Annotated in this window: 52 protein-coding genes and 2 pseudogenes (1 of these 54 running past the window's edge); 32 read left to right on the forward strand and 22 right to left on the reverse strand. The window is 62.9% G+C overall.

All coding sequences use genetic code 11. The annotated features are described in order from the left end of the window. Window positions 1-135, forward strand: a pseudogene (locus GJ668_RS08345) (ISKra4-like element ISTvi1 family transposase); the annotation flags it as partial. Window positions 136-231: 96 nt separating this feature from the next. On the opposite strand, the gene GJ668_RS08350 reads toward GJ668_RS08345, so the two are convergent. The 5 genes from GJ668_RS08350 to GJ668_RS08370 all read right to left on the reverse strand — a co-directional run bounded on the left by GJ668_RS08350 (window position 232) and on the right by GJ668_RS08370 (window position 11,018). Then, entirely contained in the window at window positions 232-8,934 is an 8,703-nt protein-coding gene (locus tag GJ668_RS08350; protein WP_186342984.1) for a glycoside hydrolase family 94 protein, read from the reverse strand. Between the two features lie 116 nt (window positions 8,935-9,050). Beyond that, window positions 9,051-9,341, reverse strand: a complete 291-nt coding sequence (locus GJ668_RS08355) for a sll1863 family stress response protein (RefSeq protein WP_155449758.1) — start codon at window positions 9,339-9,341, stop codon at window positions 9,051-9,053. Between the two features lie 120 nt (window positions 9,342-9,461). Continuing rightward, on the reverse strand, window positions 9,462-10,535 hold the full coding sequence (locus tag GJ668_RS08360; protein ID WP_155449699.1) for a DUF2333 family protein: 1,074 nt from the start codon (window positions 10,533-10,535) through the stop codon (window positions 9,462-9,464). Window positions 10,536-10,594: 59 nt separating this feature from the next. Beyond that, the gene (locus GJ668_RS08365) at window positions 10,595-10,813 is read right to left on the reverse strand and encodes a hypothetical protein (RefSeq protein ID WP_155449700.1); all 219 of its coding nucleotides are present in this window, start codon (window positions 10,811-10,813) and stop codon (window positions 10,595-10,597) included. A 16-nt stretch (window positions 10,814-10,829) separates the two neighbouring features. After that, complete coding sequence (locus GJ668_RS08370; RefSeq protein ID WP_155449701.1) at window positions 10,830-11,018, reverse strand: Thivi_2564 family membrane protein; 189 nt, start codon at window positions 11,016-11,018, stop codon at window positions 10,830-10,832. Between the two features lie 272 nt (window positions 11,019-11,290). Between GJ668_RS08370 and GJ668_RS08375 the strand changes: the two genes are divergently transcribed. Both GJ668_RS08375 and GJ668_RS08380 read left to right on the forward strand, forming a co-directional pair. Continuing rightward, on the forward strand, window positions 11,291-12,010 hold the full coding sequence (locus GJ668_RS08375) for a Crp/Fnr family transcriptional regulator (RefSeq protein WP_343032193.1): 720 nt from the start codon (window positions 11,291-11,293) through the stop codon (window positions 12,008-12,010). Window positions 12,011-12,191: 181 nt separating this feature from the next. Then, complete coding sequence (locus tag GJ668_RS08380) at window positions 12,192-12,935, forward strand: Crp/Fnr family transcriptional regulator (protein WP_155449703.1); 744 nt, start codon at window positions 12,192-12,194, stop codon at window positions 12,933-12,935. Here the strand turns inward: GJ668_RS08380 and GJ668_RS08385 are convergent. Further along, window positions 12,829-14,403: a sensor domain-containing diguanylate cyclase gene (locus GJ668_RS08385; RefSeq protein ID WP_246194730.1), complete on the reverse strand. Its 1,575-nt coding sequence runs from the start codon at window positions 14,401-14,403 to the stop codon at window positions 12,829-12,831. The genes GJ668_RS08380 and GJ668_RS08385 overlap by 107 nt on opposite strands. Before the next feature lie 423 nt (window positions 14,404-14,826). Between GJ668_RS08385 and GJ668_RS08390 the strand changes: the two genes are divergently transcribed. Both GJ668_RS08390 and GJ668_RS08395 read left to right on the forward strand, forming a co-directional pair. Then, a complete protein-coding gene (locus tag GJ668_RS08390) occupies window positions 14,827-15,579 on the forward strand; it encodes an SPOR domain-containing protein (protein WP_155449704.1) in 753 nt (250 codons plus the stop codon). Window positions 15,580-15,595: 16 nt separating this feature from the next. Next, window positions 15,596-16,087: a CvpA family protein gene (locus GJ668_RS08395; protein ID WP_155449705.1), complete on the forward strand. Its 492-nt coding sequence runs from the start codon at window positions 15,596-15,598 to the stop codon at window positions 16,085-16,087. A gap of 17 nt (window positions 16,088-16,104) precedes the next feature. Here GJ668_RS08395 and GJ668_RS08400 read toward each other — a convergent pair whose 3' ends face one another. Then, on the reverse strand, window positions 16,105-16,401 hold the full coding sequence (locus GJ668_RS08400) for a DUF4342 domain-containing protein (RefSeq protein WP_155449706.1): 297 nt from the start codon (window positions 16,399-16,401) through the stop codon (window positions 16,105-16,107). Window positions 16,402-16,479: 78 nt separating this feature from the next. Next, the gene (locus GJ668_RS08405; protein WP_155449707.1) at window positions 16,480-17,469 is read right to left on the reverse strand and encodes a serine/threonine protein kinase; all 990 of its coding nucleotides are present in this window, start codon (window positions 17,467-17,469) and stop codon (window positions 16,480-16,482) included. Window positions 17,470-17,554: 85 nt separating this feature from the next. Here GJ668_RS08405 and GJ668_RS08410 point away from each other — a divergent pair, with 85 nt between their 5' ends. After that, the gene (locus GJ668_RS08410; RefSeq protein ID WP_155449708.1) at window positions 17,555-18,076 is read left to right on the forward strand and encodes an NADH-quinone oxidoreductase subunit B family protein; all 522 of its coding nucleotides are present in this window, start codon (window positions 17,555-17,557) and stop codon (window positions 18,074-18,076) included. Between the two features lie 158 nt (window positions 18,077-18,234). Beyond that, window positions 18,235-19,620: a ribonucleotide-diphosphate reductase subunit beta gene (locus GJ668_RS08415; protein WP_155449709.1), complete on the forward strand. Its 1,386-nt coding sequence runs from the start codon at window positions 18,235-18,237 to the stop codon at window positions 19,618-19,620. Between the two features lie 29 nt (window positions 19,621-19,649). On the opposite strand, the gene GJ668_RS08420 is transcribed toward GJ668_RS08415, so the two are convergent. Beyond that, window positions 19,650-19,793: an entericidin A/B family lipoprotein gene (locus GJ668_RS08420; RefSeq protein ID WP_222930765.1), complete on the reverse strand. Its 144-nt coding sequence runs from the start codon at window positions 19,791-19,793 to the stop codon at window positions 19,650-19,652. 229 nt (window positions 19,794-20,022) lie between these two features. Here GJ668_RS08420 and GJ668_RS08425 point away from each other — a divergent pair, with 229 nt between their 5' ends. The 8 genes and pseudogenes from GJ668_RS08425 to GJ668_RS08460 all read left to right on the forward strand — a co-directional run bounded on the left by GJ668_RS08425 (window position 20,023) and on the right by GJ668_RS08460 (window position 26,819). Next, window positions 20,023-21,030: a cobyrinic acid a,c-diamide synthase gene (locus GJ668_RS08425; protein ID WP_246194732.1), complete on the forward strand. Its 1,008-nt coding sequence runs from the start codon at window positions 20,023-20,025 to the stop codon at window positions 21,028-21,030. Window positions 21,031-21,096: 66 nt separating this feature from the next. Next, window positions 21,097-22,299: a toxic anion resistance protein gene (locus GJ668_RS08430; protein ID WP_155449711.1), complete on the forward strand. Its 1,203-nt coding sequence runs from the start codon at window positions 21,097-21,099 to the stop codon at window positions 22,297-22,299. Between the two features lie 155 nt (window positions 22,300-22,454). After that, window positions 22,455-23,147 (forward strand): succinate dehydrogenase iron-sulfur subunit, encoded by a 693-nt coding sequence (locus tag GJ668_RS08435; RefSeq protein WP_155449712.1) that lies wholly within the window; start codon window positions 22,455-22,457, stop codon window positions 23,145-23,147. 9 nt (window positions 23,148-23,156) lie between these two features. Then, window positions 23,157-23,447 (forward strand): FAD assembly factor SdhE, encoded by a 291-nt coding sequence (locus tag GJ668_RS08440; RefSeq protein ID WP_155449713.1) that lies wholly within the window; start codon window positions 23,157-23,159, stop codon window positions 23,445-23,447. A gap of 12 nt (window positions 23,448-23,459) precedes the next feature. Further along, window positions 23,460-23,885: a protein YgfX gene (locus GJ668_RS08445; RefSeq protein ID WP_155449714.1), complete on the forward strand. Its 426-nt coding sequence runs from the start codon at window positions 23,460-23,462 to the stop codon at window positions 23,883-23,885. 37 nt (window positions 23,886-23,922) lie between these two features. Beyond that, entirely contained in the window at window positions 23,923-24,930 is a 1,008-nt protein-coding gene (gene galE / locus GJ668_RS08450) for a UDP-glucose 4-epimerase GalE (protein WP_155449715.1), read from the forward strand. 140 nt (window positions 24,931-25,070) lie between these two features. Continuing rightward, a pseudogene (dcd, locus tag GJ668_RS08455) lies at window positions 25,071-25,292 on the forward strand (dCTP deaminase); the annotation flags it as partial. A 150-nt stretch (window positions 25,293-25,442) separates the two neighbouring features. Continuing rightward, window positions 25,443-26,819 carry an LAGLIDADG family homing endonuclease gene (locus GJ668_RS08460; RefSeq protein WP_155449761.1) on the forward strand — a complete coding sequence of 459 codons (1,377 nt, stop codon included), beginning with the start codon at window positions 25,443-25,445 and terminating at the stop codon, window positions 26,817-26,819. A 70-nt stretch (window positions 26,820-26,889) separates the two neighbouring features. On the opposite strand, the gene yhbY is transcribed toward GJ668_RS08460, so the two are convergent. Next, complete coding sequence (gene yhbY, locus GJ668_RS08465; RefSeq protein ID WP_155449716.1) at window positions 26,890-27,192, reverse strand: ribosome assembly RNA-binding protein YhbY; 303 nt, start codon at window positions 27,190-27,192, stop codon at window positions 26,890-26,892. Between the two features lie 187 nt (window positions 27,193-27,379). Here yhbY and aroA point away from each other — a divergent pair, with 187 nt between their 5' ends. From aroA to ihfB, 4 genes are all read left to right on the forward strand, one after another. Further along, entirely contained in the window at window positions 27,380-28,714 is a 1,335-nt protein-coding gene (gene aroA, locus GJ668_RS08470) for a 3-phosphoshikimate 1-carboxyvinyltransferase (RefSeq protein ID WP_155449717.1), read from the forward strand. After that, window positions 28,711-29,394: a (d)CMP kinase gene (cmk, locus tag GJ668_RS08475; RefSeq protein ID WP_155449718.1), complete on the forward strand. Its 684-nt coding sequence runs from the start codon at window positions 28,711-28,713 to the stop codon at window positions 29,392-29,394. The genes aroA and cmk overlap by 4 nt, the downstream gene beginning before the upstream one ends. A 162-nt stretch (window positions 29,395-29,556) precedes the next feature. After that, on the forward strand, window positions 29,557-31,239 hold the full coding sequence (rpsA, locus tag GJ668_RS08480) for a 30S ribosomal protein S1 (RefSeq protein ID WP_155449719.1): 1,683 nt from the start codon (window positions 29,557-29,559) through the stop codon (window positions 31,237-31,239). Between the two features lie 75 nt (window positions 31,240-31,314). After that, window positions 31,315-31,677, forward strand: coding sequence for an integration host factor subunit beta (gene ihfB / locus GJ668_RS08485; protein ID WP_155449720.1), 363 nt, complete (start codon window positions 31,315-31,317; stop codon window positions 31,675-31,677). On the opposite strand, the gene phoR is transcribed toward ihfB, so the two are convergent. Both phoR and phoB read right to left on the reverse strand, forming a co-directional pair. Next, window positions 31,663-33,024, reverse strand: coding sequence for a phosphate regulon sensor histidine kinase PhoR (phoR, locus tag GJ668_RS08490; protein WP_246194740.1), 1,362 nt, complete (start codon window positions 33,022-33,024; stop codon window positions 31,663-31,665). The two genes, ihfB and phoR, sit on opposite strands and share 15 nt — an antisense overlap. A gap of 35 nt (window positions 33,025-33,059) precedes the next feature. Then, window positions 33,060-33,746, reverse strand: coding sequence for a phosphate regulon transcriptional regulator PhoB (gene phoB, locus GJ668_RS08495; protein WP_155449721.1), 687 nt, complete (start codon window positions 33,744-33,746; stop codon window positions 33,060-33,062). 272 nt (window positions 33,747-34,018) lie between these two features. On the opposite strand from phoB, the gene GJ668_RS08500 reads away from it, so the two are divergent. The 5 genes from GJ668_RS08500 (at window position 34,019) to GJ668_RS08520 (ending at window position 36,976) form a co-directional block, all read left to right on the forward strand. Further along, entirely contained in the window at window positions 34,019-34,585 is a 567-nt protein-coding gene (locus GJ668_RS08500) for an NUDIX hydrolase (RefSeq protein WP_155449722.1), read from the forward strand. A gap of 47 nt (window positions 34,586-34,632) precedes the next feature. After that, window positions 34,633-35,505 carry an HDOD domain-containing protein gene (locus GJ668_RS08505; protein ID WP_155449723.1) on the forward strand — a complete coding sequence of 291 codons (873 nt, stop codon included), beginning with the start codon at window positions 34,633-34,635 and terminating at the stop codon, window positions 35,503-35,505. Window positions 35,506-35,605: 100 nt separating this feature from the next. Beyond that, window positions 35,606-36,064 carry a hypothetical protein gene (locus tag GJ668_RS08510; RefSeq protein WP_155449724.1) on the forward strand — a complete coding sequence of 153 codons (459 nt, stop codon included), beginning with the start codon at window positions 35,606-35,608 and terminating at the stop codon, window positions 36,062-36,064. Between the two features lie 40 nt (window positions 36,065-36,104). Then, window positions 36,105-36,362, forward strand: coding sequence for a DUF6489 family protein (locus GJ668_RS08515; protein WP_155449725.1), 258 nt, complete (start codon window positions 36,105-36,107; stop codon window positions 36,360-36,362). Continuing rightward, window positions 36,362-36,976, forward strand: a complete 615-nt coding sequence (locus tag GJ668_RS08520) for an Lcl C-terminal domain-containing protein (RefSeq protein WP_343032194.1) — start codon at window positions 36,362-36,364, stop codon at window positions 36,974-36,976. The genes GJ668_RS08515 and GJ668_RS08520 overlap by 1 nt, the downstream gene beginning before the upstream one ends. On the opposite strand, the gene purN is transcribed toward GJ668_RS08520, so the two are convergent. Together purN and purM are read right to left on the reverse strand one after the other, a co-directional pair. Continuing rightward, window positions 36,973-37,644: a phosphoribosylglycinamide formyltransferase gene (gene purN, locus GJ668_RS08525; protein WP_155449726.1), complete on the reverse strand. Its 672-nt coding sequence runs from the start codon at window positions 37,642-37,644 to the stop codon at window positions 36,973-36,975. The genes GJ668_RS08520 and purN overlap by 4 nt on opposite strands. Beyond that, window positions 37,634-38,704: a phosphoribosylformylglycinamidine cyclo-ligase gene (gene purM, locus GJ668_RS08530; RefSeq protein ID WP_186342979.1), complete on the reverse strand. Its 1,071-nt coding sequence runs from the start codon at window positions 38,702-38,704 to the stop codon at window positions 37,634-37,636. Before purM ends, purN begins: the two co-directional genes overlap by 11 nt. 360 nt (window positions 38,705-39,064) lie before the next feature. On the opposite strand from purM, the gene iscB reads away from it, so the two are divergent. Further along, window positions 39,065-40,414: an RNA-guided endonuclease IscB gene (iscB, locus tag GJ668_RS08535; protein ID WP_155449728.1), complete on the forward strand. Its 1,350-nt coding sequence runs from the start codon at window positions 39,065-39,067 to the stop codon at window positions 40,412-40,414. Window positions 40,415-40,478: 64 nt separating this feature from the next. Further along, entirely contained in the window at window positions 40,479-41,045 is a 567-nt protein-coding gene (locus GJ668_RS08540) for a CDP-alcohol phosphatidyltransferase family protein (protein ID WP_155449729.1), read from the forward strand. Between the two features lie 2 nt (window positions 41,046-41,047). On the opposite strand, the gene hda is transcribed toward GJ668_RS08540, so the two are convergent. Both hda and wrbA read right to left on the reverse strand, forming a co-directional pair. Next, entirely contained in the window at window positions 41,048-41,761 is a 714-nt protein-coding gene (hda, locus tag GJ668_RS08545) for a DnaA regulatory inactivator Hda (RefSeq protein ID WP_155449730.1), read from the reverse strand. A gap of 19 nt (window positions 41,762-41,780) precedes the next feature. After that, entirely contained in the window at window positions 41,781-42,371 is a 591-nt protein-coding gene (gene wrbA, locus GJ668_RS08550) for an NAD(P)H:quinone oxidoreductase (RefSeq protein ID WP_155449731.1), read from the reverse strand. Window positions 42,372-42,547: 176 nt separating this feature from the next. Between wrbA and GJ668_RS08555 the strand changes: the two genes are divergently transcribed. Then, a complete protein-coding gene (locus GJ668_RS08555) occupies window positions 42,548-42,838 on the forward strand; it encodes an acylphosphatase (protein WP_155449732.1) in 291 nt (96 codons plus the stop codon). Window positions 42,839-42,853: 15 nt separating this feature from the next. On the opposite strand, the gene GJ668_RS08560 is transcribed toward GJ668_RS08555, so the two are convergent. The 4 genes from GJ668_RS08560 to glgX form a co-directional block, all read right to left on the reverse strand. Further along, complete coding sequence (locus tag GJ668_RS08560; protein WP_246194734.1) at window positions 42,854-43,723, reverse strand: metallophosphoesterase; 870 nt, start codon at window positions 43,721-43,723, stop codon at window positions 42,854-42,856. A gap of 288 nt (window positions 43,724-44,011) precedes the next feature. Further along, the gene (locus tag GJ668_RS08565) at window positions 44,012-45,529 is read right to left on the reverse strand and encodes a LysM peptidoglycan-binding domain-containing protein (RefSeq protein ID WP_155449733.1); all 1,518 of its coding nucleotides are present in this window, start codon (window positions 45,527-45,529) and stop codon (window positions 44,012-44,014) included. Window positions 45,530-45,649: 120 nt separating this feature from the next. After that, a complete protein-coding gene (locus GJ668_RS08570) occupies window positions 45,650-46,240 on the reverse strand; it encodes a Maf family protein (protein ID WP_155449765.1) in 591 nt (196 codons plus the stop codon). A 5-nt stretch (window positions 46,241-46,245) separates the two neighbouring features. Continuing rightward, entirely contained in the window at window positions 46,246-48,330 is a 2,085-nt protein-coding gene (gene glgX, locus GJ668_RS08575) for a glycogen debranching protein GlgX (protein WP_155449734.1), read from the reverse strand. A gap of 281 nt (window positions 48,331-48,611) precedes the next feature. On the opposite strand from glgX, the gene GJ668_RS08580 reads away from it, so the two are divergent. Then, entirely contained in the window at window positions 48,612-49,013 is a 402-nt protein-coding gene (locus GJ668_RS08580) for a DUF2750 domain-containing protein (protein ID WP_155449766.1), read from the forward strand. Here the strand turns inward: GJ668_RS08580 and GJ668_RS08585 are convergent. Together GJ668_RS08585 and GJ668_RS08590 are read right to left on the reverse strand one after the other, a co-directional pair. After that, entirely contained in the window at window positions 48,988-50,127 is a 1,140-nt protein-coding gene (locus GJ668_RS08585; RefSeq protein WP_155449735.1) for an aminotransferase class V-fold PLP-dependent enzyme, read from the reverse strand. The genes GJ668_RS08580 and GJ668_RS08585 overlap by 26 nt on opposite strands. Then, window positions 50,124-51,494, reverse strand: coding sequence for a L,D-transpeptidase (locus GJ668_RS08590; protein ID WP_186342980.1), 1,371 nt, complete (start codon window positions 51,492-51,494; stop codon window positions 50,124-50,126). Before GJ668_RS08590 ends, GJ668_RS08585 begins: the two co-directional genes overlap by 4 nt. Before the next feature lie 154 nt (window positions 51,495-51,648). Here GJ668_RS08590 and metH point away from each other — a divergent pair, with 154 nt between their 5' ends. The 4 genes from metH to GJ668_RS08610 form a co-directional block, all read left to right on the forward strand. After that, the gene (gene metH / locus GJ668_RS08595) at window positions 51,649-55,410 is read left to right on the forward strand and encodes a methionine synthase (RefSeq protein ID WP_155449737.1); all 3,762 of its coding nucleotides are present in this window, start codon (window positions 51,649-51,651) and stop codon (window positions 55,408-55,410) included. Window positions 55,411-55,551: 141 nt separating this feature from the next. Continuing rightward, window positions 55,552-55,809 carry a hypothetical protein gene (locus GJ668_RS08600; protein WP_155449738.1) on the forward strand — a complete coding sequence of 86 codons (258 nt, stop codon included), beginning with the start codon at window positions 55,552-55,554 and terminating at the stop codon, window positions 55,807-55,809. A gap of 5 nt (window positions 55,810-55,814) precedes the next feature. Beyond that, the gene (locus tag GJ668_RS08605; RefSeq protein WP_155449739.1) at window positions 55,815-56,387 is read left to right on the forward strand and encodes a hypothetical protein; all 573 of its coding nucleotides are present in this window, start codon (window positions 55,815-55,817) and stop codon (window positions 56,385-56,387) included. Between the two features lie 269 nt (window positions 56,388-56,656). Next, window positions 56,657-56,780, forward strand: partial view of an N-acetylglutaminylglutamine amidotransferase gene (locus tag GJ668_RS08610; protein WP_155449740.1) — the 5' portion only. It continues 1,652 nt past the right edge of the window; only the first 124 of its 1,776 coding nucleotides appear in the window; its start codon is at window positions 56,657-56,659; the stop codon falls past the right edge of the window.

A 56,780-nucleotide genomic window follows, 5' to 3' on the forward strand; every position in this document is an offset into this window, starting at 1 on the left:
GTTCAACAACGTCTCAAGCGTCCCGGGGCGTGGTGGCGCCTTGAGCAGGCCGAGGCCATGCTGGCGCTACGCCTCAATCGCGTCAATGGCCACTGGGAGAACTATTGGCAAGACCTGATCAAACAAGCGGCATGACAATGGCGCGGCACGCATCAGTTATGGTCGCACCCCGCGGCGTGAGCGTATCGGCCAAAGAGACGAGCGCCCGCGCCGCAGAATCTCTTCGACCCGCTATCCAGCCACCCAGACATCTACACGATGCTCCTGCTGGTCATCCAGCAGCCGAATCGCCGGCCCGTCCACCTGGACGTCATCCAGCCTGATCTGCTGCGTCACGCCACTTCGAGTACCGGCGCGGGCACGGTCCTGTCTGACCGCAATGTGATAGCGCGTTTCCCGATAGCGGTACTGAAGACTGAACCCGTCCCAATGCGCCGGTAGACAGGGGGCGATGTAGAGCCGATCCGCCTCCAGCCGCAGCCCCAGCAGGGATTCGAGGATCAGCCGATACATCCAGCCTGCCGAGCCGGTGTACCAGGTCCAGCCGCCGCGCCCGACATGCGGTGCGACCCCATAGACGTCAGCGGCAATCACATACGGCTCGACCTTGTAGAGCGCGATGTCCTCGGGCGAGCGGCCATGATGGATGGGGTTGATCATCCCGAACAGCTCCCAGGTGCGGGTTCGATCGCTCAGTCGGGCAAAGGCCATGGTCGCCCAGATCGCGGCATGGGTGTATTGCCCGCCATTCTCGCGCACACCGGGGACATAGCCCTTGATATAACCGGGTTCGAGCGCCGACTGATCGAAGGGCGGTTCCAGGAGCTGGATCAACCCGGCCTCGCGGCGGACCAGATGCGCATCCAGCGCCTCCATTGCCCGACGCGCCCGCTCTGGATCAGCGGCCCCCGACAGCACCGACCAGCTCTGGGCGATGGAGTCGATCCGGCATTCCGGACTGGTCGCGGACCCCAATGGTGTGCCGTCGTCGAAATAGGCACGCCGGTACCAGTCGCCGTCCCAGCCGTGCTGTTCGAGACGCTCGCGCAACCGCGCCGCTTCCTGTTCGCACTGTTCCGCGAATGGCGCATCATCACGCCGCACCGCCAGCTCGGCGAAGCGCTTGAGCACTTCATAGAGGAAGAAGCCGAGCCAGATGCTTTCACCCCGGCCCTTGATGCCGACCAGATTCATGCCGTCGTTCCAGTCGCCTGAGCCCATCAACGGCAGGCCACGCTCGCCCATCCGCAGACCATGCTGGATGGCGCGCACGCAATGCGTGTAGAGGCTCGCCGACTCGTCGCTCTGACTCGGAAGGTCGTAGTAGCCATCGTCCTCACCCTCGACCAGACGACCATCCAGGAAGGGAGCCATCTCGTCGAGCACCCCGGTGTCGCCGGTGATCTGGACATAGCGGCAGGTCGCCAGCGGCAGCCAGAGATAGTCGTCCGAACAGCGCGTGCGCACGCCCCGACCCGAAGGCGGATGCCACCAGTGCTGGACATCGCCTTCGCGGAACTGGCGGCTCGCGCACAGCCGAAGGTGCTCGCGCACCTGCCCTGGCTCGGCATAGACAAGCGCCATCGCGTCCTGCAATTGATCGCGGAAGCCGAAAGCACCGCCCGATTGGTAGTCGCCACTGCGCGCCCAGAAGCGGCAGGCCAGGGTCTGGTACAGCAGCCAACCGTTGGCAAGCAAATTGAGCGCAGGGTCCGGGGTCTCGACCTGCACCACGCCCAGGGTCTGCGTCCAGTAGTCCTGCACCGCCGTCAGGGCCGCCTGCGCCGCCGCCGCGCCCCGGTGACGATGCACCAGATGACTGGCGTCATCGGCACCGCGCCGACCCACCACGCCAAGCCGGAACACGATCTCGTGCGCCTGGCCGGGCGCCAGCTCGACCTGGACTTGAAGCGCCCCGCAGGCGTCTAGCGCCGGTCCAACCCGTCCGGACAGCCGCGCGCGTGTCAGCGCGGACGGATGGCTCAGGGTGCCGTTGCGCCCGAGGAATTCGGTGCGGTCGCCGGTGACAGTGCGTGCCGGATCGTCCACGTCGAAGAAGGCCAGCCGATCGGCGAACTCACTGTTGTAGGGATTGCGGGCAAAGAGGGCACCGCTAGCCGGATCGATCTCAGTGATGACATGCAGCGCCGACTTGGGTCGCAGATCCCCGAGCACCCACTCGACATAGCCGGTTGCAGACAGTCGGCGCGTTCGATTTGAGCGATTGCGTAGCTTCAGCACCCAGTACTTGAGCGGTTCATCCAGGGCGACATAGGTCCAGAGCTCGGACTCGATGCCGGCTTCGCGATGCTCGAACACGCTATAACCGAAACCGTGCCGACTGACATAGGACGTGGTGCCCGCCGTGGGCAGCGGGGTCGGCGACCAGAACTGGCCGCTGGACTCGTCGCGCAGATAGAAGGCTTCGCCGTGGACATCGCTCACCGGGTCGTTGTGCCAGGGCGTGAGCCGGAAGCCGTGGGCGTTCTCGCTCCAGGTATAGGCGCCGCCGCCGGCGGAGACGACCGTGCCGAAACGGGGGTTCGCCAGAACGTTCACCCAGGGCGCGGGCGTGGTCTGACCGGGCGCGGTGGTGATGACGTACTCGCGTCCGTCGGCGGAGAATCCGCCCAGACCATTGCCGAAGGACAGCACCGGGCGTGACGGGTCGGTGTGCTCGGTCTCGCGCGGCCGGTCACGGCTGAGCTTCAGCGGCGGCATCCGTGTCGGTCGTGGACTGCGTCGACTAAGCTGCTCGGCCAGCGAGCCCTGGCTGTCGCAGAGGATGGCGCGCGCCACGGTCTGGAACAGGATGCGATCCTCGTCCGAGATCTGATCGGCCGGGCGGATGAAGATGCCGCCCGGATGGTCGACCACATGCGCTTCGACGCCCGCGGCGATCAGACCCAGGATCTGCTCCTGGAGCTGCTGGCGATAGCCGGCGCGATCTTCGTTCCAGATCACCAGATCCACGGTGAGTCCCTTGAGCCGCCAGTAGGCATGGGCCTGGACGAGCTGATGCACCAGGTCGATGTTGGCGCGGTCGGCGATCTGACAGAGCACGATCGGCACATCGCCGGACACCGCGTGACTCCAGAGTCCGGACTGACCGCGACGGTTCTGCGCCAGCACGCTGGATTCGGCGCGCAGCGAGGCGTTGGTATAGAGGATCGAGCTGGCTAACCGTCCGTAGAGCTGTGCGTCGGCCGGAGTCGCATTGAGCTGGCGCAGCACCACCTGGCTGTGGGTCCAGGCCAGATCGAAGACGCGATTGGCGAGACGCTCGTCCTGGTATTTTTCGACCAGATCCAGCGCCTGCTCGCGGGTTTCGCCGATGCCATAGATGAGATCCAGGGTCGCGGTCTCATCCGGCTCCAGGATCAGGCGATGACGGATAGACACCATTGGGTCCAGCACCGAGCCAGCACGGCCCGAGAGCGCCCCGGCTTCGTCGAGCGCCTGGGGTGAGGCCGGCGTCCGATCCCGTCCGATGAACTGCATCCGATCCGTTTCGTAGGAGGGGTCGAGCGCACCGAAATCCATCGCTTCGCGCTCTGACGACGCCTGACCATCCTGAGCCGACTCCAGCCCACCTCGCACCACCATCACATGAAACATCCAGGGCGTCGCCTCGCGACTGGAGCGCGGTCGACGATTACAGAGGATCGCCGACTGTGGATGCAGGATCTCGGTCTGCATGAACAGATTGCTGAAGGCCGGATGCAGGGTGTCGGCCATGGGCGGAGCGAGCACCACTTCGGTGTAGCTGGTGACCTCGATGACGCGGCGGGTGCGTGAACGGTTAGTGAGCCGCAATCGCCGCAGCTCCAGATCATCCTCGGGTGAGACGACGATCTCGGTGTAGGACTCGATCTCGTGATCGCGGCGGCGGAACTCGGCGCGGCCCTCGGAGAAGATCGCCTCGAAGCGCTCCGGCATGGTCAGCGTCGGCTGGTAGGCGCTCGACCAGAGGGTGCCGCTCTCCAGGTCGCGCAGATAGCAGAAGCTGCCCCAATGATCGCGCGTGCTGTCTTCGCGCCAGCGGGTAACGGCGAGATCCTTCCAGCGGCTGTAGCCGCCGCCGGCGTTCGTCACCATGACGTGATAGCGACCATTCGACAGCAACTGCACCTCGGGATGCGGGGTATTGGGGCTGTCGAGGACGCGGATCGGCGACTCCAGCGGACCGTCGTTCGCGCGTTCGTTGGTGATCTCGCCGTGGGTGTCGGAAAAGAAGGCGGTGGTCTTGGGGATGCGCTCCTGGAGCAGCAGGGCCGTGGCCTGGAACGAGGGTGTCGAGGCGAAGCGCCGCTGCATCGGGCGATCCAGCAGCCGATAGGCCAGTGACAGCAGGGTCATACCCTGGTGATGGGCCATGAAGGAGCGGATCACGGCGCTCGTCTGGCCGCGCGGCAGCCGCGACGGTGTGTAATCGATCGCTTCGTAGAAACCAAATGGCCCCGCCAGCCCACCGGCGGCGAGCCGCTGGAGATTCAGACAGGCGGCCTCGGGCGCCACCATGAGCGCGAGTGCTGAGGCATAGGGGGCGACGACCAGATCCTCGGCCAGCCAGCGCTTGAGTCCAAGCCCAGGGACACCGAAGGCGCGGTACTGATAGTTGAGCTGCGTATCGAAGCCGTTGTAGCCCGATTCCGAGACGCCCCAGGGCACACCGCGCTCCTGGCCATAGGCGATCTGTCGCGCCACAGCGGTGCGATAGGTTCGGTCGAGCAGGGTGTTGTCATAGGTCGGCATCACCAACAGCGGCATCAGGTACTCGAACATCGAGCCGCTCCAGGACAGAAGCGTGGCGTCGCCGGCCGCGCGGGTCAGGAGACGCCCCAGAGCAAACCAGCTTTCCTGCGGTAACTGACCCTGCGCAATGGCGACGAAACAGCCCAGACGCGCCTCGGAGGCCAGCAGGTCGTAGTAGCTCGCATCGCGCCGTCGCTCGGCGACGTTGTAGCCGATGGCCAGCAGCGCCTGCGCGTCGTCGAACAGGAAGTCGTATTCTATTTGGGCTAGATCGGCGGCGGTGCGCGCCAGATGCTCGATCAGGACGAGCCGCTCGCGCGCGGGCTGGCCGGATGCGCCGTCAGCGTCCGTTTCCAGCTCGGCCACTTGACGCAGCGTCAGTGACAGACTGGCCGGCGTGTCCGTGGACTGGGGCGCGAGCAACAGCAGATCATCCAGCAGGGCACGGCCTTGGTGCGCCAGACGCTGCATCCAGGCTGTCACCGCGTCCTCGGCGTCAGTCGGCACCCGCCGTTCAGGCGTGGCGGCCTCGGCCTGGGTCGTGAGCGTCACGAGACAGTCGCGTGCTTCGCTGAGGCTGGTCGGTGGCGACTGGAGGGCAGACGCCAGCGTGTGCCGGATGTCGGCGAGTGCGGCGGGCACCACGCCCCGACGCTCGGACTCGGAACCGGCCGCGACCGCTTCCTCCAGAACCTGCACGGTATCCATGAGGCCGTCCAGCCAGCGCGGGTTGAGGATCGGAGCGTCGATCAGCGCCCGCAGGCCTGGTTCCAGGGTCAGCAGATGACCGGCGAGGTTGCCGCTGTCCACCGACGAGATGTAGTGAGGCTCAAGCGGCACCCGTGAGCGGGTGTCGTACCAGTTGAAGAAGTGACCGCGATGGCGTTCCAGTCCCGCCATGGTCTGCAGCGCGGCCTCGGTGCGCGCAAGCAGTCCGCCGGTAGGCAGATAACCGAAGTCATGCGCCGTCAGATTCGCCAGCAGCGAAAGTCCCATGTTGGTCGGTGAGGTGCGATGCGCCACCACGGCCACTGGATGCTCCTGGACGTTGTCCGGCGGCAGCCAATGGTCGTCCGGCCCGACGAAGGTCTCGAAGAAGGCCCAGGTTTTGCGCGCGACTGTGCGGAGAAACTGGATCTGATCGGCCGTCAGATGCGTCTCGCGACGCGCCAGCGGTTGGCTCATCCACCAGGCGATCAGGGGCGCGGCCAGCCAGGGTAGCAGAATCGGTGCAGCGACGAGGAGCGAACTCGGTTCGCGTACCGCCAGCGTTGCACCCGTGATCAGGGCGATGGCCGGGGCGATCCACATCGTGCGGTAGACGTCGACCAGTCGCTGGTCGTGGCGCTCCAGATCGCCCGAGGAGGTCCATTCGAGCAGGCCGCGCCGACTGACACCCATCCGCCACAGGGTACGGATCACGGCATCCAGGCTGAAGAAGGCTTCATAGGGCAGACAGGCCAGCGTGAACAGTGCTTGTATCAACCGCTGGCCGGCATCCTGGATCGCCGCCCGCAGATGCGCCGTCCAGCGCAGATCGCCGGGCTTGCGCACGGCGCTCAGGATCGCGGTGAGCAGCGACGGAACCAGCAGGATGCCCAGCACCGCCAGTGTCCAAATGCCCGGCTCGGCCAACAGCACCAACCCCAGCACCAGCAGCGCGGTCAGGGCCGCCGGCACCAGGCTGCGGCGCAGATTGTCGGCCAGTTTCCAGCGCGACAGGATGGACAGCGGATTGCGGCGCGGTCGACCGTCACGCCCCGGAACCTGCGGCAGCAGCCACTGCGCGATCTGCCAGTCGCCGCGAATCCAGCGATGGCGTCGGCTCACATCCGCGCTGTAACAGACTGGATAGTCCTCGTACAACTGCACGTCGGAGAGCAGCCCCGAGCGCGCGTAGCAGCCCTCCAGCAGGTCATGACTGAGGATGCGGTTCTCGGGAAAGTGATCGTCGAGCGCCTGTTCAAAGGCGGCGACCGCATAGATGCCCTTGCCGATGAAAGAGCCTTCCTGGAACCAGTCCTGATAGAGGTCAGAAACGGCCTGGGTATAGGGATCGATGCCCGCGTCCTGCCCGTGCAGCCGTGCAAATCGGGAGCGGTTCGCGCCGGGGAGACTCACCGCCACCCTGGGTTGCAGGATGCCGTAGCCCTGGCTGACACGTCCGAGCTGCGGGTCGAAGTGCGCCCGGTTCAGCGGATGCTCCATGGCACCGACCAGCTCGTGGGCGGCATCGCGCGGGAGCTGGGTATCGGTATCCAGGGTGATGACATAGCGCACCTGCGGAAGGATCCGGATGTCGCCGACGATCAGCGAGAAGCGGGCGCTGGCGTGCGTCGTCGGTTCCTCGGAGTCCGAGGGATTCGCCGAGATTTTATCGACGCCGCGCAACAGGGCATTCAGGTCCATCAGTTTGCCGCGCTTGCGCTCATAGCCCATCCAGAGCCCTTCCCCCGGATTCCAGCGACGCGGGCGATGGAACAGAAAAAAGGTCTCGCCGTCCGAGCAGGGGTATTTGGCATTCAGCGCGGCGACGCCCTGCGCGGCTAAGCGCATCAGTTCAGCATCGCCCGGCTGCGTCTGCGTAGGTGCGTCATGGAAATCCGTCAGGAGACCAAAGTGCAGATATGTATCGCGATTGGCCAGGAAACGCACTTCCAGCGCCTCGATCAGGGTCTCGATCTCGCGCACGCGGCCGAGCATGGTCGGCACGACGATCAGGGTGCGCGCCTCCGGCGCAAGACCCGTGGAACAGTCCAGACGCGGCAGCGGATAGGGCGTGGCCAGCAGGCTGGCCAGCCAGTTCACCAGCGCGACCGCCAGTTGACTGGTGCCGAGCACCGCCAGGACCACCAGTGGCGGCAGCAGCCAGCCCGGAAGGCTGTCGGCCTGCGCCAGCAAGCCCCAGGCAAAGCCGGCCGTGAGCAAGAAGATTGCGCCGAGATAGAGCGCCAGCGGTGAGAGGGTGCTCAGCCGTTTTAGTAACGCCAGACCCGAGAACCGTGCACCGGCCTGGCGCTCCAGTTGCGGGCGTCCGCGATCGATCAGGTAATAGCCGACATGCGCCGTGCGCCCATCCGCTTCTTGGGCGGCCGCGCACGCCTGCGCCAGTCCGATCGCCTCACGCGCGACCTCGGCTTCAGATCGTGGACTGTGTTTCGCGATGGTCTCGACTACATGCCGATAACGATCACGGGTGGCGAAATCCATGCGCCCATAGAGTCCGTCAGGATCTTCGTTCAGGGTGCACTCGACCAGGCTCATGGTCTCGACGAACTCGCGCCAGTCCATGGCCCCGAGGGATCTGAGGCTGCCGATGCTATTGCTGATCGACACCTGATCCGCCGCCTGCTGCTGGACCTCGATGCGCACCAGGTGTTCGATCGTCAGTACGGACTCGGCGAGTTGCTGTTCGATCCAGGTCAGTGGCAAAGCCAGCGCGGCGCTCTGGCCCTGAAGCCGGCGTGCCAGCTCGGCGACAAAGGCGCCCGACAGCGGCGGATTCGAGCGGGCCATGTCGGCGATGACCAGGATCAGATTCTTGGGATCGCTCTCAGCCATCGCCAGCAGACGATCGGCCCAGCCATCGGCCAGATCCTGATCGACGCGACTGGCGGCGAGGCGGGCCGCCACGCGGCGGAGATTCTCGATCAGCGCCAGTCGCAGCATGATCGGGAAGGCCCAGAGCTCGCCGAGCCGCAGCACAGTCACGCTCTGATAGGCCGCCACGAAGCGGTGGATGTTCTCCGGATCGACCCGGCCATCTCCGTGCGCGATGACTTCCAGCGCCAGGTCGTACACGCGCGGCAAGGCCGCCGAGGGACCATCGCGCAGACGCGGCAGCTCCCGGCTGTAGCCCTTGGGCAGGTGTCGCCGGGCGGTGCGGATCTGCTCCTCGATCAGATAAAAGTTGTCGAGTAGCCATTCCCCGGCCGGGGCGATGCGACGGCTCTCGGTCACTGCCGCCATGAGCTGCCGACAGACCAGGTCCAGGATCTTCTCGTTCGCGTTCAGACGCGCCACGAGGCGATCCGGTGGATGCCGGGTCATCAGAACATGCGAGGCCGCGAGCACCTTGCCGTGCTGCTCCATCTGGGCCGCGCTGAACAACTCCAGGCGCAACGGCGACTCGCCGTCGATGGATGGACGGGTCCAGCGGCGGCTGGGGAGTAGCGTCATCAACTTGACCAGGATGTCAGGTATCGCCGGAGTGCGTACATTCAACTGTGGAGACTCCTTCTCGAAGCAAGGCCTCTCCGGACCCAATGCCCGGAGAGGTATTCAGGACTCACCGGCTATTTGAAATGTGCCAGGAATGCCTGATACGAATCCTTGAAGGCCTCCCAGACATTGTCGGTTTCCAGCTTGACCTGTTCCCAGGTGTTCTCGCTTGCCGCCTGCATCTCTGCAAGCTTTTTCTCGCCTTCCGCACGCTTGACATGCAGGGCTGAGAGATGCTCTTCATATTTCACTCTGGCCTCTTCCTTGATTTCCTGTCCCTTCTCCTCCAGAGCACTGATACTCGCATTCCACTCATCGAGCTGCGCCTTCATCTTGGCGATATATTCATCTCTTTGCGTTAACATAGCGTTCTCCTGTTGTGGGTCATTCAACCGGCGGATTGCCGGAGCACAAACACGATTCAGTCCAGTAGACATCTATATTGGAATCAGTGACTCACGACCGAGGTATCCGGGCATTCTGATTCATCCCTTCTGCAACAGACTGCGCAGATCGGTGATCGCGGCATTGACCCGCGAGATATAGGACGCACTCACCAGCGAATGATTCGCGATTGGCCCGTATCCGGTGCCGTTGAGAATCATCGGACTCCAGATAAAATTCTGGGTGTTTTTCAATTCGCGAGTGATCTGCTCAAGCGAAACCACGGCATTTTTGTCCTTGAGCACCGGGGCGAAGTCGATTTCCATCGCCTGCAGAATATGCAGCAAGGCCCAGGTATAGCCGCGTGCCTCGAAAAAGACGTCATCGATCTTGAGCCAGGGTGTCTTGTTCTGTATCTGGGCGGGGGCCGGTGTCGACTGGCGGGCGCTCGGATCACCGGCCAGGGCGGTATCGAGACGGGTCTGACCGACGGCATAGGACAGACGCTGCGCCAGACTCCCCAGGCGTTTCTCGACCACTTCGAGATAGGTGGTCAGGTTGTCGGCGCGGGCGAAGAACTGGGCATGCACGGCAGCCGTGTCCGAGAGTCCGCGGTTGTAACGGTAGAGTGCGTCGATACCCCGGCGATATTCCGATTCGGTGGAGGGCAGGATCCAGGAATCCGATTGGTAGTTGGACTGGGGTTGCGCGATCTCCAGATCCTTATTCTCGACTGACTGGGACTGGGCGCGACTGAAGTCGTTGCGCATGGCGTTCGTCAGATCGCGCCACGCGGTCAGGGCGCCGAATTCCCAGTTGGGAATGTTGTCCAGGAATACGCCTGGCAGGCTGACATCGTTGGTCAGATAGCCGCCAGGTTTGTCGAGCAGGGTTTCGCCAATGCGGATGGCCGTGGCCGTGGTAGCCATTCCGGTCATGAGCTGGCTTTCATCGTGATTGACCAAAGACAGCGCCTGTTCGTGCACGTTATACAGTCCAGGCGAGCGTGACCAATACAGGCTCAGAATGACGATAAAAATCAAATAGGTGACCAGAAACAGTCCGCCTGTCCACCAGATCCCTTTGGCCTTCCAGGTGCTGGGGTGGTAGTAGGTGGCGATCTGAGTCAATTTCCGGGTCAGAACCTCCTTTTTCGAGGATGTATCAGTATTCATGGCAGTCTCCTTGAACCTCCCGCAGGAGGGAGTGATGGTTCCCGACAGTGCGGCAACACCTAGCCCTTCCTGGGCACAGCCAGCAGCAGTGCGCCAATCGCGATGGCCGCCACGCCCGCCCACACTGGAATTCCGACCCACTGACGATCATTGATCGTGAGTTCGATCGGCCCTAAATTGGCCTGCTGTGACTCTTTCGTATAATTGAAACCGCCATACGCCAGACCCAATCCACCGGCAATGATCAAGACAATCGCGACAATCTTGAAGGCATTCATCTGTATTTCCTCTTAACTAACCGATCCGCATCCCGGACAAGGGCGGCATGAGTCCAAAGACCGATAGCAGCCAGAGAATCACAAAAATAATGACGACGACATTCAAGATTTTTTTGATGGTTCCATCCATGGGGATGTAGTTGTTGACCAACCATAGAATCAATCCAACAACAACTAGCGTAATGACTAATGTAATCAGAGGCATGGCGTTTCTCCTGTCAGAAGAATGGGTTTTCAGGTACGTGCCAGGATAGTCCCGGCCCTGACAGGCGTCTGTTCGCTAGCACACATAGAACAGTGTTTTGAAGCCTGTCGCGTACAGACACGCCTGCATCGATGGTGCGCGCTATGTTTGCTAGCGCACTGACCGGCCAGAAGATTGCGTGTATTCATCATCCATCGCGGCCTGCCTGTCTCATTCTGTGCATTGCTGTGCCGTCTGTTCTTCGTCACATACGATCTTCGAGGAGCGCGCGCGTGCTATCCAAATCCGCGAAGAATCCCGCTTTGGCGATCAATCGCCTCCTGGCTGCGCTGCCCGATCAGGACCAGCGCCTTATCCAGGCCAACGGCGATTGCGTCGATCTGCTCCGGGGCACGGTGATCAGCGAACCGGGCGATCCGTTGCACGAGGTCTATTTCCCCATGGACACCGTCCTGTCCCTGGTGACCCCGCCCGCCGATCACGCCGGGCTTGAGGTGCGGTTGGTCGGCAATGAGGGCATGATCGGGACGCCGCTGATTCTGGGGGTCGAGGTGACGCGACTGCGCACCTTCGTCCAGGGCGCAGGCCCGGCGTGGCGGATGAGCCGCGAGCGATTCTGCGACGCCCTGCTCCAGAGCGACGCCCTGCACAGGCGGCTCAACCGCTATCTCGAAGTGCTGATGAACCAGAGCGAGCTGTTGGCCACCTGCACCCGCTTCCATCTGGTGGAGGCGCGCCTTGCCCGCTGGCTATTGATGAGTCAGGATCGGGCGCACGGCGACCGCTTCCATGTCACACATGAATGTCTGGCGCTCCTGCTCGGGGTGCGGCGCGTCGGCGTCACCAAGGCGGCGAGCGCACTGCAGGAGCGCCACCTGATTCGCTATCGTCGTGGGGAGGTCACCGTGCTCGACCGCGCCGGTCTGAAGGCGGCGGCCTGCGGCTGTTACGGGGCGGCGGAAGCCATGTATGACCGGCTTCTGGGCGGATGAAAACCGCGAGCGCCAGGGGCGTGTCCGAGCCTGTCGTGGCCTGACTGACTGAGCGTCTCGCTGCCTGGACGAGTACACTGAATTTGTACGCCAGCGAACAGAAGGCGTCTTGACAGAGCGATGTCGCTAAGCTGGAATCCGCGAGGTCCGACTCCCGGCCGGTCACTCTTGGAGCCAATACATGCTTAACCCGCCATCCCCGAGTCCGCGACAAAACCAACTGCTCGCTGCCTTGCCCGACTGTGAATTCGAGCGCCTGAGCGCAGCACTGGAACTGGTCCAGCTACCACTCGGAATGGCCCTGTACGAGCCCGGTATGGAACTTGACCATGTCTATTTCCCCACCACCTCCATCGTCTCCCTGCTGTACGTCATGGAGAATGGCGCCTCCGCTGAAATCGCCGTGGCGGGCAACGAGGGCATCGTCGGCATCGCTGTCTTCATGGGCGGCGGTACCGTGCAGAATCGGGCCGTGGTGCAGAGTGCGGGTCACGCCTATCGCCTGAAGGGGCGGGCGCTCAAACAGGAATTCGCGCGCGTCGGGGGACGGCGCCACGGCACGCTACAGCCGCTGCTGCTGCGTTACACGATGTCGTTGCTGGCCCAGATGGCGCAGACCGCCGTCTGCAATCGCCACCACACGGTAGACCAGCAGCTCTGCCGCTGGCTGCTGCTCAGCCTCGACCGTCTGCCCGGCAACGAGCTGCACATGACTCAGGAGCTGATCGCCAACATGCTGGGGGTACGGCGTGAGGGCGTGACCGAAGCGGCCGGAAAACTGCAAAGCGCCGGATTGATTCACTACAGCCGGGGCCACATCACCGTGCTGGACCGACCGGGTCTGGAGTCGCGGGTGTGTGAGTGTTACGAGGTGGTCCGCAAAGAATATTGCCGCCTGCTCCCCGAAGTGGCTCCGCCGTCGTGAAGTGATAGAAGTGATAACCGCCGGGGCTGGTGTGCTTGGCTTGATAGAGGGCGACATCCGCGCGCTGGACCAGCTCCTCGATGGTCTGGCCGTCCCGTGGAAACAGGCTGATGCCGATGCTGGAGAGACAGTGCAGTTCCAGTCCATCGAGCTGGTACGCGGGTGTCAGCACCTTGAGGGCGTCGCGCGCCGCGTGCTCGGCGTCGGCGGCATCCCCGAGGTTCGCCAGGACGACGATGAACTCGTCACCGCCGAGTCGGGCGACCAGATCCTCCTCGCGAAATGCCTCGCGCAGCCGGCGCGCGACCGCCCGCAACAGCCGGTCGCCCACCAGATGGCCATAGGTATCGTTGACGGCCTTGAAGCGGTCCAGGTCAAAAAACAGGACGGCCAACAGATTGCCGGAGCGCCGCGCGCTGGCCAGCATGTGATTGGCCAGTTGTTCGAGTAAGGCCCGGCTGGGCAGGCCGGTCAGGTGATCGTGCTGAGCCAGATGGACCGCCCGATCGGCGGATAGCTTGCTCCGGGTGACATCCTGATGCACCAGCAGCACGCGCTCCAGCGGACCCTCGGCCATCGGCAGCGCCGTCAGGCGGGCCATGAACCAGCGATAGTCCCCGTCCTTGCAGCGCAATCGGTATTGAATCTCAGTGAGTGTCGCCGGCGTCTCAGCGAAGCGGCTCAGATGGTCGAGGATCCTCACCTGATCCTCCGGGTGCAGCAATCTGGCCCATTCATTGAGCCGCAACGGCAGTTCGCCCAGTGTATAGCCGGTCTGCCGCCACCATTCGGGGGCAAAGAACACCTCATCGGTTTTGGGATCCCATTCCCAGAAGGTCAATTCGCCGATTTCCGTCACCAGACGCAGCCGCGATTGGGCCTCGCTGAGTTCCTGCTCGCTGCGTTTGCGTGCATCGATGTCGACCAGGACGATCCGATAGGGTGTATGGTTGCTCGCTGTCGTGGTTACGAGGCTGGCCTCCAGGCGGACCCAGAACGGATGCGCCTCGACACGCCGCAGGCGCAGTTCGCAGGACTGTGGCTCGTCGGCGGACCCGAGCTGGTGGCGGAAGTGGTAATAGATGTCCTGATCTTCGGGGAAGATGAACCGGGTCAGGCGTGTGCTGACCAGGGTGTCACGCGAGGTGTCCAGAAGCTTGGCGGCGGCGAGGTTGGCCTCCTGAATCAGTCCCGCCTCGTCCAGGGTCAGGTACCCGACCGGAGCCAGATCGTAGAGGTCGAAATAGCGCGTTCGTGAACGTTCCAGCGCCTCCTGGGTACGGCGCAGCTCATCGTTTTGCAGCTCCAGCTCGATCTGGTGCACGCGCAGTTCATGGATCAGCCGTTTGGCCGGCTCGGACGCGAAGTCTTCCTCTGGCAGAGACTCGTCCGCCATGAGGCGTGATTCTGCCAGCCGGCGCAGCTCGGTCGACCGCGGTACCAGGGCGTCGTCGTTCCGATCATCCATCCGATTGGTCATCGACACCCCTGTCTTTACTCCGGTCTTTTTAAGGTCTTTATGATTGTTCGCTTGGAAGAGGCCCGGCGGCGGCGTTCTCAGCGTCCGTACTGACAGCGACCGTACAGTTGTCATACCTGTCTCCACTGAAGTTATAGCACATGGATCATACGCATGAGTGACAGGGAGCAGAGTAGACAGTTAAGCGGGCGATGTCCGTTCGATAGCGCACATAGCGGGGCGTTGCTGGCAAGACGGGTAAAAGATCGCTCACAGGGTAGGCTGGCGAACCGGCCTGATCATGGTTGGGACGCGGCCGTTGACCGGAATCCTGACGATGGTCTGAGTTATACTGGCGCCTGCCTCATCGGGGCATGAACGGCAACAACACATGGGTACACTCAGCGGTGCCCGACCATCGGGTGATGAGCAATGCGAGAAGGAGCCAAGAAACGACTGGCGGGCGCCGTAGTGATGGTGGCCTTGGTGGTCATCTTCGTGCCCATGTTGTTCGAGGATGAATCGCTTGCGCCACCCTATGTCCAGGGGCCGCTTCCAGCGGAGCCGAATTTCCAAGATCCCTTTGCGTTCGACGCTTCGTATCGTGCGGCAGAGACACTGACCGCGCTCGACGGAGCGCAGGGTCTGACGGATGAGGAAGCCCGTCTGACGCCGCCGACACCCATGCAGGGCTTCGATCGCGTCGACGAGGTGCCTTTTGAGGAGGCGTCGGCGGCGATCGTGTTCGATCCGGTTCAGGATTCGGCTTCACCGAGTACAGCGCCGACGCCGCCTCCGGCGACCCGTCCGGCTCAGCCACCGGCCCCACGCGCACAAGCGCAGACGCCCAAGCCGCCTCAGCCACCCAGACCCGAACCGGCTCAAGTGCCGCCGGCGAAGCCGGAGACTGTCGCCCTGCCTGACCCCCCGAAGTCGCGATCCGATGGCTTGCCATCCTGGATCGTGCAGGTCTCCAGTCTCGGTTCGCCGGAGGCCGCCGGTAAATTGGCCAACACGCTCAAACAGGCCGGGTTCTCGGCCTTCGTCGAGCGCGCTGTGGTTAATGGCAAGACCTACTATCGGGTGCGTGTCGGACCGGACATCGATCGTGCCAATGCCGAGCGCACCGCCGCCATGCTGCGCAAGCAGCAGAAGCTCGATACGCTCATTCAACGCTACCAGTAAGAACGCACTGAACCGAATGAACTGGGTCGATTACATCATTATTGGCATCATCGCCCTGTCGGCCCTGGTCGGCGTGGCGCGCGGCTTGATTCGCGAGGTGCTGTCGCTCGGCACCTGGATCGCGGCGCTCGCGATTGCCTGGCTCTTCCATCAGCAAGTCGCCGAGCTGCTGAGCACGCAGTTGTCTAACCCGATGGTCAGAACCGGTGTGGCCTTCATGGGCCTGGTGTTGCTGGTATTGCTGGTCGGCGCCATCCTGGCGGCGGTGCTGACGACCTTGATCGACACGGTCGGGCTGACCGGGATGGACCGCCTGCTCGGGATGGCCTTTGGTGGAGCGCGCGGCGTGGTGTTGGTGGCCATGGCCGTCTATCTGGTGGCGCTGACGCCCGCGCCCTCCGATCCGGCCTGGAGTCAGTCGGTGCTGATCACCGATTTTGCCTCGATCGGCGACTGGTTGCTCAGCCTGGTGCCGCCCGAAATCGAAGACCGGCTCAAGCAGATCTGAGCCGGCCGCCTGGGCGTTCAGTCGTCGTCACGATTGTCGTAGACGCTCGAATCGCGCTCGATTTCAATCTTGAACTGCATTACGAGCGCGGCCAGGGCCGCGAGCGCCATCAGCATGGGCGCGATCAGGATCAGGATGGCGATCACGCCGATACTGGCCAGCAGCGGGATCTCGGCCAGAATACGACCGCTCGGGCGGCGCACGATCAGACGCCTGAGATTGCCCTGATTGATCAGATCCTTGGCCTTGCCGAGCCAGTCCGAGCCACTGAAATCGATGTCGTCCGGTTGCCGGCGTCCGCCTCGGTTGCGCATGAATGAGACCTCGGGTTGTGAACTAGCAAGTGTTGGTACAAGAGCCGCGCATTCTAAACCTAAACGGCGTCCTGAGACTCAGAGTCCATGCAGCGGTCCGGCCTCCATCGCGGCGATCTGTTCGCGCAGTTGCAGGATATGGTTCTGCCAGTAGTGCGTGTCGCCGAACCAGGTGAAGGCCGCCGGAAAGGCGGGGTCGCTCCAGCGGCGCGCGATCCAGGCCGCATGATGAATCAGACGCAGCGTGCGCAGTGCCTCAATCAGATGCAATTCGCGCGTGTCGAATTCCTGGAAATCCTCGTAGCCAGCGAGCACGGCGGCGAGCTGTTGGCTCATCTCCTCACGCTCGCCCGAGAGCAGCATCCACAGATCCTGAATGGCCGGTCCCTGACGCGCGTCGTCAAAATCGACAAAGTGCGGCCCGACGTCGGTCCAGAGCAGGTTGCCGAGGTGGCAGTCGCCGTGCAGCCGGAGACGCTGGATCGATCCGGCGCGTGCATAGCCGTCACGCACGCCTTGCAGCGCCTGATCCACGACGCTGCGATAGGCGTCCAGCAGCTCGGCCGGAATCCAGTCATGGGTGAGCAGATAGTCGCGCGATTCGACACCGAAATGCGCAATGTTGAGGGTCGGGCGGTCGCGGAAGGGTGCAACGGCACCGACGGCATGGATACGCCCGATGAAGCGTCCGATCCATTCGAGTACGTCCAGGTCGCCCAGCTCAGGATGACGGCCACCACGCCGGGGCGTCAGCGAGAAGCGATAGCCTTCGAAGGTGTGCAATGTCTCGCCGCCGATGCGTAGCGGGGCGACAGCTGGGATCTCCAGTTCAGCCAGCGCCAGCGTAAAATCGTGTTCCTCGCGGATGGCCGCGTCGCTCCAGCGTTCAGGGCGGTAGAATTTGGCGATGACCGGCGGACCGTCCTCGATGCCGACCTGATAGACGCGGTTCTCGTAGCTGTTGAGCGCCAGCAGTCGACCATCGGACAGGAGCCCCAGGCTTTCCACGGCATCGAGCACGCGGTCTGGACCAAGGTCGGCATAGGGAGTGGGATTGGCTGTGTTCATGGCGCGATTCTAACCCGTTCCAGCGCCTTCCAAGGCGTGTTCATGCCATATTGGCACCACTGACATCGAGGAGTTCGATTCGCTCATGCTGCGCATCCTCAAGCAGTCCTTGCGCGTCGGTCGGGTAACCGAGCCGGCACCGGAACACGACGACCCGGAGCTGGAACGGCTCGGCATCGCTTTGCGCCGGGCGATCGATGCCCGACTCGGGCGCAGTCTGGCGATCCGGCAGGTCGATGCCGGCTCGTGCAATGCCTGCGAACTCGAAATTCATGCGCTCAACAATCCCTATCACGATATCGAGCGTTTCGGGGTCCATTTCGTCGCCTCGCCGCGTCATGCCGATGCGCTCCTGATCACGGGGCCGGTCACGCGCCACATGGAAACGGCGCTACGGCGCACCTGGCTGGCCACGCCCGCGCCCAAGCTGGTGATCGCCGCCGGTGACTGTGCTTGTGATGGCGGTGAGTTCGCGGCCGGCTATGCCGCGCGGGATGGGGTCGAGCGGGTCATTCCGGTGGATCTGAAAATCCCCGGCTGTCCGCCTGAACCCTGGGTCTTGATGCAGGGTCTGTTGAGTGTGCTGACGGGCGCTTCGACTAGATAGACGATAGATTGTGTAATTGGCACACAAGATATAGTTTATTGAGGTGCCTTGGATCGCCGGATCAAATGGCTTAGACTCGCGACCCTTGCCATCTCGGCTCGACCGAGCATCGTCAGCCGCCTGACCCCGATCACCGCGACTTCAAAGGCCCGAACATCATGCTGAACTGGGATGACCCACTCGCCACGACCAGCCCGACGTCCAACCGCCCGGCGTCGCTGAACCCTGAGCCGGCTGTTCACTCCGGGCGCCTGTCGCCAGCCGCCGCGCCGCGCCGTGAAACCGTGCCGCGCACGTCTCAGCCCCATCCGCGCCCCGGTCGGGGACTCGTCGACAATGATTCGCTCATGAAGACGGCCGGGGCCGCGCCAAGCGTCGATCCCGATCCCTTCGTCCACGCCGCCGATCCACAGCACGATCTGCCGATCGAGGATCGCGTCCTGCCCGAACGCAACCCAGCGAGTGCGTCGGCCACCGAATCCGCCGCCGGCGGCGCGACCGGTCTGGAATCACTGGCTATGGGCGCAAGCCGGGTGCGCGTCGACGACAAGCGCATCATCAACTGCCACGCCGATCTCAACCAGCTCGTGCCCTTCAAATACGATTGGGCCTGGCAGAAGTATCTCGACGCCTGCTCGAACCACTGGATGCCGCAGGAGATCAGCATGAACGCCGATCTCGCGCTCTGGAAGGATCCGAACGGGCTGACCGAGGACGAGCGCACCATCGTCAAGCGCAATCTGGGGTTCTTCTCGACCGCTGATTCGCTGGTCGCCAACAATCTGGTGCTGGCGGTCTATCGTCACATCACCAATCCCGAGTGCCGGCAATATCTGCTACGTCAGGCGTTCGAAGAAGCCCTGCACACCCACGCCTATCAGTATGTGGTCGAGAGTCTGGGACTCGACGAGGGCGAGATCTTCAACATGTATCGCGAAGTGCCCGCCGTCGCGCGCAAGGCCGAGTGGGCGTTGCCCTTCACTCGCTATCTGGCCGACCCGCACTTTCAGACCGGTACCCTGGAGAACGACCAGAAGCTCCTGCGCGAGCTGGTCGCCTTCTATGTCATCTTCGAGGGGATCTTCTTCTATGTCGGCTTCGTGCAGATCCTGAGCATGGGGCGGCGCAACAAGATGACCGGCACGGCCGAGCAGTTCCAGTACATCCTGCGCGACGAGTCGATGCACATGAACTTCGGCATCGATGTCATCAATCAGATCAAGATCGAGAATCCACCGCTCTGGACGCCCGAGTTCAAGCAGGAACTGGTCAGCATGATCCGCGAGGCCGTCGAGCTGGAAGCCCGCTATGCGCATGACACCATGCCGCGCGGGGTGCTTGGACTCAATGCGCAGATGTTCGAGGACTATCTGCACTTCATCGCCAACCGGCGCTGCGCCCAGATCGGCCTGCCCGAGCAGTATCCGGGCGCGACCAACCCCTTCCCCTGGATGTCTGAGGTGCTGGATCTGAAGAAGGAGAAGAACTTCTTCGAGACCCGCGTCACCGAGTATCAGACCGGCGGCGCCCTGAACTGGGACTGAGCCGTCTGCGGACGTCAGTTTTTCGCGCCTCACATATCCCGCTTGACGTCCCTTGCCGTCTCGCTCACGGCACCGCCGCCGCGCTGGATATCCTTGCCGGCGCCTTCCATGGTATTGCAGCCAAACAATCCGCTGATCGTGATCAGCAGCATCAGTGCCAGAAGCTTGTTCATCATCGTCACCTGTTGTCGTCGCCATTGGTTGGCGTTGCATTACGGCCGGTCAGTCCGGCATGTATCTGCGCCGGGTTTGGCCAACCCTAGGCCATGTGGGCCGCGCCTGTCGGTGCGCTAGCGCACTTAGCCTCTGGACTGGAACCGCTGGGATCGCTCGCCTGATGATCTGTCCGTACCGACCTGCTATCAGCTATTATCAGAGCCATATTGTTGTCGGAAGCCCCGCTTGACCAAGCGGCCGGCCGGTCATGTGATGACCGATCCTTACCACCTGCGGACAGGCACCCAACCCATGTTCGGCTTCCTCCAGGGTCTGGCCTACGGGCTCTTTCTCTCCTGCCTGCCGTGGTTGATCCTCGGCCTGATCAATCCGCGCGCCGCGCTGCCCAGCGAGCCGTTCACGCGGCTGCGGGTGCTGATTCGCTATTGGCTCGTCGTGCCCTTCATCGCCCTGCTGATCTGGCTCACCTCGCTGTGGGGCGGCTTCGGCCCGACCCTGGGCGGATGGCTGACCGGTCTGGCGGCGCTGGCGGCGGCGATCCCTGCCGAGCGGGTGTGGCGGCGTCGGCGTCTGACCCTAGCCGAGCGCCGGCGCGCGGCTCGGCAGGCGGCGCTGGCGACACAGGAACAGGCCGCACTGGAACGCGAGGCCCGCGAGCAGGGAATCGCCGTGCTCGATCCTGTCCGTCCGCCGATGGAGAGCGATGCGGTGATCCTCGCGCTCTGGGAGGCCAAAAAACGTCTGCTGGCGGTGGAGCGTCCCGATCTGGCCATCCAGTCCGACCGGCTCTATACCCGCTATGCGCATGTGGATGGGATGCTGCGCGACAAATTCGATCCAAACGAACTGACCTTCGAACGCTCCCGGGGTCTGGTAGGCGAGGTCACCCGGACGGCGGTGGATGCTCTGAACACCATGGCCTCGATCGCCCGTGGCGTGGCCGAGGTGGATGCCGACTATGTGCGCCGTCGTCTGTCCCATGAGCCGGCCCGGATGCCGGACGAGGAGCGCCTGGCCCTGACCCGGCGACTCGATCTGGTTGAGCAGACCGAGCAGCGCCTGCGCGAGTTGAGCGCGCGCAACGAGGCCGCCATCACCGCCCTGGACGACGCCGCCGTGGCCGTGGCGGCAGTGGAGACCGACCGGCCCCAGGCGTCGGTCGCGGCGGATCAGGCCCTGGCCGATCTGCGCCGCTTCGCCGAGAAGGCGCATCACTACGGGCGCGATGCCTGAAGATCCGCCGAGGCTCCGCGCCACCCCGACAACGACCGGCCGGCACCTGACGCGAGGAACCCCCGCATGAGCACATCCAAGACCCTGCAAACGACCGATGACTCCCGCTTCAATCTGTCGCTGCCCCCGGCGGCGGAGATCGAAGCACGGGTGAAACAGGAAACCGACCCCGAGACCGCGCCGGATGATCCCGCGCTGCTCGCCATGGCCGATGCCTTCGTGGCCGAGGTGCTCAAGGCGACGGACCAGGACGGCATCGACCGCCGTCAGCGTCAGGCGGTGGACGACATGGGCCTGGAAGTGCAGCGTCAGGCGGCCCATCGCAGTCAGATGCTCCAGGCGCCGATCCGCAAACTCGCTCACCAGGGCGATGAGGGCGGACCTGTGGCGCGCTCGCTGGTGGATCTGCGCATTCGGATGCAGGAGCTCGATCCCCAGCGCTACGACCTGAGCCGGGCGGGCCTGTCGCGGCTCCTGGCCCTGATCCCCGGCATCGGTACGCCGCTGCAACGCTATTTCCAGAAATTCGAGACCGCGCAGGAGGCGCTCGACGGCATCATCAAGGATCTGGAGTCCGGCAAGCAGATGCTGCATCGGGACAACCTGACCCTGAGCGACGATCAGCAGTCACTGCGCGACAGCCTGGATCAGTTGCGCCGCCAGATCGGGCTGGGCCGGATCATCGACCGGCGCCTGGAGGAGAAGGCGCTGGAGCTGCCCCCGGACGATCCCAAGCGCCGTTTTCTCGATGAAGAACTGCTGTTTCCGCTACGCCAGCGCATCCTGGATCTGCAACAGCAGTTGGCGGTCAGTCAGCAGGGCATCATGGCCCTGGAAGTGGTCATCCGGAACAACCGCGAGCTGATGCGCGGCGTGGATCGGGCCATCAATGTCACGGTCTCGGCCCTGAATGTCGCGGTCACGGTGGCGCTGGCGCTGGCCAATCAGCGTCTGGTGCTGGATCGGGTGGAAGCCCTGAACACCACGACCTCGAATCTGATCGCCGGCACCGCCAAAGCGCTGCGCACCCAGGGCGTGGAGATCCAGAATCGCGCCGCGTCCACGGTGCTCGACATGAAACAGTTGGAACAGGCGTTCACGGACGTGATCGGGGCCATCGATGAGGTCTCGCGTTACCGGCGCGAGGCGCTGCCCCAGCTCGATGCCCAGATCGACCGTCTTGAAGTGCTGGCGAATCAGGGCGATGCCGCCATCCGGCGCATGGACAAGGGCGATGCCGCCCAGGTGGGTCGGGCGATCACTCAGTAGGGTCAGGGGCTGTGCGGTTAACCCGTGAGATCGGGCTGTTTTATTGCGGCGCACAAAACAGGTAGGATGCACAGGTTCGCGCGAATCGTCCGCAACCTCTGGATCGCCACGTATTCGCCCAGTTTCCAACCGCCAACCGTCTCGGGTATCGACCGATGAGAATCAGCGTATATCGCTACAATCCGGACACCGACCAGCGTCCCCGGATGCAGGACTATGAGGTCAAAACCTTCCAGGGCATGATGCTGCGCGACGCGCTGCTGGAAGTGAAAAAACAGGACGAGTCCTTCAGCTTCCGGCATTCCTGCGGCGAGGGTGTCTGCGGATCGGACGCGGTCAATGCCAATGGTCGCAATGTGCTCGCCTGTGTCACCCCGATCAGCGAGCTGAAAACGCCGATCATGGTGCGTCCGCTGCCGGGCCGTCCGATCATCCGCGATCTGGTCGTCGACATGACCCAGTTCTACGAACAGTATCGTGCGGTCCAGCCCTATCTGGTGCGCAAGGATCCGCTGCCCGAGCAGGAGATTCCGCAGAGCCCGGCCGAGCGCGACAAGCTCGATGGGCTCTATGAATGCATTCTCTGTGGCTGCTGTTCCACCGCCTGCCCGTCATTCTGGTGGAACCCTGACAAGTTCCATGGGCCGGCGGCACTGTTGCAGGCCTGGCGCTTCCTGGCCGATAGCCGCGATCAGGCCACCGAGGAGCGGCTGGATGCGCTGGAAGGCCCCTACAAGCTGTTCCGCTGTCACAGCATCATGAGCTGTGTCGAGGTCTGCCCGAAGGGGCTCAATCCGACCCGCGCCATCGGGCATATCAAGGAGCTTATGCTCGACAAGGGGCTCTAGGTGGTCAAGTTGACTGAATCACGTCAAGTTCATCCCGATAGCGATTCGGATCTCCAGCGTCTGCGTTGGCAGTGCCGGCGCGGGATGCTGGAACTGGATCATCTGCTCGAGCGCTTTCTCGATCTCGGCTATGCCGAGCTGTCCGAGAGCGAGCGGCAGGACTTCATCGCGCTGCTCGGCGAGCCGGATCCGCATCTGAGCGACTGGTTCATGGAGCGCTCCGAGCCGCCCGAGCCGCGTCTGCGCGCGCTCGTCGAGCGGATTCTCGTCGTCGTGAGTGAGTCGCCACGCACGGAGTAGTCGATGGACGCCATGGAGGTTCATCCACGTGTCTCGCGTTGGCTCGTGGTCCTGGCCGTTACGACGTCGATGCTGGCGCTGGTCGTAACGCTGGCGCTGCCGCTCGGATGGCTGACCCTGCCGTTGGTTCTGGCCCTGGTGCTCGGCGCTGTGCATACGCTGTGGGTCGAGGTACTCAGGCGCGCGCCCTGGTCGATTCAGTCCGCACTCTGGCATCCGGATGGCTCCTGGACGTTGACACTCGTCTCTGGCCGCGAACTCCAGGCCCGACTCTCGCCGGCGACCTTCGTAAGCACTTGGGGCGTATCACTGGTGTTCGTGGTCGGACGCCTGCGTCGTTGCATGCTGGCGCTCGGTCCGGACTCGCTCGACGCCGAAACCCTGCGTCGCCTGCGCCAGCGTCTGCGACTCGCAGGCGAACGTGTCCAGACGGCCTGACGTCTGATTTCAACGTTTGAAAGGAGCACACAAGACGATGCGAGTTCTAGTCACGGGCGGGGCGGGCTACATTGGCAGTCATACCTGCGTGGAACTGCTCCAGGCGGGTATCCATGTGGTCGCGCTCGACAATCTCTGCAACAGCCAGGAGGAGTCGCTGCGCCGGGTCGGGGAGATCACGGGGCAGGGCGTCGGGTTCTTTGAAATCGATCTGCGCGATCGCGAGACGCTCAGCGAGATTTTCAGCCAGGGCCACTTCGATGCCGTGATCCATTTCGCCGGACTCAAAGCCGTGGGCGAGTCGGTCGCGCAGCCCTTGGAATATTACGACAACAATGTCCAGGGCACGCTGACGCTCTGTCAGGTGATGGCGGACGCTGGCGTGCGTAACCTCGTCTTCAGTTCCTCGGCGACTGTCTACGGCGATCCGGCGACCGTGCCGATCCGCGAGGATTTCCCCGTCGGGGCGACCAATCCCTATGGGCGCTCGAAGCTGTTCATTGAGGAGATCCTGCGTGATCTGTATGTCTCAGACCCGCGCTGGAACATCGCGCTGCTGCGCTATTTCAACCCGGTCGGCGCGCATGAGAGCGGGCGTATCGGCGAGGATCCGAACGGGATCCCGAACAATCTCATGCCTTATATCGCTCAGGTCGCGGTCGGGCGGCTCCAGCGTCTGTGCGTCTTCGGCAATGACTATGCGACCCCGGATGGAACCGGCGTGCGCGATTACATCCATGTTGTAGATCTGGCGCGCGGTCATCTGGCCGCCCTGCACAAGCTGCAAGAAGCGCCTGGCGTGGTCACCTACAATCTCGGGACCGGGCGCGGCTACAGTGTGCTGGAGGTGATCGCGGCTTTCGAGCGGGCAAGTGGTCGTCCGGTCCCCTATGACATCGTCGAGCGCCGGCCGGGTGACATCGCCTGCTGCTATGCTGATCCGTCGCTTGCGCGCGAGGAGCTGGGCTGGAGTGCCGAATACGATCTGGAGCGGATGGTGGTCGATGCCTGGCGCTGGCAGTCGCAGAATCCAGACGGCTACTGAGCGCGGCTTGGACTCTGTCCCTTTGTTTATTGTTGTACGTCGTCCATCAGCGGCGTCTTAGGCTTTTTTGTTTTTCGTGAGGATGCCGGATGGCCATCAAATCAGATCGCTGGATACGACGCATGGCCGTCGAACACGGCATGATCGACCCCTTCGAACCGGGCCAGGTGCGCGAGGGCGAGCATGGGCGCGTGATCTCCTATGGCACATCGAGCTACGGCTACGATGTACGCTGCGCCGATGAGTTCAAAATCTTCACCAATATCAACTCAGCGATCGTCGATCCCAAGAATTTCGACTCCAACAGCTTCGTCGATCTCAAATCCGACGTCTGCATCATTCCGCCGAATTCGTTTGCGCTGGCGCGCACGGTGGAGTATTTCCGGATTCCGCGCAATGTGATGACGGTTTGTCTTGGAAAATGTTTGACGGCTGACACGCGCGTTGTCGATGCCGACACGGGCGCCTATTTGCCCATCGTCGATTTTACCTTTGGTCGTTCGACGCTGGGCATGCAGGACTGGCGTCTGAAACCCGTCAAGGTCGGTGCTTTCGTACCCCAAGGCAAAAAGCCCGTTTATGAACTAAAGACACGTACAGGGCTGAAGATTCGCGCGACGGCCAATCATCCTTTTCGTCAGTTGCATGGCTGGACGGAATTGCAGGATCTCAAGCCCGGTGATCGGATTGCGGTTGCGCGTGAGGTTCCCGTTTTTGGCAAGACGCCGCTTCCCGATTGGGAGGCGATCCTGCTGGGTCTGATGATTTCTGAAGGGCAGTGCAAGACGCCTGGTTATAGTCCCGTTTTTACGACAGCCGATCCGGTTTTAGCTGATCTGCTTGATCGGTGCGTCAAAGAAGGTGAACTGGGCACGACGACTTTCAATGGCAAGTATGGCTATCGCCTTGTAAACAAAGCTGGGCGTGGCGGGATTCCGGAAAAAAATCGCGCTAATCAATGGCTTTCAGCTTATGGTCTCGATGTCAAGGCCGATGAAAAATTCGTTCCTCAAGCTATCTTTATGGCGCCAAAAGAGGCGACACGGTTGTTTCTTCAAGCGCTGTTTTCCGGGGATGGCGGTCTTTATGGATCTGGGCAGGGTTTTTTTCTCGAATATTATTCGAGTTCGCGCCGATTGATCGAGGACGTCCATCATCTTTTATTGAGATTTGGAATATTCTCACTGATTCGCGAGAAAAGGACGTCTATCGGTACGGACGCTTATCGCATTCAGATCACAGATCGCGATCAAATCAGACGCTTTGCGGATGAGGTTGGATTCTGGCCAGGCGCCGTCAAACAAATACGCCTGGAGCAAGAAATCATCCCGGCTGTGCTGGCGTTGGGGGCACGTCGGCGCAGCAACTTTGATACCTTGCCAAAAGCCGCCGGTGAACTACTGAAGACAGCCGTCGCGCGCGCCGGAATCAGTTTGAATGGCCTGGGCATTCACTCGAATCCAAGCCAATCCGTTCCCTATCGGGCAGCGGCGCAAGTGGCCCTAGCGACTCAGGATCCCGATCTGCTACCGCTCATCGATGGGCCTGTTTGGGATGTCGTCGTCGATATCCAGCCGGCGGGTGAAGAAGACGTTTTCGATCTGAGCATCCCGAACGTTCATAATTTCCTTGCCAACGGCATGATTGTACACAATTCGACTTACGCGCGCTGTGGGCTTATAGTGAACGTGACCCCTTTGGAACCCGAATGGGAGGGTCACGTCACCCTCGAGTTCTCCAACACCACGCCGCTGCCCGCGAAGATCTACGCCAACGAGGGCGTGGCACAGATCCTGTTTTTCGAATCCGACGAGGTCTGTGAGACGTCTTACAAGGATCGCGGCGGCAAGTACCAGGGACAGCGCGGCGTGACCCTGCCCAAGTCCTGAGTCCTGGATCACGGCCTGAATCGAGCGGCGCGCTGGTTCAGGTCAGCGTGCGTCGCGGTTTGGAGTCGCCTCAGAGCTTCGGTAGCACGATCGGGTCGCGCTTCTTGGGATTGTGACGATAGAGCGCGGCGACATTGCCGATGCGGCTGATGAGATCCGCGCCCGTGCGCTCGCAAATCAGGCCGATGGCGGCATCGCGCTCGTCGCGGTCGCCCGCGTTGACGCGGACCTTGAGTAATTCGTGGTGGTCGAGCGCAATCTCGATCTCGGCCAGGACCGGCTCGGTGAGGCCGTGCTGGCCGACGAGCACCACAGGCTTGAGATGATGGACCTGGGGCTTGAGCCAGCGTTTCTGTTTCTCGGTGATGGGCATGGGGTCGATCTTTAGGGTGTGGACTGGAGGACGCCGCTTCGATGGGCGTCCGACGTGACGCTCGAACGAATCGGTCCGACATCCTACTCGAATTTCCGCCCCAGCGTTGCGCGCGTTGGTTCGCCGGCCAGCGGCTGCTACAATCCCAGCCCTTTCATCACCGGCCACGCGAGCCTTGGGAGATGCCTTGTCCTCGCTCATCGATCATCGCTACCTCATCACCCCCGGCGGCGCACTGCGCGGACGTCTGCGCGTACCGGGCGACAAGTCGATCTCGCATCGCTCCATCATGCTCTCGGCCATCGCCGAGGGTCGGACCCAGATCAGCGGCTTTCTGGAAGGTGCCGACGCCCTGGCCACGCTCGCGGCCTTTCGCGCCATGGGCGTGTCGATCGAAGGACCGAACGACGGCGAGCTGATCGTCGATGGGGTCGGACTGCGTGGTCTGCGTGCACCCGAGACGTCGCTCGACATGGGCAACTCAGGCACCGCCATGCGCCTGCTCTCTGGACTGCTGGCGGGGCAGGGGTTCACGACCACGCTGGTGGGCGATGATTCGCTGACACGCCGTCCGATGCGCCGCGTCACCGAGCCGCTGGCGCTCATGGGCGCCCAGATCCGCACCAGCCCGACCGGCACCGCGCCCCTGACCATCGAGCCGGTGGACCATCTAAGCGGCATCGAATACCGCCTGCCGATGGCCAGCGCCCAGGTCAAGTCCTGCCTGATGCTGGCCGGACTCTATGCCCAGGGCGAGACCTGCATCCACGAGCCGGAGCCAACGCGCGACCACACCGAACGCATGCTGACCGCTTTCGGCTACTCGGTACGCCGCCAGGGACTGCGCGTCTGTCTGAGCGGCGGCGGACGGTTGACCGGCTGCCGACTGCGTATCCCATCCGATATTTCCTCGGTGGCGTTCTTTCTGGTCGGTGCCAGCATCGCGCCCGGTTCGGATCTGCGGCTCGAAGAGGTCGGCATCAATCCGACCCGAGTCGGTGTCATCAACATCCTGCGCGCCATGGGCGCCGACATCGAACTGCTCGACCGGCGCACCGCCGGCGGCGAGCCGGTAGCCGACATTCGCGTCAAGTCGGCGCGGTTGCGCGGTATCCAGATTCCGGTCGATCAGGTGCCGCTGGCCATCGACGAATTCCCCGCGATCTTCATCGCCGCCGCCTGTGCCGAGGGTGAAACGGTGCTGACCGGCGCCGAGGAGCTGCGCGTCAAGGAGAGCGATCGCATCCAGGTCATGGCCGATGGTCTGCTCAAACTCGGCATCCAGGCCGAACCGACCCCGGACGGCATCCGCATTCAGGGCGGCGCCCTGGGTTCGGCCACCGGCGAGAACGCCATCGAGGCCCAGGGCGACCATCGCATCGCCATGTCGTTTGCGATCGCCGGACTGCGCGCCAGCGGGCCGATCGAGGTGCGCGACTGCGCCAATGTCGAGACCTCGTTCCCCGGCTTCCCGCAACTGGCGTCACGCGCCGGGCTGACGATCGAGGAGCAGCGCCCATGACCTCGGCTCCGATCCTCACCATCGACGGCCCCTCCGGCACCGGCAAGGGCACGCTCATGCAGCTCCTGGCCGAGCAGCTCGGCTGGCACGCGCTCGACAGCGGCGCGCTCTATCGGGTGCTGGGTCTGGCCGCCGGTCGGCAGGGGTTGGATCTCGACGACCCCGAGGCCCTGACTCCGCTGGCCGCCGCCCTGCCGGTCGAATTCCAGGCCGGACGGGTGCTGCTGGCCGGCGAGGACGTCAGCGACGCCATCCGTACCGAGGAGGCCGGCATGGCCGCTTCACGCGTGGCCGCCCATCCGGGCGTGCGTTCGGCCCTGCTCGACTGGCAGCGCCGCTTTGCCCGCGCGCCGGGTCTGGTCGCCGATGGACGCGACATGGGCACCGTGGTCTTTCCTCAAGCGCCGCTCAAAATTTTTCTCGACGCCAGCCCCGAGATCCGTGCCGAACGCCGCTATAAACAGTTGAAGGAGAAGGGGTTGGATGCTAACCTCCCGCAACTTGTAACGGACATCCGCGAACGGGACGCGCGCGACCGGTCCCGCCCGGTGGCACCTCTGTGTCCCGCCGAAGATGCCGTATTGGTGGATTCCACCCAGATGTCCATTGCTGAAGTGCTCGATCGAGTCCTGGAAGAGGTTAGGCGCGTCTTCCCTGAATCGATCGCCCGAGGCGACTAAGACCGCCTGCGTCTTGCCCGTCCAAGCTACTTGGGCCGGCGGCAGAGAGCGGTCGAAACAGGCAGGGTCGACGTGGAGAGCGTCGACCTTTTCGTTTACTTAAAACACCCCTCGTCCCGGATGGGGCGGGTCAGCGCGCCATTCTCAGGATACTTGGATCTCATGACCGAAAGCTTCGCCGAACTCTTTGAACAAAGTCTGAATACCACCCAGCTCCAGCCGGGTACCATCGTCGTCGGCACTGTCATCGACATCACCGCCGACAACGTCGTGATCAATGCCGGACTCAAGTCCGAGGGCATCATCCCGCGCTCCCAGTTCATCAGCCCCGAGGGCGAGCTGGAAGTGGCGATCGGCGACGAGGTCGAGGTCGCCCTCGACGCCGTCGAGGACGGCTTCGGCGTGACCCGGCTGTCGCGTGAGAAGGCCAAGCGCTTCGCGGCCTGGGATTATCTGGAGAAGGCGTTCGAGAACGCCGAGACCGTCAAGGGTCTCATCAACGGCAAGGTCAAGGGCGGCTTCACCGTCGATCTGGGCACGGTACGCGCCTTCCTGCCCGGCTCGCTGGTCGACGTGCGTCCGGTGCGCGACACCACCTATCTCGAAGGCAAGGAGCAAGAGTTCAAGGTCATCAAGCTCGATCGCAAGCGCAACAACGTTGTGGTCTCGCGTCGTGCCGTGGTCGAGGAAGAGTACAGCGCCGAGCGCGAGCAGCTGCTCAAGAACCTGGAAGAGGGCATGGAAGTCAAGGGTGTGGTCAAGAACCTCACCGACTACGGCGCCTTCCTGGATCTGGGCGGCATCGACGGCCTGCTGCACATCACCGACATGGCCTGGCGTCGCGTCAAGCATCCGTCGGAAGTGGTCGAGATCGGCGACGAAATCAGCGTCAAGGTGCTCAAGTTCGACCGCGAGCGTCAGCGCGTCTCGCTTGGCCTCAAGCAGATGGGCGAGGATCCGTGGGTCAATATCTCGCGTCGCTATCCCGAGAGCACCCGCGTCTTCGGTAAGGTCACCAACATCGCCGACTACGGCTGCTTCGTCGAGATCGAAGAGGGCGTCGAGGGTCTGGTGCACGTCTCCGAGATGGACTGGACCAACAAGAACATCCATCCCTCCAAGGTCGTCAACCTCGGCGACGAGGTCGAGGTCATGGTGCTGGACATCGACGAGGAGCGTCGCCGCATCTCGCTCGGCATCAAGCAGTGCGCCATGAACCCCTGGGAAGAGTTCGCCGTCACCCACAAGAAGGGCGATCACGTCTCCGGCAAGATCAAGTCGATCACCGACTTCGGCATCTTCATCGGTCTGGACGGCGGCATCGACGGTCTGGTCCATCTGTCCGACATCTCCTGGGACGAAGCCGGCGAGCAGGCGTTGCGTCGCTACAAGAAGGGCGACGAGCTCGAAACCGTGGTGCTGTCGGTTGATCCCGAGCGCGAGCGCATCTCGCTGGGCGTCAAGCAGCTCGACAAGGATCCGTTCTCCAGCTTCGTCGCCCTGCATGATAAGGGCAGCGTCGTGACCGGCGTGGTCGCTGATGTCGACCCCAAGGGCGCGACCATCACGCTCGGCGATGGCGTCGAGGGCTATCTGCGTGCCTCCGAGATCTCGCGTGATCGCGTTGAAGACGCGCGCGCCGTGCTCAAGGTCGGCGAGGAAATCGAAGCCAAGTTCCTGGGCGTCGATCGCAAGAACCGCACCCTGTCGCTGTCGATGAAGGCCAAGGACGTCGAGGAAGAGCAGAGCGCGATCAAGGGCTACTCGCGTGATGCAGCCAGCACCGCCACCACGCTCGGCGATCTGCTCAAGGAGCAAATGGAAGAGGCTCAGCGCGGGAACTGATCCCGTCTGAAGCCGCAAGGATTCGGGAACCGGTCATCTGATCGGTTCCCGATCATTTTTCCAGGAGTCGACGATATGACGAAATCGGAGCTGATCGACATTCTGGCTGCCGACCAAGACCATCTCCCCTACAAAGACGTCGAGGAGGCGGTCAGAAAGATCCTCGAACGCATGAGTACAGCACTAGCTACCGGAGAGCGGATCGAGATCCGTGGTTTCGGCAGTTTCTCGCTGCACTACCGCCCGCCACGCATCGGGCGCAATCCCAAAACGGGTGAATCGGTCGCTCTGGCCGCCAAATACGTCCCCCATTTCAAGCCGGGCAAGGAACTGCGCGATCGCGTCAACCAAGCCTTCCAGCATTCACAGTGGCCTGACCAGGTCTCCTCGTCCGAGGACGACGACGCGCCGAACGTTCCGATGTCAGCCCTCGGCTGATGTGCGGCTGAGCGGCGTCTGGATCTCATCGCCCAGGATCTCGTCCCGCTCGTCCCTGATCAGGGCGCGCTTGGCCGGAAAGCCGCAGACGAAGCGCGATCCACGCCCAAGCTCGCTCGCCATTCTGAGCCGTCCATCGTGCCGATTGAGCACATGCTTGACGATGGCCAATCCCAGACCTGTGCCGCCCGATTCGCGTGAGCGCGCGCGGTCGACGCGATAAAAGCGCTCGGTCAGTCGCGGCAGATGCTCGGGCGGGATGCCTGGACCGTCGTCGATGACGCTGAATTCGGCCTCATCGGCGCTACGGCGCCAGACGACGCGGATATGTGTGCCATCGGGTGTGTGTTTGACGGCGTTGAAGACCAGGTTGGAGAACGCGCTGCGTAGTTCGGGGGCACTGCCGAGCAGCAGCAGATCCTCATCGACCTGGCTCTCGACACTGTGTCGGCCGTTGCTCAGCGTCTGGGCCTCCTGCAGGATCAGATGGATCTCGTCAGGAATATCCACGGACTCCTGCTCCTCGGGACGCTCGCGCATCTCCAATCGCGAGAGTGTCAACAGATCCTCGATGATCGAGCACATGCGGTCGGTCTGATTGCGCATCAGGGTCAGCGGACGGCGATGATGATCCGGCGTGCCGGTCGCATCGAGCAAGGTCTCCAGGAAACCGGCGATCACGGTCAGGGGAGTGCGCAACTCGTGCGAGGCATTGGCGACGAAATCGCGCCGGATCATGTTGAGGTGGTAGATCTTGGTGATATCGCGCCCGACCACCAGACGCTGTTTCTTGCGCTCGCCGAAGGGCGTGATGCGCAGCGAAAGCATGATGGCTCGATTGTGCTCTGGGGCGATATCGAGCGGGCGCATGTATTCGCCCGCCTCGATGAAGGGCAGGATCTCAGGCTGAGTCAGGATGTCGGTGAGCGGGCGTCGGTCGTCCTCGGGCCAGCGAACGTTCATCAGCTTGGTGGCCGCCGGATTGGCCCATTCGATACGATGCTGTTTATCGAGGATGACCAGGGCATCGGGCACCGCGTTGGCCGCCTCGCGAAAGCGCCGGCTGAAGCGGATCTGACGCTTGCGGCTCTTGCGACCCCGTTGCTGATAGCGCGCAAGGCCGCGATAGACCTCGCCCCAGAGTCCGAGCGGAAAGGGTGGGGCGAGCCGATGCTGGCGCCGGATCAGGAGCACGAGCCGGATCAGCAGCCAGGGATGACGCAGCAGCGGCGGGAGACACACCCAGGGCCAGACCCAGGCCGGATCGAGGCCGAGTTCGATGGCCAGCAGCCCCACGGGCACTGGAGCGAGCAGCAGCGCGACATCGAAGAGCACGGCCTGGCCCAATGCGCGGCGCACCATCGAGTGAGGCGTTGCACGGCTCAAGTTTTGTCCGAGAATCGATAGCCGACGCCGCGCACGGTTTGCAGCAGCCGGTCATGTCCGGTCGGCTCCAGGGCTTTGCGCAGACGGCGTACATGCACATCCACGGTGCGCTCTTCGACATAGACCTGATCGCCCCAGACCTGATCGAGCAGTTGCGAGCGGCTGAACGCGCGGTCGGCATGGGTCATGAAAAAATGCAGCAGCCGATACTCGGTCGGTGCGACCTCGATCGCGCGTCCATCGACCGTGACCCGATGCCCGAGATTGTCCATCACCAGTCCGCCGATCTCGATCTCGTCGGTCGAGGCGTCCGGCTTGGCGCGCCGCAGGACGGCCTTGACGCGCGCGACCATCTCGCGCGGCGAAAAGGGCTTGGCGATGTAGTCATCGGCGCCCGTATCGAGTCCCTTGACGCGGTCCTCTTCTTCGCCGCGTGCGCTGACCATGATGATGGGAATCGACTTGGTTTTGGAACTCTGTTTGAGTTGTTGGGCCAACTCCAGTCCAGAGCGTCCGGGCAGCATCCAGTCGAGCAGAATCAGATCCGGGGTCTCGTTGCTCAACAGCTTGCGTGCCTCATCGGCATGACCGGCCTCCACGACGCGAAACTCCGAGCTTTCGAGCGCAAACCGCATCACCTCGCGGATGTCCGGCTCGTCATCGATGACCAGAATGGTTGTCATGGGCAATGGACCTGAAAACTAAAATGGAAAAAGCATTCGTGCGCTGGGAGTCGAGCATTTTATTGACGATCGATGACAGTCCCGTGACCAACAGGTGGAAACGGCCGAGCGGGCACCCACCGGCTCCGCGTCTTCAGGGCTGTCACAATGCGTTCTGCCCACCGGCGTCTCTTGTCGAATCCGCTCAGGAGGACTAGTGTAAACCGTCATTGACACGCGAGACGCCAAGCAACCCCTATGGCGAGCATTGAGGAGACCCTGAGGAGACTATGATGAGTGAAGGCGACATTCTGAAACGCGAACCAATCTATCAGGGAGCGGTCATCGAGGTGTCTGTTGAGACGGTCGAATTACCCGACGGCAGCCAGGTCGACCTGGAAATGGTCCGGCATCCGGGTGGTGCGGCGGCCGTAGCACTCGATGAGCAAGAGCGCGTCTGTCTGCTGCGTCAATTTCGCCATGCAGCCAGGGGCTGGATCTGGGAGTTGCCCGCCGGTCGCATCGACGCGGGTGAGGCACCGGGTGCGACTGCACGGCGCGAACTGGCCGAGGAAGCCGGACTCAAGGCCGACGACTGGATCGACCTCGGCTCCATGTACAGCTCGCCCGGCATCTTCGATGAGGTCATCCATCTGTGGCTGGGACGCGGTCTGAGCGAACTTCCGCACGAACACGAGCATGGCGAGGTCATCGAGATCCACTGGATGCCATTGAGCCAGGCGCTTGACTGGTGCGACGATGGCACCATCACCGATGGTAAGACGCTGGTCGGACTCTATCGGACCAGTGCGTATCTCAAGAGCCAGGCTGAGCTGTTGTCGGAAGATCCAGGCTGTTGAGCACCTGTCTGTTGCGTCCCATAAGATGAGGCGACATGGAGAGACCGATGACACCTGAATCGTTAGTTGGCGAAACACAAGACCTGTTTTCTCTACCTGATGTTGTGCGGCGTATCAATCAGCTGATTGATGCACCGGATACACGCTCGGCTGATCTGGCTGAGGTCATCCGTTTCGACCCAGGACTATCGGCGCGTTTACTGCGCGTCGTCAACAGCGCGCTCTACGCGCGTCCTCAGCCAATCGAAACCGTCACCCAGGCCATTAACCTGATCGGACATCAGGCGTTACGCGATCTGGTCATGGCGACCTGCATGGTTGATCTCTTCAAGGGACTGCCACCGGACTGGATCGACATGGATCGATTCTGGTTTCAAGCCGTTGCCTGTGGCATTGGCGCTGGGGACATTGCCTCGCGAGCCGGTCTGAGCCAATCCGAGCGCTTGTTCATGACCGGTTTGCTCCACAGCTTGGGCCGCCTGATTTTCGTGACTCAGTGTCCAAACGACTATCTGGATGTGCTGCGACTCATCGAGCAGGAGTCGCTAGAGTCGAGCGTCGCCGAGCAGCGTGTCTTTGGTTTCGATTACACTAGGCTCAGTGCTGAGCTGCTCAAGGCGTGGGGATTCCCCGAATCGATTTGGATGGCCATTGCCCAGGTCTCCATGCCCGCCCAGGCAACCCAGTATCGCGTTGAAAGCGAGATCCTGCATGTGGCCATTCTGATCGCCGATCGCTTGATGCTGAACCACGTCGGCGGCACCGTCCCGACGGTCGACCGACTGGCCGAGGAATCGCAGGCACTGGCCGAGTATCTATCACTGGATCCGGAGGCATTGGATGAGCTCCCCGATGCGATCGCGCTGCAGGTCATGGACGTCTTCGGCATTTTGATGCCAGAGGCCTCGCTGATTTTCTGAATCGTCGCACCAGACGATCGCTTGGCCAGGGCAACGAACGGGATGATTCCCTTTGTGTGGAATTACGTTTTTTGAGAGACAGAGGTTCGACATTCACTCAATGACACTCGATAGAGATTCTGGTGAACCGGATTGGGATACCCCGTTGTCCCTGACGATCACGCCCGGTTTGCTCATCCATGCGCTCATGTCCACCGCCAGCGCGGTCCATACCGGCTGGAGCAGTTGTATCGACGACACCTTGGTGCTATCCAATCAGATCGCGATGGATGACCAGGCGGGTCACTATGTGCGACTCGTCGAACAGGAGTTTGTCGAAGACGACCAGCCGGGCACGGTCTGGCACGACTGGACGCTGGAAATTCGCATCGGTTCGGTACTGACTACGGGGCACTGGCAGTTTCCGGCCACCTCGCACCCCTCCGAGTGGGACTGGAACACCCGTGAGGCCGAGCGCGCCTTCGAGCGTGCCTGCCTGCTCATCGGGCGGCGCACGCGGCGCGGCATTCTGGTCGAGGAACCGGTTCTGGAAGACATCCCGCGCGCGCGCCGTCACTGAGCTGGACAGACCGGCTCATCAACCCTGTGGAGAGGTTCTTATGAAAGTCACAGTCGATGTCGATATTACCCCCGAGGAAATGCGTAAACTCTTTGGCCTCCCGGACGTCGAGGCTTTTCAGCGTCAACTCATGGATGACATCCGCGAGCGCATGAACGCCGGTGTCGAGGGCTATGATCCGCTCAAGCTCTTCCAACCCTATATGGCCGGAACCCTGGCGTCCTGGGACTACTTTCAGAAACTCATGACCAACCTCCCAGCCTCAGGTTCCAAGCCGGATGAGGGCAGCAGCCGATAGTGTCTCGTGCGGACTGTCCCTGGCTGTTAGCCATGCCGCTGGTGCTGTCAGTCGGTGTGGCGATCGCGCAGGTGTGTGTCGACTCAGAATCAGCACCGATGCCCGATCCGCGCTATGTCCCGATCCAGAACGGCACCGTCTACGATCAGCGCACGGGTCTGATGTGGAAACAGTGTCCCGAGGGGGTGGCCGGAATCGGCTGCGCGGTCGGTGAACTGCAGGCGTTCAAGCTGGATGAGGCGAAGCGCCGGGCGCGTGAATGGCGCTTCGCCGGCTATGCCGACTGGCGTCTGCCGAACCAGGATGAACTGCGATCGCTGCTGCAACGCCGCTGTTATGGCGTCGACATCGACAGCGTCACCTTTCCTCGCACACCGGCCGGCCCTTTCTGGACCTCAGATCCGGCGACTTACTACCCGGATAGCGCCTGGACGCTCGATTTCGGTCGTGGGCACCTGGGCTATGGCACCACGCGCGATGCCTTCTATGTGCGACTGGTGCGCGATGCCGAAGCCTGCTCACCGGCGCGCCCCGCCACCTGTCTACCCTACAGCGAGCGGCGTCTCGAACCCCATGACGGCCCCGTGTTAGCGCCTGAGGACGACGCGGATTAGGCGCGTCCCTGACCGAGACCGATCCGGCGCGGCTCTGCCAACACCCCGCCATCGAGCACTGGACGTCCATCCTGACTCAGCCGCAACCGGCCCTCGGCGAACCAGCGCACCACGGTTGGATAGATGACATGTTCCTGTTTCAGCACCCGGGCGGCCAGCGTGCCCGCGTCGTCTCCGGGCAGCACCGGCACACGCGCCTGAAGGATCACGGGTCCGCCGTCGAGTTCAGCGGTGACGAAGTGCACGCTGGCGCCATGCTCGACCTCGCCGGCGTCGAGCGCGCGCTGATGGGTATGCAGCCCCTGATATTTGGGCAGCAGCGAGGGATGGATGTTGAGCATCCGGCCCGGATAGTGCTCGACGAAGGCCGGCGTCAGGATGCGCATGAAGCCGGCCAGCACCACCAGCCCCGGATCATAGCCATCGATCAACGCCGACAGGGCCGCATCGAAGCTGGCGCGATCCGGATAGTCGCGGTGATTCAGGATCTCGGCGGGGAGACCATGACGGCGCGCGCGCTCCAAGCCGAAGGCCCCCGGCTCGTTGCTGATGACAGCGCGAATCTGGAAGGGTGCACCCTGTTCCTGAGCATCGATCAGGGCCTGGAGATTGCTGCCGCTGCCCGAGACCAGCGCGACGACCGCCAGCGGCACAGGTTTAGACGGCATGCGTGCCGCCATCATAGACAACCTGCGGTTCGTCCGTGCTCGACTCGATCTGACCAATGAGCCAGGCCGTTTCGCCCTGTGCGCGCAGATGCGCCAAAGCGGCATCAACGGCCTCGGCCGCCACGCATACGACCATCCCGACACCACAGTTGAAGGTGCGTAGCATCTCGTTCTCGGCGATGCCGCCCTGGGTCTGGAGCCAGTCGAACACCGCCGGACGGGTCCAGGAGTCGAGATCGATACGCGCCTGGGTGCCGGCCGGCAGCACGCGCGGCAGGTTCTCGGTCAGGCCGCCGCCGGTGATGTGCGCCAGCGCATGGACGCGCTGCGCGCCGATCAGCGACAGGACCGAGCGCACATAGATGCGCGTCGGCGCCAGCAGCGCCGCGCCCAGCGTCGTCTCGCCCAGGGGCTGGCCGAGATCCGCGCCGCTGGTCTCGATGACCTTGCGGATCAGCGAATAGCCATTCGAGTGCGGCCCGGAGGCGGCGAGCGCGATCAGACGATCGCCCGGCGCAACCCGCGAGGGTTGGATGATGGCGTCCTTCTCAACGATACCGACACAGAATCCGGCCAGATCATAGTCACCCGCGCCATAGAGGCCCGGCATCTCGGCTGTTTCGCCGCCGGTCAGGGCGCAGCCGGCCAGCTCACAGCCACGCGCGATGCCGCTGACGACAGCCGCCGCGACCTCGACGTCCAGGTGTGCGGTGGCATAGTAGTCGAGGAAGAACAGCGGTTCAGCGCCGCTGACCAGGATGTCGTTGACGCACATGGCCACCAGATCGATGCCGATGGTGTCGTGACGCTCCAGCTCGATGGCGAGCTTGAGTTTGGTGCCCACGCCATCGGTTCCCGAGACGAGCACCGGGTGACGGAAGCGCTCCAGCGGCAGTTCGAACAGCGCCCCGAACCCGCCCAGACCATCGAGTACACCGGGGCGGCGCGTGGCGGCGGCCAGCGGTTTGATGCGCTCAACGAGTCGGGCGCCGGCGTCGATATCGACACCAGCCGAGCGATAACTGAGGGCGGTGGATGGGGGGGTTGAATCCTGCGGCACGCGGTGGCTCCAGTCTGACGAATCGAGGTGCGATAGTATACTCGCCATCTCTTGTCAGTGCGTTCGATAGGCGTAGGCGCTGTCAACTACCCCGGCCTGAAGGCCGGAGCTTGAAAGAGCTGGGTTGACCAGGGACAGCGGTGAAAATCCGCTCCGTTTGCAACAGGTCGTCAAGACCCACTCCGGGATGCTTCCTCAGTCCCGGACCCTGGAAGGTTAGGATCATGCAGGCGCAAGGTAAAACGCCGAAGGTTCTGATCGCCGCCGCGCGGCGGGAGCCGGTTGCAGACATTCCCGAGGGGAGCGAGCCGTCAGGCTCCGTCACCAGGCCCGTAAGGGCAGAGGTTTTGGAACAGACCGATGGCTGTATTCGTACTCGACAGACAGAAGACGCCACTGATGCCGTGCACGGAGAAACGCGCGCGGCTGTTACTGGAGCGCGGGCGGGCGGTGGTGGTGCGTCTGGCCCCCTTCACCATTCGCCTGAAGGATCGGATCGGCGGAGCGATTCAACCGCTGCGCCTGAAGCTCGATCCGGGCAGCCGTGTCACCGGCCTAGCGCTGGTGCGCGAATCCGAAGCCCGCGATCCTGAAACGGGCCTGGTCGAGCGCCTTGAGCATGGATTATGGTTCGGGGAACTGGCGCATCGCGGTCAGGTGATCCGGGAGGCGCTGACGCTTCGGTGTCAGTACCGGCGCGCGCGGCGCGCTCGCAAGACCCGCTACCGGGCCCCGCGTTTTTTGAATCGCACCCGCCGCGCAGGCTGGTTGCCGCCGTCGTTGCAGCATCGGCTCGACACCACCCTCAACTGGGTGCAGCGGTTGCGGCGGCTCGCCCCGATCACCGCCCTCAGTCAGGAATTGGTGCGTTTCGATACCCAGGCGCTCCAGAGCCCGGAGATCAGCGGGGTCGAATACCAGCACGGCGAACTCGCGGGCTACGAAGTGCGTGAATACCTGCTGGAGAAGTGGCACCGGACCTGTGCGTATTGTGGCGCGACGCACGTGCCGCTGGAGATCGAGCACATCGTGCCGCGCGCGCGGGGCGGCTCGGATCGGGTCTCGAACCTGACGCTCGCCTGCCGGCCCTGCAATGAACGCAAGAGCCACCGACCCATCGAGGACTTTCTGCAACGCCAACCGGCGCTCCTGCACCAGATCCAGGCCCAAGCCCAAGCGCCGCTCAAAGACGCCGCCGCCGTCAATGCCACGCGCTGGGCACTGTTGAATGCGCTCAAGACCACGGGCCTACCGGTCGAGACCGGCTCGGGCGGGCGCACCAAGTTCAATCGCACGCGCCTGAACCTCCCCAAAACCCATGCCCTCGATGCCGCCTGTGTCGGCGCCGTCGATCAGGTGCGCGACTGGAATCGCCCGGTCCTGGCCATCCGTGCCACCGGACGCGGGGCCTACAGCCGCACGCGCACGTTCAACAACGGCTTCCCGCGCGGCTATCTCATCCGCCACAAGCGCGTCCACGGCTTCCAGACCGGCGATTGGGTCCGCGCCGAGGTACCCAAGGGCAAGAAAGCCGGCGTGCATGTCGGGCGCGTCGCGGTGCGCCGAACCGGATCGTTCAACATCCAGGCTCAGGCCGGAACCGTTCAGGGGATTTCCTACCGCCATTGCCGCCTCCTGCAACGCGCCGACGGCTATGGTTATTCATTCCAACTTAAACCAGAAATGGAGGCAGCGAGACGGGCCGCCTAACCGCGCTTGGCGCGGTGCGCTATCCCTCCCCGCCCTGAAGGACGGGGTTTCTCGCGCAAGACTGATGAGTCTCGTAAAGCCCAGTGATATTCCCAACATCATCAGCGTGATGCGATTGATCACCGTGATTCCGGTGGTCTACCTGCTCGTGGTCGATGAATTCGGCTGGGCCTTGCTGCTGTTCGTGGCCGCCGGGCTCTCGGACGGACTCGATGGCTTTCTGGCCAAGCACTATGGCTGGCAGAGCCGACTCGGCGGTCTGCTCGACCCGCTGGCCGACAAGACGCTGCTCGTGTGCTGCTTCCTGGTGCTCGGAACGCATGGGCTCATTCCATTGTGGCTGGCGCTGGCGGTGATCTTCCGCGATATGATCATCGTCAGCGGCGCGTTGCTCTACAACTATCGGGTCGCCGAGGTCGAGGCTGCACCGATTTTCATGAGCAAGGTCAACACGGCCATGCAGATCGTCCTCGTGGTCGCCGTCATTCTCGATGCCGGACTCATGGCGCTGCCCGAGGCGCTGATCGAGACGCTGATCTGGGTCTGTCTGGCCACGGTGGTGGTCAGTGGCGCGCAATATGTTTGGATCTGGAGCCGTAAGGCGATCGCCAACGGCGAAACGCCGGACTGAACTCAGTCCGCAGGCTCCGAGTTCAGCATGGCACGACGCACCAGTGGAATGCTCGGCTGGCGCTGTTCGCGCAGACTGAGACTGTCGAGACGCCCCAGCAATTCGAGCAGCGACGCCGGATCGCGCGCGTGATGGCTCATGATGAAGCGCACCAGATCCGGCGTCAGACGCAGTCCGCGTTCATGCGCCGCCTCCACCAGCAGACGTTCGCAGTCCAGATCGGAGAGTGGCAGCAACCGATAACGTGGTCCCCACTGTAAACGTGAGGCCAGATCGGGAAGGCTCAGCGGTAGGGTATCGGGGGCGGCGTTTGCGGCCGCGAGCAGCGCGCGTCCCTGTTCGCGCAAACGGTTGAACAGATCGAAGAGCGCGCGCTCCCACCGTGGATCTCCGGCGATGCACTGGAGATCGTCGATCGCGACCAGATCCAGGCGCTCCAGATCCTCAAGCATCGCTGGATCGAGCTCCGCCATCCCCAGCGGTACGAAATGCGCTTGACGCCCGGCGCTCACCACGGCTTGACAGCTGGCTTGCAGCAGATGCGTCTTGCCCGTGCCGCTGGCCCCGAGCAGCAGCAGATAGGGCTCGCCATCCCCGGCGACCATCGCCGAGACAGCGGCGAGCGCCTCGGCGTTCGGTCCCGGCAGATAGGCGGCCAGTGTCGGCTCTGGACGCCGTTCCAGCGGCAGATGGAGCTGTGGGGTCGGGCCGCTCAAGTCGAGCCTCGCGCGAGCGTCAGTCCTTGAGCTGGGCGGCGGTCGTCGCCAGGCGTCGCCCCAGGGCGTGACAGAGCCGCCGCTCCTCCTCGGTGAGCGGCAGATTGCTCTCGGTTCCGGCCAGATGCGAGGGGCCGTAGGGCGTGCCGCCGCTGCGCGTATGGATGAGATCGGTCTCGCTATAGGGCAGACCCATGACCAGCATGCCGTGATGCAGCAGTGGCAGCATCATGCTGAGCAGCGTCGACTCCTGTCCGCCATGCAAACTGGAGGTCGAGGTGAAAACGCCGGCCGGCTTGCCGGCCAGAGCGCCGGCCAGCCACAGCGCGCTGGTGCCATCGAGAAAATACTTCATGGCGGCCGCCATGTTGCCGAAGCGCGTCGGGCTGCCGAGCGCCAGACCCGCGCAGTCGCGCAGATCGTCGAGTTCCACATAGGGCGCTCCGCTCGCCGGGATGGTCGCCTCGGTCGCCTCGCAGACGGTTGAAACCGCCGGCACCGTGCGCAGGCGCGCCTCGAATCCAGCCGCTTCCACGCCGCGAGCGACATGGTGCGCCATCTCGGCGGTAGCGCCGTGGCGGCTGTAATACAGAATCAGGATATAGCTCATGATGGGTCCATCCCCGGCTTGGGTGATCTAAAGACCCGATGATTTAATCACTCAAACCGGCGCGCGCCAATCGCTATCCTTGATCCAGGGTGTCGATCTGGCGAGAATCGGCCATCATCGCGCGGACAAAAACGGTCGCGATGCGCCTGACAACAAAAATGAGGAGGATTCGAACAATGGATGAGCCGCAGGAGCAACACAGGGTTTGTTATCGCTGTCTGGTCGGCGGGCATGTTCAGGGCGTCTTTTTTCGTGCCTCGACACGCGAGCAGGCGATGCGACTGGGTGTGACCGGCTATGCACGCAATCTGAACGATGGGCGTGTCGAGGTGCTGGCATGCGGCGAAGCGGCGGCTGTGGCGCAGCTTCGCGACTGGCTCAGGAGCGGGCCGGCCATGGCGCAGGTGACGGGCGTGGCCTGCGAGCCGCTGAATTATCGAGGTCAGCCCGGATTCGTCATCGACTGAGGCCGGACGCTGAATTCAGTAGCCGCCGGCCTGATGCAGCGGCATCTCTGCATACTGATCGAGTCGGACCACGCGGGTCGTAAGCCGGCCGTCGGGATAGAGCATGAGTTCACGATAACCGGGTGGATTGTCGTCGAGCGCAAAATCCGCACTTCCAGGTTTGAATTGAAAACAGGTTGAGGGCGCGCCAAGCATCAGTATGTTGCCATGCCGGGCTGAGGCTTCCTGATGGACATGGCCGAAGAGGATGGCCTTGACCTGCGTGTGACGCTCACAGAGCGCGAGCAGTTCGGCGCCATTGGCCACACCAATGCGATCGATCCAGTCGCTGCCGATGGCCGCTGGGTGATGGTGCAGGCAGATGAGCGATGGAGCCTTGTCATTGGCCAGCAGATCAGCGAGTTGGTCGAGCTGATCGGCAGTCAAGCGGCCGCCATCGCTTCCTGGGACGATCGAATCGAGAAAGATCAGATTCCAGCGGTCGAGTCGACGCAGTGCTACTGAACCGAGCGCCGCTGGTCCCAGGTGCTCGCGCATCAGCGATTGGACGTCGTGGTTGCCGCCGATGCAATAATGCGGAACCCCGGTTCTTTTGAGTCTTTCGCGCAAATAGCGATAGCCGGTCGGCGTTTCGTCTTGAACGAGATCGCCGGTCAGGATCAAAGCATCGGGCGAGGAGGGGGCGGACAAGGCTAGCGCCAGCACGGATTCGAAGCTAAGGCGCGTCGTGATGCCCAGGAGCCGTCCACCTGGATCGCCGAAGAGATGCAGGTCCGTCAATTGTAGAAGGCGAAGCGGCATCGCGGATTCCCCAGCCATATCGCTGATCTGTCGCGGATGGGATTGACGCAGCGAGCGAATCGAGAAGGTGTTGTGTTCCGACATGTGTGGTTCCAGTCGAGGCGGTCGCAGTGGAAAGGCAACAGCGCTGCCAGACAAATGCCGCGCTTCCTCATGGCGTTTTAACAGTCCGCGCGGCTGTTCGCGATGAACCTGTTCACAACATTGAAAATAGTGGGACGTCGAAGACTGAAATCGTGAAGGCGTTCACAGTGTGAACGGTCTGCTCTGTCGTGACCCTGAGGATCAGCGAGAGCGGGCAGGCAGGTCGGAATCGCGCTTCATGCCGAACGGCGGCGGTCACGGCGTTCTCCGCCGTGACCCTGGCACCGCTCAGATTCCGACGATGAGCTTTTGTCCGGGCAGGATCTTGTTGTCGCCCGGTTGCATCCTGTTGAGCTTGCGCAACTCGTCCACCGAAATACCATTCTGGACCGCGACGCGATAGAGCGTCTCTTGTGGCTTGACCACATGATAGCGGGTCTTGGTCTTGGACGGTGGCGCCTTGGCTTTCGTGCTGGCCATGACTGACGCTTTGGGCACCGCGACGGGCTTGGTGGCGGGAGTCGTCCTGGCCACGGCCGTGCGTGACGAGACAGAGGGCGTTGCCGGTTTGGCGCTGGCAACAGCTCGGGTGAAGGCGGGCGGCTGACTGGCGATCCGGCGTGTGGTGCCGGCCGGAAGCCAGACCGTGGTGCCGGCCGGCAGATGGCTGTTGCCCTTGATCACCGAATCGCGCCAATGCAGATTCAGTTCAGCCAGCTGCGGCTTGGAGGTTCCATAGTGCCGCGCCAGATGATCGGCGGGCATGCTGTCACGCAAGGCGATGCGATCATGTCTCCAGGGTTCTTCGTAGGTGATCCCCTCGGGGAAATAGCGCTCGGTATGGCTGGCGACCTCGCGCGCGGCGACGAATTCAGCATAGAAGTTGCGTGACGCAAAACCGAAATTTGGGCCTTTGTACTGGGTGACGATGAGTCCGATGTCATCGCCATACTGTGCCTTGGCATTGGCCATGCCGCCCTTGCCGTGATTGTAGGATGTGATGGCCAGAGGCCAGCTGCCGAGTTGGCGATGGGCGGTCGAGAGATAACGCGCCGCGCCATTAGCAGCCAGGATCGGATCGAACCGATCGTCGACCTGAGCGTTGACGTTCATATACTGACGCCCGGTCGCGGGCATGAACTGCCAGACGCCGCCTGCACCAACACTCGAACGCGCGTTGGTCTGAAAGGAGGACTCGACGTGCGGCAGGAAGGCCAGATCCTCTGGGACACCGTGTTGGCGCATGATTTCGCGAAAGATGGCGTCGTAACGTCCACTGATCTCGACACCACGCCGGAATTTTTCGCGGATACCGCGTTGGGCGCGTAGACGTTCGGAGGCGCCCGGAAGGGCTTCGACTTCACCCACGCGCTTGAAGGTCTCCAGCAGTGCCTTGTCATCGGCGCTCAGGCGCTGTTTGTCGCGCACGCGCTGTTCCAGGCTGGTTAATCGAGACCGGTAATAATCCATACGATTGCTCAGCCAGGCACGCTGAGACTGGGTGTAGCTGGCCTGAATCGGTCCAGGAATCCGGGCGACCTCATAGATCACGCCCAGATACTCGCTGTCATGGATGACAACCTCGCCCCGGCCCCAGATGCCATAGACATGGCGCCAGAAATCCACGTTATCCTGGATCTCGTTCGGGACCGGGAAGGTATGTGAGTCGCCATAATCGCGCCGCGTCTGGCCTGTATCGCTCAACGACGATTCGAGAGTGTTACTCGCGCAGCCGGCCATGAGCAGCAGACTGACGGAAATGGGTAAGGCCCAAACGAGCCTGGCGTTCAGGGCACGTGGTTGCATTGCAGAGGATTCCTCTTGGAATTTCTTGACCCTAGGCGGAGTCTTTCGCGTTTCGCATCAAGTCTTGCGCACGGAAAAGCGTTTTGCAAGGCGCCCCTTCGTTAATCCAAGCAAAAGGGATCAAGCGCCAAGCGGATCTAGACCTGAGGACTCCAGCAGCGGGATCAGTCGAATCAGGGGCAGTCCGATGAGTGCCGTGGGGTCGTCACCCTCCAGGCGTTCGAAGAGTGCGATCCCCAGTCCCTCGGATTTGAAGCTGCCGGCGCAATCGTAGGGACGCTCGCGCTCCAGATAGCCCAGGATGCGCGCTCGGGTCAGGGTGCGGAAATGCACGCGAAACGGCTCGACCAGGGTATGGGCCTGTCCACGACGCGCATCGAGCACACAGAGTCCGGTTTGAAACACCACGCATCGGCCTGAGGCGCGTTCCAGTTGCGCAATGGCCGTGGCCTGATCGCCCGGCTTGCCGAGGATGGCGTCGTCGAGACAGGCGACCTGATCCGAGCCGATGATGAGCGCCTCGGGATGGTTCACGGCCACCGCGCGCGCCTTGGCCTCGGCGAGTCGCCGCACCAATCGCTCGGGGGGTTCGTCGGGATGACGGCGCTCGTCGACATCCGGAGCGGCGGTGGCAAAGGGCAGACCGAGCCGCTCCAGGAGGACGCGACGATAGGGCGAGGTCGAGGCCAGGACCAGTGCAGGAGGATTCATTGGATTCATGCGGAGCGCGACTCCAGGACCACCACAGCACGCGCGCCGACCTCGAATCGATCCGACGGCGTCAGCGGACGCTGTTGTTCGGGCGGGATGACCAGCCCGTCTTCAGGAAGCGTATCAACCGCCAGACACCAGCGCGCGCCGACGATAACCGGCAGTTCGAAGCGGTGACTGACCACATCCATGTTGAACATCACATGCAGAGCCGGTTCGTGCTCGGCCTTGTCGGCCAGCGTGAAGGCCAGCACCCGGCTCATTGGCTCATCCCAATCAGGTGTGTCGAGTCGGGTACTGTGCCAGGTGATATCGGGCAGTGCCTTGCCAGGCTCGGGCTGGCCGGTCAGGAAGCGGTTGCGCGTCAGTGCCGGATGACGCCGGCGCAGCGCGATCATGGCCCGCACGAACTCCAGCATGTCGCGATTTTGCCCGACCAGACCCCAGTCGGACCAGGACAGCTCGTTGTTCTGACAATAGGTGTTGTTGTTGCCGAGCTTGGTACGGAACACCTCATCGCCCGACAGCAGCATGGGCACGCCCTGGCTCAACATCAGGATACTGATGAAGTTGCGCGCCTGCCGGCGTCGCAGCCGCTGGATCTCGGGATCATCCGTCGGTCCTTCGGAACCGCAGTTCCAGCTCAGGTTGTGGTCGTGGCCGTCGCGGTTGTCCTCGCCGTTGGCTTCGTTGTGCTTGTGGTCGTAGCTGACCAGATCGCAGAGCGTGAAGCCGTCGTGACAGGTGACGAAGTTGATCGAGTTCACCGGCAGCCGGCCGCGCCCGGCGTACATGTCACTCGACCCGGCCAGGCGGGTAGCGACCTCGGGCACCATGCCTGGATCACCGCGCACGAAGCTACGGATAACGTCGCGATAGCGTCCATTCCACTCGGCCCAGCGATAGCCGGGGAAGTCGCCGACCTGATAGAGCCCGGCGGCGTCCCAGGCCTCGGCGATGATGTGGGCGCGATTGAGCGAGGGTGAGAGTTCGATCGACCACAGCACCGGGGCATGGTACTGCGGCTTGCCGTCCTCGCCGCGCGCCAGGGCGCTGGCCAGATCGAAGCGAAAGCCGTCGACGTGCATCCGGCGCACCCAGTAGAGCAGGGCATCGATCAGGAACCGCGTCACCAGGGGGTGATTGCAGTTCATGGTGTTGCCGCAGCCGGTGTAGTCGCGATACTTGCTCCGGTCCTCGAAGTCGAGGTGATAGAAGATCTCGTTGCCGAACGCCTTGAAGCTGATGATCGGACCGCCTTCGCCGCCCTCGGCAGTGTGGTTGAAGACCACGTCGAGGATCACGCCGATTCCAGCGCGGTGGAAGGCTTTGATCATGTCGCGGAACTCGTCGCGCGCCTGAGCGGCATTCACGGCAAAGCCCGGATGCGGGGCAAAGAAGCTGTGCGTGCTGTAGCCCCAGTAGTTCTCCAGGCCGAGGCTGGCGGTTTTGGGCGGTACATCCTGAGCGTCGAAGGCCATGACCGGCATCAGCTCGACATGGGTGATTCCGAGTTCCTTGAGATAGGGGATCTTCTCGACGATCCCCGCGAAGGTGCCCGGATGAGCGACGCCCGAGGACGGATGGCGGGTGAAACCGCCGACGTGCATCTCGTAGATGACGGCCTCGTTGAGCGGGATGAACAGCGGCGCGTCGTCCTCCCAGTCGTAGTCGTCGCGCACCACCTGGCCGCGGATCGCGGTCTCGACATTGTCGCCGGGGCGCGAAGCGGCGGCGCGATCCCAGAGCCGGTCGCTGATGGTGGTCGCCCAGGGGTCGAGCAGCGCCTTCTCGACATCGAGTCGGCCACCGGTCTCGCGCGTATCGGCCTGTCCTTCGGCGCGCCAGTTGTAGAAGGTGCCCTCAGGCAGATTCTCGACGAAGACGTGCCAGAAAAAGAAGGTGCGATTGATGCGCGGATCGAGCTGGATCACCTCGTAGGGATCCGGGCTCTCCTCACACTCGAACAGCAGCAACTGCATGCGCTCGGCATAGCGTGACAGGACACAGAAATTGACGCCGCCGTCCATGACCGTCGCTCCTGCCGTGTCCCAACTCCCGGGTTGGACGCGGTATATGAGTGGCCTCATTGGCGGTACTCCAAGCTCAAGCGGACTCAACTTTTATTTCAACATGGCCGGAACCAGCAGATAGCCGATCAGGGTTCCAACCAGGATGCCCAGGATGGCTCCCAATAGAATTCCATACCATTTCACGCCATCACCTCGTTGTGCCTCGTGCGAAGCACGGCTATTGTGCGACCCTTTTGGTTCAGCCGACAAGCGTCCGGGACAGGCGCAAGTCTTTCTCGCGCGGGCCGGCCCTGTTAGAGTCGGACGCTCTATTGACTCACACCGTGAAAGATTTGCCGATGAACGCGCCAGGTTCCGATCAAGCTATTTTAGACCTCTTCGAGCAGTCCGCCGACGAGCGTTATACCTATTTTCTCGCTCAAGCGATCGCGCGCGAGGCGGTCTGGGCACTCCAGGGGCCAGGCGGGTTCGTCGCCTTTCGCGACGAGGCGGGGTACGATTGCTTTCCATTCTGGCCCAGCCCCGAACTGGCGGCCGCTGTGGCCACTGACGACTGGGCCGACTGCCAGCCCGAATCGCTGGCGCTGGACGTCTTCATGGAGCGCTGGCTCAAGGGCCTGGCGCGCGATGAGCGTCTGGTCTCAGTCTTTCCGGCTCCGGACGGCACCAGTATCGTGGTCGATCCGCTCGAACTGCACGCGGATCTGAGCCAGGTTAAAGCGAATCCGTCGACTCGCTGAGGATATCGTCGAGCAGGCGCATGGCGCGCTCCAGGGTCTCGAACTCCGTATAGAAATGCGGCGAAAAGCGCAGGCCACCACCACGCTGGGCGCAGAGTACGCGCCGCGCCATGAGCAACGGATAGAGCCGCGCCGCTGATTCGCCCGGCACCCGAAAGGTGACGATCCCGGCGCGGCGCTCAGGCGCGCGCGGCGTGAGCAGCTCAAACCCGCGTTCGTCGATCAGGCCGATGAGATGATCGGTGCGCGCCTGGAGCCGGTTCCAGACCTCATCCATCCCGATCTCAGCCAGCAGCGAAAGACTGGCCTCCAGCGCGTGCGTTCCGAGCAGATTGGGACTGCCGCACTCGAAGCGACGCGCATCGGACGCTGGTGTCCAGTCGGTGCGGTCGAAGTCGCCCGAATGCTCGACCATGTGCCAGCCGAACTGGCGTAGCCTCAGACGTTCGCGCCACTCAGGCCGGACATAGAGCAGGGCCAAGCCTTCGGGGCCGAGCATCCACTTATGTCCATCGGCGACGACGAAATCGGCCTGGAAACGCCGGAGGTCGAAGGGCAGGGCGCCGAGCCCCTGGATCGCATCCACGCATAACAGCACAGCGTTGGCCCGACACCAGGCACCGAGACGCTCCAGATCGAGCCGCAGGCCCGAGGCATACTGCACCCAGCTCACGGCGATCATCCGTGTCGAGTCGTCGCACAGGGCGATCAGATCCGCTTCCGGGTCACGAGAGCGGTCCAGATCCAGCGCCCGCCAGGTCACACCCTGATCGGCCAGCGACTCCCAGACCACGCGATTGGACGGAAACTCCTGAGCAATTCCGACGATGTTGTCTCCCGGTGTCCAGGGCAGACCATGCGCGATGACCGACAGTGCTTCCGAGGTATTTTTAGCCAGGGCAATGTCGGAGGCCCGCTCGGCGCCGATCAGCTCGGCCAGCCGCTCACGCAGACGCTGCTCGACACCGAGCCAATCGAGATAACCGAGCGATCCCAGACGGGCGTTCTCCTCGGCAAAGCACGTCACTGCCGCCACCGCACGCCGCGGCCAGGGGCCAACGGCGGCGTGGTTCAGGTGGCAGAGTCCGGGGTCGAGTACGAACTCGTCGCTCATTCGGGTGCGCTAGCGACTGGAGCGGCCGGTGCGGCCACGGGCGGTTCAGGGGTGGTCGGTGCCGCGCTTGGCGCCGGTTCAACAGGCTTGGGTGCCGGCGCTTCCTGGATCTCAGTGGCGAGCTTAGGCAAGGCGGCTGCTGGAGCCGCTTCGGCGCTCGACAGTGCGCCAGGCGGAGGCGTTGGCGCGGATGCCGGCGACGGTACGGGCGATGCGCTGGCGGCCGGCTGTGGACCAAGCTCGATAGTTCCTTCGCGGATCGATGACGGGAGTCCATCGGCAGGCGCCGGCGCGTTCTGAGGCGCGGCTTCGATGATCGATGCCTGCGGCGGCTCGGTCGGCGCGGGTTTGGCGGCTTCGACTGCGGATGCGATCTCCGTCTCCGGTGACGTAGCGGGTGTGTCAGCCGTGTCGGCTGTGGCCTCAGGCTGAGTTGCCGGCTCACGCATCCGCGTCTCGCGCGCGTTCGTGGCATCGAGTGTCTGCGCGGCTGGCACAGCGTCGTCCTTGGCTACGGCACGGGACTCGATGCTGGCCTCTGCCTCGGGTTTATTGCTCACGCGATCCGCGCTCGGTGTGGTCTGAGCGACCTGCTGTGTTTTTTTGGCCTCGGCGGCGCGCTGCTCGGCGATCCGTCGCTCTTCGGCACGACGCGCGGCCTTGGCGCGCTGTTTGGCTACATAATCGCCGTAACTCGGACCCTTGCCCTCGATAGTCACTGGCGTTCCATTCGACACATGCCGGAACAACACGGGCGCGAGCTTGCTCGGCATCCGGATGCAGCCATGCGAGGCCGGCCGGCCCGGATTGGGGATCGGCCCGGCATGCAGCCCCACGCCATCATCGGTCAGACGCATGAAAAAGGGCATACGCGCGCCCTCGAAGCGCCCGCCATCCGGGATCGGATCGCGCCCGACCTTGACGCTGGAGCGCAGGACGCGCCCGCCTTTGCCATAGACCTTGCCGTACAGATTCGAGCGTTTGTTCTCGACCTTTTCGGTCACCTGGAAACGACCGGTCGGGGTTGGATACTTCGGCAGACCGGTCGCGACCGTGCTCCAGCCGACTTCTTCGTCTCCCGAATAGAAGCGCGCTTTCTGATCATCGGTATTGACGACGATGCGCGTGATCGAGCGTCCATCACCCTTCCATTCATAGAGTGGCGTGGCAAGCGTCTTGTCTTTTTTCTCTGGCTTGTCGGCTGCGGCCTGTTCGTCAAGGCTCGGCGGAGCCGGCTCGCTGACCTCGGCCATCACTGGTTCGGCCGGCTTGACATCCGGTTTGGATGCGAAACGAGCCAGTCCATCGCATCCCACCAGGCCAAGCACGATGAATGAGCCTACACCGGCTTTGAAAGAGTTTGACATGAAAGCGAGGATCTTGGCATTCATGAGCTGATTTCCCGAGCCGCGATGGGCACCGTGTTATTGAATGTATAATGATGCATTAGCATAGCGCGACCTGGTCGCAAGGGCACGTTTTAGTCCCTCAGCCGCTTTCGCCTCTAGCCCGTGAGTCCCAATGACTGATTCCAACGCACTGCTCCGCGCGCGCCTCGCGCGCTCGATCCTCATCCTCGACGGTGCCATGGGCACCATGATCCAGCGCCATGGCCTGACCGAGGCCGATTATCGCGGCGAGCGCTTCGCGGACTGGCCCAGTGATCTCAAGGGCAACAACGATCTGCTGGCGCTCACCCGCCAGGATGTCATCGGTGGCATCCACCGTCAGTATCTGGAGGCGGGCGCCGACATCATCGAGACCAACAGCTTTAATGCTACGCGCGTTTCGATGGCTGACTATGGCATGGAGGCGCTGGCCTACGAGATCAACGTTGCCGCCGCGCGGCTGGCGCGTGAAAGTGCTGATGCCTATTCGACGCCCGACAAGCCGCGTTTCGTCGCCGGCGTGCTCGGACCGACCAACCGTACCGCTTCGATTTCGCCCGATGTCAACGATCCGGGATATCGCAATATCGACTTCGATACCCTGGTCGCCTCCTATGCCGAGTCCACGCGCGGTCTGATCGCGGGCGGGGTGGATATCATCCTGATCGAGACCATTTTCGACACCCTCAATGCCAAGGCGGCGATCTTTGCCGTCAAGCAGGTGTTCGATGAGGATGACATCGAACGTCCAATCATGCTCTCGGGCACCATCACCGACCAGTCCGGTCGGACCCTAACCGGTCAGACCACCGAGGCGTTCTACAATTCACTGCGTCACGCCGCGCCGATCAGCGTCGGCTTGAACTGCGCGCTCGGGCCGTATGAATTGCGCTCCTATGTCGAGGAGCTGTCACGCATCGCCGAATGCCATGTCTCGGCCCATCCTAATGCGGGACTGCCGAATGACCTGGGCGGCTATGATCTGGGGCCGGAACAGATGGCGCTGGAAGTTTCCGACTGGGCGCGCAACGGCTTTCTCAACATCATCGGCGGTTGCTGCGGGACGACTCCGGATCATATCCGCGCCATGGCCGAGGCAGTCGCCGGGATGGCTCCGCGCGCACGGCCCAAGCTCGCCCCGGCCTGTCGGCTCTCGGGCCTGGAGCCACTCAACATCACCGAGGATTCGTTCTTCGTCAATGTCGGTGAGCGCACCAATGTCACCGGCTCGGCGCGCTTCAAAAAGCTGATCCAGAACGACGACTATGACACCGCGCTCAGCGTGGCGCTGGAACAGGTCGAGAACGGCGCGCAGGTGATCGACATCAACATGGACGAAGGGCTGCTGGATGCGGTTGCGGCCATGCACCGATTCCTGAATCTGGTCGCCGCCGAGCCGGATATCGCGCGGGTGCCGGTGATGATCGACTCCTCCAAGTGGGAAGTGATCGAAACCGGCCTCAAATGCGTCCAGGGCAAGCCGATTGTCAACTCAATCTCGCTGAAAGAGGGTGAGACGAAGTTCATCGAGCAGGCGCGACTGTGTCGGCGCTATGGTGCGGCGGTCATTGTCATGGCCTTCGACGAGGTCGGTCAGGCCGATACTCAGGCGCGCAAAATTGAAATCTGCACCCGCGCCTATCAGCTTCTGACCGAGCAGGTCGGCTTTCCGGGCGAGGACATCATCTTCGATCCCAATATCTTTGCCGTTGCCACCGGCATCGAGGAACACGACAACTACGCCGTCGACTTCATCGAAGCGACGCGCGAGATCAAGCGCCGCCTGCCGCACACGCTGATCTCGGGCGGGGTGTCGAACGTCTCCTTCTCTTTTCGTGGCAACAACCCGGTCCGCGAGGCGATCCACGCCGTCTTTCTCTATCACGCCGTCAAGGCCGGGATGGACATGGGCATCGTCAACGCCGGTCAGCTCGCCATCTATGACGATCTGCCCGAGGAGCTGCGCGAGGCGGTCGAGGATGTGATCCTCAATCGCCGTGCCGACGGCACCGAGCGCCTGCTCGACATCGCGCCCAAGTACAAGGGCGATGGCAGCGTCGAGTCCACCAGTGCCGAGCAGGAATGGCGAAGCTGGCCGGTCGAGGAACGGCTCAAGCATTCGCTGGTTAAGGGTCTCACCGACTCTATCGATCAGGACACCGAGGAAGCGCGTCAGGTGCTCGGTCAGCCGCTGGCCGTCATCGAGGGGCCGCTGATGGCCGGCATGAACTATGTCGGCGACCTGTTCGGCGAGGGCAAGATGTTCCTGCCGCAGGTGGTGAAATCGGCGCGCGTCATGAAAAAGGCGGTCGCCTATCTTCAGCCCTATCTGGAGGCCGAAAAGGCCGCGTCTGGAGACGCCGCCAAAAGCAACGGCCGTATCCTCATGGCCACGGTCAAGGGCGACGTGCACGACATTGGCAAGAACATCGTCGGGGTCGTCCTCCAGTGCAACAACTACGAGGTCATCGACATCGGGGTCATGGTTTCGGCTGAAACCATCCTCCAGCGCGCGCGCGAGGAACAGGTCGACATCATCGGGCTCTCGGGACTGATCACGCCCTCGCTCGACGAAATGGTTCATGTGGCCAAGGAACTGCCGCGCGTCGGGCTGAACGTGCCGCTGCTGATCGGCGGCGCGACCACCTCCAAGGTGCATACGGCGCTCAAGATCGCCCCGCAGCGCGAAGCGCCCGTCATCTATGTCCCGGATGCTTCACGCGCGGTCGGCGTGGCGTCCAACCTGCTGAGCGATGAGCTGCGCCCGGACTATCTCGCGGCCATCCGCGACGAATACGAGCGTGTGCGCATCGAACGTGCCAGCAAGGAGTCGGTACGCAAATCCATGCAGATCGCTGATGCACGCGCCAATCGCGTGGCCATCGACTGGGACGCTAGCGCGCTGCCAAAACCCGCATTGCTCGATCCGAACTTCAGTGAATCAGCGCCCTGGACGCTCGAACTGGAGCACATCGACGGCGGTGTGATCGCGACCATCGCCGATTTTCCGCTTGCTGAGCTAGTCGACTATATCGACTGGCTGCCCTTTTTCCATGCCTGGGAGCTGGCCCATAAACGCTTCCCGGACATCCTCGATGATGAGGTCATCGGCGAGGAAGCGCGTAAGCTCTATGCCGACGCCCAGGGCTTCCTGGAGCGCCTGATCAATGAACGCTGGCTGGAAGCGCGCGCGGTGTTGGGCTTCTTTCCGGCCAATGGGGTCGGAGACGACGATATCGCGCTCTTCGCTGATGCCGAGCGTACCCAGCCGCTGGCGACTCTGCACCATCTGCGCCAGCAGATGCCGCGTGATGCCGGGCGCAATCAGCCCAACTTCTGTCTCTCAGACTTCGTTGCGCCAGCGGGGCATCAGGATTGGATCGGTGCCTTCGCCGTCACGGCAGGGGCCGGGATCGAGTCGCATCTGGCGCGTTTTGAGGCCGATCACGACGACTACAGCGCCATCATGCTCAAGGCGCTTGCCGACCGCTTAGCCGAGGCGTTTGCCGAGCGTCTGCACCAACTGGTGCGCACCCGCTATTGGGGCCATGCACCGGACGAGGCGCTTGATAACGAGGCGTTGATTGCCGAGCAGTATCAAGGCATCCGCCCGGCACCCGGTTATGCCGCCTGTCCGGATCACACCGAGAAGGGCACGCTCTGGACGTTGCTTGAACCCGACCGGCGCGTCGGCATCACGCTCACCGAGAACTTCGCCATGCTGCCGACAGCGGCGGTGTCGGGCTGGTACTTCGCCCATCCCAAGGCACGCTACTTCGGCGTTGGGCGCATCCAGCGCGATCAGGTCGAGGACTATGCGCGGCGCAAAGGCATGACGCTCGCCGAGGCCGAACGCTGGCTGGCGCCGGCGCTCGGCTACGAAGCCCAAATCTAGCCTTTGAAAAGTGACGGTTTTAGCGTCGATCGGCGGCTTCACGCTCACGGCTGAAGTCCACGATGGCTGCTCGCCCGGTAGGCAGTGGAACCTGAAGTTGTTAGGCTAGCCAAAGGCTACAGAACAGCGATTACAGCGCCGATGGGAAAATTTCTGACAACGATCGGGTCGTGGCTCGGTCTGGTCATCGGCCTGGACTGGCTGTGGCGTAGCCTTAATATTCAAGATCCGCCTGTTGTGTGGGCCTTCACCGTTGTGACATTCCTGGCGATCGGTGTTCTGGGGCTCTGGCTCTGCGCCCTGTGGAGATCCATTCTGCAGCAACGGATCGACGACTGCGCTGAAGCCAAGAAGCGACTGGAGCAACAGATCCTCAAAAACCGCCAAAGCTCTGAGTGAACATCATGAACACAGTGGCCTTTTGGTTGAATGCCGCCATCTTCGCGGTTGGCCTGATCGTGCTCTACCAGCTCTTCCTGGGCATTATCAGGAAACAAGCCTGCTTTGCCATGTACGCTGTGCGCGACGACTTGATCTATCTCGTCGCATCAGGCGCTCTGAAAGAAGATGGCCCCGTTTTTCGACACTACTACACCCGCGTTAATCAACTTCTTCGTGCCGCTCCAAATGTTGGGCTTGACCGCCTGCTTGAGGCGATTTTTACGCGATGGGAGGAGCATGATTTCAATGAGATGCTTCGTCAAGCAGACGCCAAGGCATCGATCCTGTTCCGCGATCAGGCCTTTGATGACCAGGACGTCCGCCGTGTTGTCGCAGCCTACTACCGGGCCTTGCAGGGGCTGATTCTGGCGCACAGCAGTGTTCTGCGTCTGGTGTATCTCACAGGCTTCCAACTGGCCAAGCGACTACCCCAGGCCGTGATGCGCTTAGCCCCAAGCCCTTACAGGCGCGCCCTGAAGGCGGTTGAATATGCCGATCGCGAGGCGGGCCTTGCTGAAGCGGCGCGTCTAGTCTGACAGACGCCGCGCCACGGATGGCGCCATCCATCCAAGCCTGCCGCGCGCGGGCTTTTTCAGGCCCACACCTCAAACCGGCTCGCCATCAGCTTCAACCCTGGAATCCTGTCTTCATCAGTAGATCAGCACCCCTAGATTGGTAGATGAAATCGCGAGAGCGCTCATCGCCCGGTCGGAGGAGTGGCGTGGATTGAAACATCTCCAGCAGGCATAATGGGTCAAATGTTAAACAGCATCGCCCAGCCGAAAAGTCGGGCGTGGATTGAAATATGTGTGGTTTTTGCGGAGAAATTCGCCTCGATGATGTCCCCGTCGATCTCGACGCCCTGAGCGCCATGAGTGCTTCGATGCACCCGCGCGGTCCCGATGGGCACGGCGCCTGGCAGCAGGGAC

Source organism: Allochromatium palmeri, from assembly GCF_009720725.1.
Lineage (GTDB): Bacteria > Pseudomonadota > Gammaproteobacteria > Chromatiales > Chromatiaceae > Thermochromatium > Thermochromatium palmeri.

What these genes read in the sequence shown, in the direction of transcription:
- GJ668_RS08350 (WP_186342984.1), bottom strand. Translation starts at nt 8,934, where the DNA reads ATGACGCTACTCCCCAGCCGCCGCTGGACCCGTCCATCCATCGACGGC.
- GJ668_RS08355 (WP_155449758.1), bottom strand. Translation starts at nt 9,341, where the DNA reads ATGTTAACGCAAAGAGATGAATATATCGCCAAGATGAAGGCGCAGCTC.
- GJ668_RS08360 (WP_155449699.1), bottom strand. Translation starts at nt 10,535, where the DNA reads ATGAATACTGATACATCCTCGAAAAAGGAGGTTCTGACCCGGAAATTG.
- GJ668_RS08365 (WP_155449700.1), bottom strand. Translation starts at nt 10,813, where the DNA reads ATGAATGCCTTCAAGATTGTCGCGATTGTCTTGATCATTGCCGGTGGA.
- GJ668_RS08370 (WP_155449701.1), bottom strand. Translation starts at nt 11,018, where the DNA reads ATGCCTCTGATTACATTAGTCATTACGCTAGTTGTTGTTGGATTGATT.
- GJ668_RS08380 (WP_155449703.1), top strand. Translation starts at nt 12,192, where the DNA reads ATGCTTAACCCGCCATCCCCGAGTCCGCGACAAAACCAACTGCTCGCT.
- GJ668_RS08385 (WP_246194730.1), bottom strand. Translation starts at nt 14,403, where the DNA reads ATGGATGATCGGAACGACGACGCCCTGGTACCGCGGTCGACCGAGCTG.
- GJ668_RS08390 (WP_155449704.1), top strand. Translation starts at nt 14,827, where the DNA reads ATGCGAGAAGGAGCCAAGAAACGACTGGCGGGCGCCGTAGTGATGGTG.
- GJ668_RS08395 (WP_155449705.1), top strand. Translation starts at nt 15,596, where the DNA reads ATGAACTGGGTCGATTACATCATTATTGGCATCATCGCCCTGTCGGCC.
- GJ668_RS08400 (WP_155449706.1), bottom strand. Translation starts at nt 16,401, where the DNA reads ATGCGCAACCGAGGCGGACGCCGGCAACCGGACGACATCGATTTCAGT.
- GJ668_RS08405 (WP_155449707.1), bottom strand. Translation starts at nt 17,469, where the DNA reads ATGAACACAGCCAATCCCACTCCCTATGCCGACCTTGGTCCAGACCGC.
- GJ668_RS08410 (WP_155449708.1), top strand. Translation starts at nt 17,555, where the DNA reads ATGCTGCGCATCCTCAAGCAGTCCTTGCGCGTCGGTCGGGTAACCGAG.
- GJ668_RS08415 (WP_155449709.1), top strand. Translation starts at nt 18,235, where the DNA reads ATGCTGAACTGGGATGACCCACTCGCCACGACCAGCCCGACGTCCAAC.
- GJ668_RS08420 (WP_222930765.1), bottom strand. Translation starts at nt 19,793, where the DNA reads ATGAACAAGCTTCTGGCACTGATGCTGCTGATCACGATCAGCGGATTG.
- GJ668_RS08430 (WP_155449711.1), top strand. Translation starts at nt 21,097, where the DNA reads ATGAGCACATCCAAGACCCTGCAAACGACCGATGACTCCCGCTTCAAT.
- GJ668_RS08435 (WP_155449712.1), top strand. Translation starts at nt 22,455, where the DNA reads ATGAGAATCAGCGTATATCGCTACAATCCGGACACCGACCAGCGTCCC.
- GJ668_RS08445 (WP_155449714.1), top strand. Translation starts at nt 23,460, where the DNA reads ATGGAGGTTCATCCACGTGTCTCGCGTTGGCTCGTGGTCCTGGCCGTT.
- galE (WP_155449715.1), top strand. Translation starts at nt 23,923, where the DNA reads ATGCGAGTTCTAGTCACGGGCGGGGCGGGCTACATTGGCAGTCATACC.
- GJ668_RS08460 (WP_155449761.1), top strand. Translation starts at nt 25,443, where the DNA reads ATGCAGGACTGGCGTCTGAAACCCGTCAAGGTCGGTGCTTTCGTACCC.
- yhbY (WP_155449716.1), bottom strand. Translation starts at nt 27,192, where the DNA reads ATGCCCATCACCGAGAAACAGAAACGCTGGCTCAAGCCCCAGGTCCAT.
- cmk (WP_155449718.1), top strand. Translation starts at nt 28,711, where the DNA reads ATGACCTCGGCTCCGATCCTCACCATCGACGGCCCCTCCGGCACCGGC.
- rpsA (WP_155449719.1), top strand. Translation starts at nt 29,557, where the DNA reads ATGACCGAAAGCTTCGCCGAACTCTTTGAACAAAGTCTGAATACCACC.
- ihfB (WP_155449720.1), top strand. Translation starts at nt 31,315, where the DNA reads ATGACGAAATCGGAGCTGATCGACATTCTGGCTGCCGACCAAGACCAT.
- phoB (WP_155449721.1), bottom strand. Translation starts at nt 33,746, where the DNA reads ATGACAACCATTCTGGTCATCGATGACGAGCCGGACATCCGCGAGGTG.
- GJ668_RS08500 (WP_155449722.1), top strand. Translation starts at nt 34,019, where the DNA reads ATGAGTGAAGGCGACATTCTGAAACGCGAACCAATCTATCAGGGAGCG.
- GJ668_RS08505 (WP_155449723.1), top strand. Translation starts at nt 34,633, where the DNA reads ATGACACCTGAATCGTTAGTTGGCGAAACACAAGACCTGTTTTCTCTA.
- GJ668_RS08510 (WP_155449724.1), top strand. Translation starts at nt 35,606, where the DNA reads ATGACACTCGATAGAGATTCTGGTGAACCGGATTGGGATACCCCGTTG.
- GJ668_RS08515 (WP_155449725.1), top strand. Translation starts at nt 36,105, where the DNA reads ATGAAAGTCACAGTCGATGTCGATATTACCCCCGAGGAAATGCGTAAA.
- purN (WP_155449726.1), bottom strand. Translation starts at nt 37,644, where the DNA reads ATGCCGTCTAAACCTGTGCCGCTGGCGGTCGTCGCGCTGGTCTCGGGC.
- iscB (WP_155449728.1), top strand. Translation starts at nt 39,065, where the DNA reads ATGGCTGTATTCGTACTCGACAGACAGAAGACGCCACTGATGCCGTGC.
- GJ668_RS08540 (WP_155449729.1), top strand. Translation starts at nt 40,479, where the DNA reads ATGAGTCTCGTAAAGCCCAGTGATATTCCCAACATCATCAGCGTGATG.
- wrbA (WP_155449731.1), bottom strand. Translation starts at nt 42,371, where the DNA reads ATGAGCTATATCCTGATTCTGTATTACAGCCGCCACGGCGCTACCGCC.
- GJ668_RS08555 (WP_155449732.1), top strand. Translation starts at nt 42,548, where the DNA reads ATGGATGAGCCGCAGGAGCAACACAGGGTTTGTTATCGCTGTCTGGTC.
- GJ668_RS08560 (WP_246194734.1), bottom strand. Translation starts at nt 43,723, where the DNA reads ATGTCGGAACACAACACCTTCTCGATTCGCTCGCTGCGTCAATCCCAT.
- GJ668_RS08565 (WP_155449733.1), bottom strand. Translation starts at nt 45,529, where the DNA reads ATGCAACCACGTGCCCTGAACGCCAGGCTCGTTTGGGCCTTACCCATT.
- GJ668_RS08570 (WP_155449765.1), bottom strand. Translation starts at nt 46,240, where the DNA reads ATGAATCCTCCTGCACTGGTCCTGGCCTCGACCTCGCCCTATCGTCGC.
- glgX (WP_155449734.1), bottom strand. Translation starts at nt 48,330, where the DNA reads ATGAGGCCACTCATATACCGCGTCCAACCCGGGAGTTGGGACACGGCA.
- GJ668_RS08580 (WP_155449766.1), top strand. Translation starts at nt 48,612, where the DNA reads ATGAACGCGCCAGGTTCCGATCAAGCTATTTTAGACCTCTTCGAGCAG.
- GJ668_RS08585 (WP_155449735.1), bottom strand. Translation starts at nt 50,127, where the DNA reads ATGAGCGACGAGTTCGTACTCGACCCCGGACTCTGCCACCTGAACCAC.
- GJ668_RS08590 (WP_186342980.1), bottom strand. Translation starts at nt 51,494, where the DNA reads ATGTCAAACTCTTTCAAAGCCGGTGTAGGCTCATTCATCGTGCTTGGC.
- metH (WP_155449737.1), top strand. Translation starts at nt 51,649, where the DNA reads ATGACTGATTCCAACGCACTGCTCCGCGCGCGCCTCGCGCGCTCGATC.
- GJ668_RS08600 (WP_155449738.1), top strand. Translation starts at nt 55,552, where the DNA reads ATGGGAAAATTTCTGACAACGATCGGGTCGTGGCTCGGTCTGGTCATC.
- GJ668_RS08605 (WP_155449739.1), top strand. Translation starts at nt 55,815, where the DNA reads ATGAACACAGTGGCCTTTTGGTTGAATGCCGCCATCTTCGCGGTTGGC.